The sequence below is a fragment of the Pseudomonas paracarnis genome (assembly GCF_904063055.1).
GTDB lineage: Bacteria > Pseudomonadota > Gammaproteobacteria > Pseudomonadales > Pseudomonadaceae > Aquipseudomonas > Aquipseudomonas paracarnis.
On record NZ_CAJFCN010000003.1, the window covers coordinates 171,058 to 226,722 of the forward strand.

The 55,665-nt window shown below is 59.8% G+C and carries 59 protein-coding genes and 1 tRNA gene (2 of these 60 cut by a window edge); 24 read left to right on the forward strand and 36 right to left on the reverse strand.

Annotated elements, in window-relative coordinates; genetic code table 11:
• From JMV15_RS07985 to JMV15_RS08000, 4 genes are all read left to right on the forward strand, one after another.
• Nucleotides 1-202, forward strand: the final stretch of a protein-coding gene (locus tag JMV15_RS07985; RefSeq protein ID WP_069868514.1) for an iron chelate uptake ABC transporter family permease subunit. It extends 749 nt beyond the left edge of the window; the window shows 202 of its 951 coding nt (coding positions 750-951); its start codon lies off the left edge, out of view; the stop codon is at nt 200-202.
• Nucleotides 199-981 (forward strand): iron ABC transporter ATP-binding protein, encoded by a 783-nt coding sequence (locus tag JMV15_RS07990; protein ID WP_019817091.1) that lies wholly within the window; start codon nt 199-201, stop codon nt 979-981. The genes JMV15_RS07985 and JMV15_RS07990 overlap by 4 nt, the downstream gene beginning before the upstream one ends.
• On the forward strand, nt 978-1,961 hold the full coding sequence (locus JMV15_RS07995; RefSeq protein ID WP_069868512.1) for a siderophore ABC transporter substrate-binding protein: 984 nt from the start codon (nt 978-980) through the stop codon (nt 1,959-1,961). The genes JMV15_RS07990 and JMV15_RS07995 overlap by 4 nt, the downstream gene beginning before the upstream one ends.
• Nucleotides 1,962-2,119: 158 nt before the next feature.
• Nucleotides 2,120-4,366, forward strand: coding sequence for a TonB-dependent receptor (locus JMV15_RS08000; protein WP_069868510.1), 2,247 nt, complete (start codon nt 2,120-2,122; stop codon nt 4,364-4,366).
• A 209-nt stretch (nt 4,367-4,575) separates the two neighbouring features.
• Here the strand turns inward: JMV15_RS08000 and JMV15_RS08005 are convergent.
• Nucleotides 4,576-4,662 (reverse strand) — tRNA-Leu (locus tag JMV15_RS08005).
• Between the two features lie 224 nt (nt 4,663-4,886).
• Here JMV15_RS08005 and JMV15_RS08010 point away from each other — a divergent pair.
• Nucleotides 4,887-5,363 carry a hypothetical protein gene (locus JMV15_RS08010; RefSeq protein WP_019817088.1) on the forward strand — a complete coding sequence of 159 codons (477 nt, stop codon included), beginning with the start codon at nt 4,887-4,889 and terminating at the stop codon, nt 5,361-5,363.
• A gap of 137 nt (nt 5,364-5,500) precedes the next feature.
• Here the strand turns inward: JMV15_RS08010 and JMV15_RS08015 are convergent, their stop codons facing one another.
• Complete coding sequence (locus tag JMV15_RS08015) at nt 5,501-6,028, reverse strand: DinB family protein (RefSeq protein WP_014718538.1); 528 nt, start codon at nt 6,026-6,028, stop codon at nt 5,501-5,503.
• A gap of 124 nt (nt 6,029-6,152) precedes the next feature.
• On the opposite strand from JMV15_RS08015, the gene JMV15_RS08020 reads away from it, so the two are divergent.
• Entirely contained in the window at nt 6,153-6,851 is a 699-nt protein-coding gene (locus JMV15_RS08020) for a tellurite resistance TerB family protein (protein WP_032903063.1), read from the forward strand.
• Here the strand turns inward: JMV15_RS08020 and JMV15_RS08025 are convergent.
• The 8 genes from JMV15_RS08025 to JMV15_RS08060 all read right to left on the reverse strand — a co-directional run bounded on the left by JMV15_RS08025 (nt 6,848) and on the right by JMV15_RS08060 (nt 15,302).
• Nucleotides 6,848-7,660, reverse strand: coding sequence for a hypothetical protein (locus tag JMV15_RS08025; RefSeq protein ID WP_201491335.1), 813 nt, complete (start codon nt 7,658-7,660; stop codon nt 6,848-6,850). The two genes, JMV15_RS08020 and JMV15_RS08025, sit on opposite strands and share 4 nt — an antisense overlap.
• A gap of 18 nt (nt 7,661-7,678) precedes the next feature.
• Complete coding sequence (locus JMV15_RS08030) at nt 7,679-8,026, reverse strand: DUF2493 domain-containing protein (protein ID WP_201491336.1); 348 nt, start codon at nt 8,024-8,026, stop codon at nt 7,679-7,681.
• Between the two features lie 64 nt (nt 8,027-8,090).
• Complete coding sequence (gene mgtA, locus JMV15_RS08035) at nt 8,091-10,805, reverse strand: magnesium-translocating P-type ATPase (protein WP_201491337.1); 2,715 nt, start codon at nt 10,803-10,805, stop codon at nt 8,091-8,093.
• Nucleotides 10,806-11,041: 236 nt separating this feature from the next.
• Complete coding sequence (locus JMV15_RS08040) at nt 11,042-11,335, reverse strand: hypothetical protein (RefSeq protein WP_014718533.1); 294 nt, start codon at nt 11,333-11,335, stop codon at nt 11,042-11,044.
• A 316-nt stretch (nt 11,336-11,651) separates the two neighbouring features.
• On the reverse strand, nt 11,652-12,263 hold the full coding sequence (locus JMV15_RS08045; RefSeq protein WP_014718532.1) for a LysE family transporter: 612 nt from the start codon (nt 12,261-12,263) through the stop codon (nt 11,652-11,654).
• 885 nt (nt 12,264-13,148) lie between these two features.
• Nucleotides 13,149-13,631 (reverse strand): arsenate reductase ArsC, encoded by a 483-nt coding sequence (locus tag JMV15_RS08050; protein WP_014718531.1) that lies wholly within the window; start codon nt 13,629-13,631, stop codon nt 13,149-13,151.
• 11 nt (nt 13,632-13,642) lie between these two features.
• Nucleotides 13,643-14,926 (reverse strand): arsenic transporter, encoded by a 1,284-nt coding sequence (locus JMV15_RS08055; protein WP_014718530.1) that lies wholly within the window; start codon nt 14,924-14,926, stop codon nt 13,643-13,645.
• Between the two features lie 19 nt (nt 14,927-14,945).
• Nucleotides 14,946-15,302, reverse strand: a complete 357-nt coding sequence (locus tag JMV15_RS08060; protein WP_014718529.1) for a metalloregulator ArsR/SmtB family transcription factor — start codon at nt 15,300-15,302, stop codon at nt 14,946-14,948.
• Nucleotides 15,303-15,479: 177 nt separating this feature from the next.
• Here JMV15_RS08060 and JMV15_RS08065 point away from each other — a divergent pair, with 177 nt between their 5' ends.
• The 4 genes from JMV15_RS08065 (at nt 15,480) to JMV15_RS08080 (ending at nt 17,296) form a co-directional block, all read left to right on the forward strand.
• Nucleotides 15,480-15,695, forward strand: a complete 216-nt coding sequence (locus JMV15_RS08065) for a hypothetical protein (protein ID WP_003191339.1) — start codon at nt 15,480-15,482, stop codon at nt 15,693-15,695.
• Between the two features lie 72 nt (nt 15,696-15,767).
• The gene (locus JMV15_RS08070) at nt 15,768-16,463 is read left to right on the forward strand and encodes an AzlC family ABC transporter permease (protein ID WP_014718528.1); all 696 of its coding nucleotides are present in this window, start codon (nt 15,768-15,770) and stop codon (nt 16,461-16,463) included.
• A complete protein-coding gene (locus tag JMV15_RS08075) occupies nt 16,460-16,771 on the forward strand; it encodes an AzlD domain-containing protein (RefSeq protein WP_014718527.1) in 312 nt (103 codons plus the stop codon). The genes JMV15_RS08070 and JMV15_RS08075 overlap by 4 nt, the downstream gene beginning before the upstream one ends.
• Before the next feature lie 171 nt (nt 16,772-16,942).
• A complete protein-coding gene (locus tag JMV15_RS08080; RefSeq protein ID WP_014718526.1) occupies nt 16,943-17,296 on the forward strand; it encodes a hypothetical protein in 354 nt (117 codons plus the stop codon).
• Between the two features lie 147 nt (nt 17,297-17,443).
• On the opposite strand, the gene JMV15_RS08085 is transcribed toward JMV15_RS08080, so the two are convergent.
• From JMV15_RS08085 to JMV15_RS08135, 11 genes are all read right to left on the reverse strand, one after another.
• A complete protein-coding gene (locus JMV15_RS08085) occupies nt 17,444-18,148 on the reverse strand; it encodes a YoaK family protein (RefSeq protein WP_014718525.1) in 705 nt (234 codons plus the stop codon).
• A 69-nt stretch (nt 18,149-18,217) separates the two neighbouring features.
• Nucleotides 18,218-19,852 (reverse strand): ABC-F family ATP-binding cassette domain-containing protein, encoded by a 1,635-nt coding sequence (locus tag JMV15_RS08090; RefSeq protein ID WP_201491338.1) that lies wholly within the window; start codon nt 19,850-19,852, stop codon nt 18,218-18,220.
• A gap of 133 nt (nt 19,853-19,985) precedes the next feature.
• Nucleotides 19,986-21,026: a DNA topoisomerase IB gene (locus JMV15_RS08095; RefSeq protein ID WP_072434596.1), complete on the reverse strand. Its 1,041-nt coding sequence runs from the start codon at nt 21,024-21,026 to the stop codon at nt 19,986-19,988.
• 74 nt (nt 21,027-21,100) lie between these two features.
• Nucleotides 21,101-22,180: a molybdenum ABC transporter ATP-binding protein gene (gene modC / locus JMV15_RS08100; protein WP_201491339.1), complete on the reverse strand. Its 1,080-nt coding sequence runs from the start codon at nt 22,178-22,180 to the stop codon at nt 21,101-21,103.
• A gap of 5 nt (nt 22,181-22,185) precedes the next feature.
• Nucleotides 22,186-22,866 carry a molybdate ABC transporter permease subunit gene (modB, locus tag JMV15_RS08105; protein WP_072434594.1) on the reverse strand — a complete coding sequence of 227 codons (681 nt, stop codon included), beginning with the start codon at nt 22,864-22,866 and terminating at the stop codon, nt 22,186-22,188.
• Complete coding sequence (gene modA / locus JMV15_RS08110; RefSeq protein WP_014718520.1) at nt 22,867-23,619, reverse strand: molybdate ABC transporter substrate-binding protein; 753 nt, start codon at nt 23,617-23,619, stop codon at nt 22,867-22,869.
• A gap of 112 nt (nt 23,620-23,731) precedes the next feature.
• Complete coding sequence (locus JMV15_RS08115) at nt 23,732-24,796, reverse strand: NAD(P)H-dependent flavin oxidoreductase (protein ID WP_201491340.1); 1,065 nt, start codon at nt 24,794-24,796, stop codon at nt 23,732-23,734.
• 71 nt (nt 24,797-24,867) lie between these two features.
• Nucleotides 24,868-25,941 (reverse strand): bifunctional DNA-binding transcriptional regulator/O6-methylguanine-DNA methyltransferase Ada, encoded by a 1,074-nt coding sequence (ada, locus tag JMV15_RS08120; protein WP_200599159.1) that lies wholly within the window; start codon nt 25,939-25,941, stop codon nt 24,868-24,870.
• Between the two features lie 75 nt (nt 25,942-26,016).
• Nucleotides 26,017-26,682, reverse strand: coding sequence for a DNA oxidative demethylase AlkB (gene alkB, locus JMV15_RS08125; protein ID WP_201491341.1), 666 nt, complete (start codon nt 26,680-26,682; stop codon nt 26,017-26,019).
• 3 nt (nt 26,683-26,685) lie between these two features.
• The gene (locus JMV15_RS08130) at nt 26,686-26,853 is read right to left on the reverse strand and encodes a hypothetical protein (protein WP_014718516.1); all 168 of its coding nucleotides are present in this window, start codon (nt 26,851-26,853) and stop codon (nt 26,686-26,688) included.
• 26 nt (nt 26,854-26,879) lie between these two features.
• Nucleotides 26,880-27,182, reverse strand: a complete 303-nt coding sequence (locus JMV15_RS08135) for a DUF1883 domain-containing protein (RefSeq protein ID WP_201491342.1) — start codon at nt 27,180-27,182, stop codon at nt 26,880-26,882.
• Nucleotides 27,183-27,394: 212 nt separating this feature from the next.
• On the opposite strand from JMV15_RS08135, the gene JMV15_RS08140 reads away from it, so the two are divergent.
• Entirely contained in the window at nt 27,395-27,745 is a 351-nt protein-coding gene (locus JMV15_RS08140; RefSeq protein WP_003191317.1) for a hypothetical protein, read from the forward strand.
• 144 nt (nt 27,746-27,889) lie between these two features.
• Entirely contained in the window at nt 27,890-28,120 is a 231-nt protein-coding gene (locus JMV15_RS08145; RefSeq protein WP_003191314.1) for a hypothetical protein, read from the forward strand.
• 5 nt (nt 28,121-28,125) lie between these two features.
• Here the strand turns inward: JMV15_RS08145 and JMV15_RS08150 are convergent, their stop codons facing one another.
• Together JMV15_RS08150 and JMV15_RS08155 are read right to left on the reverse strand one after the other, a co-directional pair.
• The gene (locus tag JMV15_RS08150) at nt 28,126-28,407 is read right to left on the reverse strand and encodes a hypothetical protein (RefSeq protein WP_003191312.1); all 282 of its coding nucleotides are present in this window, start codon (nt 28,405-28,407) and stop codon (nt 28,126-28,128) included.
• A gap of 139 nt (nt 28,408-28,546) precedes the next feature.
• Nucleotides 28,547-28,732 (reverse strand): hypothetical protein, encoded by a 186-nt coding sequence (locus JMV15_RS08155; RefSeq protein WP_003191311.1) that lies wholly within the window; start codon nt 28,730-28,732, stop codon nt 28,547-28,549.
• A gap of 311 nt (nt 28,733-29,043) precedes the next feature.
• On the opposite strand from JMV15_RS08155, the gene galU reads away from it, so the two are divergent.
• Nucleotides 29,044-29,883 (forward strand): UTP--glucose-1-phosphate uridylyltransferase GalU, encoded by an 840-nt coding sequence (gene galU / locus JMV15_RS08160; RefSeq protein WP_003173830.1) that lies wholly within the window; start codon nt 29,044-29,046, stop codon nt 29,881-29,883.
• 105 nt (nt 29,884-29,988) lie between these two features.
• The gene (gene gorA / locus JMV15_RS08165; RefSeq protein WP_032903037.1) at nt 29,989-31,347 is read left to right on the forward strand and encodes a glutathione-disulfide reductase; all 1,359 of its coding nucleotides are present in this window, start codon (nt 29,989-29,991) and stop codon (nt 31,345-31,347) included.
• Here the strand turns inward: gorA and JMV15_RS08170 are convergent, their stop codons facing one another.
• Nucleotides 31,348-32,355, reverse strand: a complete 1,008-nt coding sequence (locus tag JMV15_RS08170; RefSeq protein ID WP_201491343.1) for a DNA-binding protein — start codon at nt 32,353-32,355, stop codon at nt 31,348-31,350.
• 290 nt (nt 32,356-32,645) lie between these two features.
• Between JMV15_RS08170 and JMV15_RS08175 the strand changes: the two genes are divergently transcribed.
• From JMV15_RS08175 to ahpF, 3 genes are all read left to right on the forward strand, one after another.
• Complete coding sequence (locus tag JMV15_RS08175) at nt 32,646-33,455, forward strand: site-specific integrase (RefSeq protein WP_201491344.1); 810 nt, start codon at nt 32,646-32,648, stop codon at nt 33,453-33,455.
• Nucleotides 33,456-33,588: 133 nt separating this feature from the next.
• Nucleotides 33,589-34,152, forward strand: a complete 564-nt coding sequence (gene ahpC, locus JMV15_RS08180; protein ID WP_003191303.1) for an alkyl hydroperoxide reductase subunit C — start codon at nt 33,589-33,591, stop codon at nt 34,150-34,152.
• A gap of 130 nt (nt 34,153-34,282) precedes the next feature.
• Nucleotides 34,283-35,848, forward strand: coding sequence for an alkyl hydroperoxide reductase subunit F (gene ahpF, locus JMV15_RS08185; protein ID WP_020302758.1), 1,566 nt, complete (start codon nt 34,283-34,285; stop codon nt 35,846-35,848).
• A 132-nt stretch (nt 35,849-35,980) separates the two neighbouring features.
• On the opposite strand, the gene gloA is transcribed toward ahpF, so the two are convergent.
• Nucleotides 35,981-36,502 (reverse strand): lactoylglutathione lyase, encoded by a 522-nt coding sequence (gene gloA / locus JMV15_RS08190; RefSeq protein ID WP_003191301.1) that lies wholly within the window; start codon nt 36,500-36,502, stop codon nt 35,981-35,983.
• Nucleotides 36,503-36,681: 179 nt separating this feature from the next.
• Between gloA and JMV15_RS08195 the strand changes: the two genes are divergently transcribed.
• Complete coding sequence (locus JMV15_RS08195) at nt 36,682-37,218, forward strand: DUF4946 domain-containing protein (protein WP_014718509.1); 537 nt, start codon at nt 36,682-36,684, stop codon at nt 37,216-37,218.
• A gap of 111 nt (nt 37,219-37,329) precedes the next feature.
• Here the strand turns inward: JMV15_RS08195 and JMV15_RS08200 are convergent, their stop codons facing one another.
• From JMV15_RS08200 to JMV15_RS08210, 3 genes are all read right to left on the reverse strand, one after another.
• On the reverse strand, nt 37,330-37,695 hold the full coding sequence (locus JMV15_RS08200) for a histone-like nucleoid-structuring protein, MvaT/MvaU family (protein ID WP_014718508.1): 366 nt from the start codon (nt 37,693-37,695) through the stop codon (nt 37,330-37,332).
• 194 nt (nt 37,696-37,889) lie between these two features.
• A complete protein-coding gene (locus tag JMV15_RS08205; protein WP_014718507.1) occupies nt 37,890-39,434 on the reverse strand; it encodes an EAL domain-containing protein in 1,545 nt (514 codons plus the stop codon).
• A gap of 255 nt (nt 39,435-39,689) precedes the next feature.
• Entirely contained in the window at nt 39,690-40,568 is an 879-nt protein-coding gene (locus tag JMV15_RS08210) for a LysR family transcriptional regulator (protein WP_014718506.1), read from the reverse strand.
• 77 nt (nt 40,569-40,645) lie between these two features.
• Between JMV15_RS08210 and JMV15_RS08215 the strand changes: the two genes are divergently transcribed.
• The 3 genes from JMV15_RS08215 to JMV15_RS08225 all read left to right on the forward strand — a co-directional run bounded on the left by JMV15_RS08215 (nt 40,646) and on the right by JMV15_RS08225 (nt 44,288).
• Nucleotides 40,646-41,569: a DMT family transporter gene (locus JMV15_RS08215; RefSeq protein ID WP_014718505.1), complete on the forward strand. Its 924-nt coding sequence runs from the start codon at nt 40,646-40,648 to the stop codon at nt 41,567-41,569.
• A gap of 246 nt (nt 41,570-41,815) precedes the next feature.
• Complete coding sequence (gene hppD, locus JMV15_RS08220) at nt 41,816-42,892, forward strand: 4-hydroxyphenylpyruvate dioxygenase (protein ID WP_014718504.1); 1,077 nt, start codon at nt 41,816-41,818, stop codon at nt 42,890-42,892.
• A gap of 235 nt (nt 42,893-43,127) precedes the next feature.
• Complete coding sequence (locus JMV15_RS08225; protein WP_044483604.1) at nt 43,128-44,288, forward strand: dermonecrotic toxin domain-containing protein; 1,161 nt, start codon at nt 43,128-43,130, stop codon at nt 44,286-44,288.
• Nucleotides 44,289-44,346: 58 nt separating this feature from the next.
• On the opposite strand, the gene rarD is transcribed toward JMV15_RS08225, so the two are convergent.
• From rarD to JMV15_RS08240, 3 genes are all read right to left on the reverse strand, one after another.
• Complete coding sequence (gene rarD, locus JMV15_RS08230) at nt 44,347-45,228, reverse strand: EamA family transporter RarD (protein WP_201491345.1); 882 nt, start codon at nt 45,226-45,228, stop codon at nt 44,347-44,349.
• A 36-nt stretch (nt 45,229-45,264) separates the two neighbouring features.
• Complete coding sequence (locus tag JMV15_RS08235) at nt 45,265-46,275, reverse strand: aldo/keto reductase (protein ID WP_014718501.1); 1,011 nt, start codon at nt 46,273-46,275, stop codon at nt 45,265-45,267.
• Nucleotides 46,276-46,356: 81 nt separating this feature from the next.
• Nucleotides 46,357-47,259, reverse strand: coding sequence for a LysR family transcriptional regulator (locus JMV15_RS08240; RefSeq protein ID WP_014718500.1), 903 nt, complete (start codon nt 47,257-47,259; stop codon nt 46,357-46,359).
• Between the two features lie 101 nt (nt 47,260-47,360).
• Between JMV15_RS08240 and JMV15_RS08245 the strand changes: the two genes are divergently transcribed.
• Nucleotides 47,361-48,065 (forward strand): SDR family oxidoreductase, encoded by a 705-nt coding sequence (locus JMV15_RS08245; RefSeq protein WP_038450187.1) that lies wholly within the window; start codon nt 47,361-47,363, stop codon nt 48,063-48,065.
• A gap of 48 nt (nt 48,066-48,113) precedes the next feature.
• Here JMV15_RS08245 and JMV15_RS08250 read toward each other — a convergent pair whose 3' ends face one another.
• Complete coding sequence (locus tag JMV15_RS08250) at nt 48,114-49,424, reverse strand: MFS transporter (protein ID WP_020302764.1); 1,311 nt, start codon at nt 49,422-49,424, stop codon at nt 48,114-48,116.
• Nucleotides 49,425-49,582: 158 nt separating this feature from the next.
• Here JMV15_RS08250 and JMV15_RS08255 point away from each other — a divergent pair, with 158 nt between their 5' ends.
• On the forward strand, nt 49,583-50,683 hold the full coding sequence (locus tag JMV15_RS08255; RefSeq protein WP_038450185.1) for a sugar diacid recognition domain-containing protein: 1,101 nt from the start codon (nt 49,583-49,585) through the stop codon (nt 50,681-50,683).
• A gap of 133 nt (nt 50,684-50,816) precedes the next feature.
• Nucleotides 50,817-51,956, forward strand: coding sequence for a glycerate kinase (locus JMV15_RS08260; protein WP_019817067.1), 1,140 nt, complete (start codon nt 50,817-50,819; stop codon nt 51,954-51,956).
• Here the strand turns inward: JMV15_RS08260 and JMV15_RS08265 are convergent.
• The 4 genes from JMV15_RS08265 to JMV15_RS08280 form a co-directional block, all read right to left on the reverse strand.
• Nucleotides 51,946-53,058, reverse strand: coding sequence for a class II histone deacetylase (locus JMV15_RS08265; protein WP_019817066.1), 1,113 nt, complete (start codon nt 53,056-53,058; stop codon nt 51,946-51,948). The genes JMV15_RS08260 and JMV15_RS08265 overlap by 11 nt on opposite strands.
• The gene (locus tag JMV15_RS08270) at nt 53,055-54,209 is read right to left on the reverse strand and encodes an MFS transporter (protein ID WP_201491346.1); all 1,155 of its coding nucleotides are present in this window, start codon (nt 54,207-54,209) and stop codon (nt 53,055-53,057) included. The genes JMV15_RS08265 and JMV15_RS08270 overlap by 4 nt, the downstream gene beginning before the upstream one ends.
• A 22-nt stretch (nt 54,210-54,231) precedes the next feature.
• Entirely contained in the window at nt 54,232-55,104 is an 873-nt protein-coding gene (locus tag JMV15_RS08275) for a transporter (protein ID WP_019817065.1), read from the reverse strand.
• A 99-nt stretch (nt 55,105-55,203) separates the two neighbouring features.
• Nucleotides 55,204-55,665: the 3' end of a helix-turn-helix transcriptional regulator gene (locus tag JMV15_RS08280; RefSeq protein WP_073452454.1), read on the reverse strand. Its footprint extends 510 nt past the window's final position; only the last 462 of its 972 coding nucleotides appear in the window; its start codon lies off the right edge, out of view; its stop codon occupies nt 55,204-55,206.

Here is a 55,665-nt window from a genome sequence, read left to right on the forward strand (position 1 = left end):
CATCACCTATGCGCTTGCCCGCACCGCCCGGCACCGGATTACATTGCCCATGAGTTGCGCCATTGCCATTGGCATTTTCATCGTCGCCCAGTACATGGTCGAGCAGATGTTCAACTACAACACCTCCGTCAGCATTCTCATCAACCTGGTGTGCGGCGGGTATTTCCTCGCGCTGATGATTCGAACCCGAGGCGCTTCATGATTTCCCTTCGTCACGTCTATAAGACCTACGGCACCAAGCACGTCCTGAGTGACGTCAGCGTTCAGTTCCCGCCAGGGCAGGTGACTTCGCTGATTGGGCCCAACGGGGCAGGCAAGACTACCTTGCTGATGTTGATCGCACGTCTGCTGGCGCCGACCCGCGGCGAACTGCTGATTGGCGGGCGTAGCATTGCGGATGTGCCCATCCGCGAATATGCCAGGCGCGTCGCCACCTTACGCCAGACACCCGATTTCAACCTGCGGCTGACCGTTGAAGAATTGGTGGCTTTCGGGCGTTTCCCTTATAGCCGAGGGGCGCTCACCGTCCAGGATCGCCAGGTCATTGACGAAGCCATCGAGTTTCTGTCGTTGCAACCATTACGCCTTTCTTACATCGACGAGCTGAGCGGCGGGCAGCGGCAAATGGCGTTCCTGGCAATGACCATTGCCCAGCAAACCGATTACCTGCTGTTGGACGAGCCGCTCAATAACCTGGACATGAAGCATGCCGTACAAATCATGCGTGCGCTGCGCCGCTTATGTGACGAACAAGGTCGCACCGTGATCCTGGTGGTGCATGACATCAACTTCGCGGCCAACTACTCCGATCATATCGTGGCCATGAAAAACGGCGCGGTGCACTTGCGTGGCCCGGTAGCGGAGGTTGTCACCGAGGCGCACCTGCGCGATCTCTTTGATTTGGATTTCGAGATTCTGCAGAGCGAGCAGGGGTTCGTCTGCAACTACTTCAACCCATCATTATCAAGGGAGCAGATATGAGTATTGGTAAGGCAAAAACAATCCGTGGGGCACTGCTGGCGGTCGCGGTGGCGGCCGGCCTGCAGGGCTGTGACAAACCCTCGGCACAGGCGTCCGCGCCAGTCGCTGCGCATACGCACTACGAGCCGATCAAGATCGAGCATCCACTGGGTAGCACGATGATCACCCAGCTCCCCCAACGTGTGGTGGCGTTCGATATGAGTGAACTCGATACACTCGACCAGCTGGACGCGCCGGTGGTGGGTATCGCCAAGGACTATGTCGCGAGTTTCCTTATCCAGTACCGTGACAATCCGAACATCATGGACGTGGGGTCGACCATCCAACCCAACCTTGAGCGGTTGCATGCCCTCAAGCCCGACCTGATCCTGATCTCGCCGCTCCAGGCGCAAAGTTACCCAGAACTGAGCCAGATCGCACCGACGCTCTATGACGATGTGGACCTGACCAACCAACACGGCAATCTCTTCGCCACCGCCAAGGATCACCTCATGACCCTGGGGCGCATTCTAGGCAAAGAAGCGTTGGCTCGTCAGAAGGTTGCGCAAATGGACGCCAAGGTTGAACAGACTCGGCGCGTCACCGATGGGCGCCCGGAGAAAGCGCTGATCGTTTTGCATAACAACGGCGCATTCACCTCCTATGGCGTGAAGTCACGCTACGGTTTCATCTTCGACACCCTGGGCGTAAAACCCGCCAGCACCGACATCGAGGCTGGCTTACATGGCCAGCCCATCTCCAATGAATTCATCCAGCAGGCCGATCCCGACATTCTCTACGTGATCGACCGTACCGCAGTGATGGAACGGCGGCCGGCGCTGGACATGAAGAGCCTGGATAACCCGCTGCTGCGCAAAACCAAGGCCTGGACCAACGGACGTGTGATCTTTGTCGACGCCCAGACCTGGTACCTGTGTACCGTCAGTGCAACGTGTCTGGGTCGCATGGCCGACGAGGTGGTTCAAGGCTACAAGGGCTGACCCGCTGCGCTTGGGGTCGCAAGGGCGGGTGCCGTGCAGGCACTCGCCTTTATTTTCAAAAAAACACAAATGCTAATGATTGTTATTGAGGGTTTTACCTTCTGGTTCGGAAAGCCTAGTGAGCACATACACATTCTCCGAATCAAAAGGAATTCAGCATGTCGGAACGCTGTCGCCAACATCGCGCTACCCCTGATTCACCGCAGGCTGCGCAACGCTTTACTTTGAGTCATATGTTCACGGCTGTGCAGATGGCGCTGGTACTGGGGCTGACGGCGGCGCCCACCGCCGCGAGCGCTGCCCCGCAAGCAGGCACAAGCAGCGCCAGCCTGGAGTTGTCGGAAACGGTGGTGGAGGGCGTCATGGACCCCGCTACAGGTCTGCCGCCGGCTTATGCTGGCGGGCAGGTTGCCTCCGGCAGCCGCGTTGGGCTGTTGGGCAACAAGGATTTCATGGAGACGCCTTTCAATACCATCAGCTATACCGATGAATACATACAGAACCGTCAGGCGCAGGATATCGGCTCGGTGATCGGTGCGACCGACCCCTCGGTGTACGTGCCCACCAAACGCAGCAACTTTGAAACCTTTTTCATCCGCGGCTTCTACAGCAACGCCGATGACATCACCTTTAACGGCCTGGTCGGCATGGCGCCGAATATGCGCGGCTCTACCGAATTGGCGGAGCGCATCGAAGTGCTCAAGGGCCCTTCGGCGCTGCTCAACGGCATGCCGCCAAGCGGCAGTGTAGGTGGCAGCATCAATCTGGTACCCAAGCGCGCCGGCGACGAACCGTTGGCACGCTTGACCACCACTTATGAGTCCCGGGGCCTAGGGGGTGTGCACGCGGACCTGGGGCAACGTTTTGGTGATCAGAAGCAGTTTGGTGTGCGCTTCAACGGCGTTTACCGTGACGGCGATACCCCCGTGGATAATCAGCAACACAAAATGGCACTGTCTTCCCTCGGGCTGGAATGGCGTGGCGAGCGGGCTCGGATATCGCTCGATTTCTACAAACAGCGTGAACGCATTGATGGTCTCAACTACTTCGGGATCAACACAATTGCCCCCAACGTCACCCACTTGCCAAGCCCCAAGAAGGGCGATTATGCGTTGGCACCCAAGTGGGCCTACACCATCAACAACACCACTACCACGATGGTGCGGGGCGAATACGACCTGACGGATTCGCTTACTGCCTACGCGGCGTGGGGGCAGCGCGATGGTGGTTACAACGCGATGATCAACTCAAGCACCCTGGTGAACAATGTGGGTGGCATCAGCTCTTCGGCCATTCGTTCGATTCGCAGTGGCACCCAGCAATCGGGTGAGGTCGGGTTGAAGGGCAAATTCCAGACGGGCCCCGTGGATCATGCCTGGACCATCGCCGCGACCCGTTTTACCTCCGACAACAGTTTCAAGGACGCGAGAGCCGCCATCCCCGGCACCACAAATTACGACAACCTCGACTTTGGCAACGCGCCGACCTTCCCGGGCTATGGTGCAACCACCTCGCAAACCAGGGCCAACCTGGGCAGCTATGCGATTGCCGATACGCTGTCCTTCGCCGAAGGCCGTGTGCAATGGACCGTAGGCGCCCGTCGTCAGCGCGTGCAAAACACCACCGACGCTTTCGGCCCCAGGGCTTCGAAAACCAGCTATGACGAAAGCCGTGTCTCGCCCGCCACCGCACTTCTGGTCAAGGTGACGGATGAGGTGTCGCTCTATGCCAACTACATCGAGGGCCTCAGCCAAGGCGCGTCGGCCCCTGACTCGGCAGAGAACGCAGGTGCGGTCATGCAGCCGTACCAGACCAAGCAATACGAACTGGGGACCAAGGTAGACCTGGGCTCTTTCGCCCATACCGTCAGCCTGTTCCAGATTGAGAAGCCCAGTGCCTTTACCGATCCGCTCACCAATGTCTTCGGCGTCTACGGCGAGCAACAAAACCGTGGCGTGGAATGGTCGTTCTTTGGCGAGTTGCAACCAAGATTGCGCCTGATGGGCGGTGCGACCTATACCCAGGCAGAAATGACCAAGGTGGTCACCGGTGGTGTCAAAGACAAGCAAGTGACAGGCGTGCCCAAGGTGATTGCCAAGCTAGGCACGGAGTATGACCTCCTCGACGTCCCTGGGTTGACCCTGACCGGCAACATCAACCACACGGGCAAACAATACGCGACCAACGATCATCGGGTGTCGCTGGACTCGTACACCACCTACGATGTGGGGGCTCGCTATGCCTTCAAGGTCGAGACCAAGCCTGTGACCTTGCGCGCCACCGTGCAGAACGTCACCAATAAGGCGTACTGGCTTGGTTCGTGGAACGGCGGGGATGGCAGCGGCCTTTCTGGCGGCTTGGGCGCGCCGCGCACGGTATTGCTCTCGGGTACGGTAGATTTCTGAGGGTTTGCAAGTCCAAAAGCACTGGACCCTGGCGAGGAATGCCAAGCCAGCGTTCATACAGGCTGAGCGCTTCCTCGCTGGCAGAGTTCGGAAACACGAAAGTCTGCAAACATACGGAAACCGACGAAACGCCATAAACGAAAAAACCCGCCAAACGGCGGGTTTTCAAGGGTTCCACAAACAGTGCTGGCCGTCAGTGGAACAGGAGATGGTGCCCGAACCCGGAATCGAACCGGGACGCCCTTACGAGCGGGGGATTTTAAGTCCCATGCGTCTACCAGTTTCGCCATTCGGGCGGTAGCGCGGTGTAACAGGGTTGGGAATATATAGATCCAGCCGCTTCAGCGCAACCTCCAAGCCGGTTTTCCCGCATAAAGATGCGCAGGAAAAAGCGTGGCAGATCAGTGATCTACAGGGCCTTTGTGTCAAGTCCCGATGAACGCAAGCCACCCAGGAACAAGCCCCATAAATGACAGTCATAGCCATAGGCCATTTCGGCATTTTCGCAGGGAGTCGTTTGATGCTCAGTATCCGTAAGCAGGCTTGGATCATGGCCGCAGGTGTCGCGGGGTTGTTGGGCACTGGCGTATTCAGTCTGGCGCAGGCGGGGAGTGCGGTGCAGTGGGGGGAGTTCAGTGCGTCGTCTTCAGACAAGTTGACGGCCGGCTCGATGGATGTGGGCGGCGCCTATGTGTTGAAGCCCTCGGGTGTTTCCGTGGGTGATGTCGAGGCGCTGCAGGCTGGGCAAAAACAGAGTCAAAGCGAATTGCAAAGCTTGAAAAGCAAAGTGGAGGGCCAGGAGCGGGCGTTTGATGAGTTCAAGCGCAAGGACGGCTCGAGTGCCAGTAGCAGTGACAGCCAGCTGTCGAGTCTCAAGCGTACGGTGGATGAGCAGAAGAGCACGATAGAGCGGCAGAAAAGCGAAATCGACGGCCTCAAGCGAAGCCTGGATGATGTGAAGCGCAGTGTGGAAAACTTGAGCAGCAAGGTGAAGTGACAGCACTGATGCTGTGGGCAATATAGCGCAACTGTGGGAGCTGGCTTGCCTGCGATAGCGATGTGTCAGTCACAGGTATTGAACCCGTTACACCGCCATCGCAGGCAAGCCAGCTCTCACATTGATCGTGTCTGTATTTAGTCAATCAGTGCCAGCAAGTCGGTAATCCCCACATCCACACCCGCCTGGCTCAGCAGTGTCGTCACTTGGCCGCGGTGGTGGGTCTGGTGGTTGAAAAAGTGCACCAGCAGGCCGAAAAAGGGTTTCTCGGCGGCCACGCCGCGCATGTTGTGATAGCGCAGGTGTTGATCAAGGTGGGACTCGTGCAGGCTGTTGGCCCAATCGATGATCAGTTGATCCAGCCAGGCGCGATGGGCCGATAATTCAGCAAGGCTGGCGAAGGCCAATTGCTTGAGGTCACCGGGCGTAGCAATGCCGTTGAGTGGCGCCAAGGCCGCAAAGTGGGCCGGGTGTTCGGCAAAGCGTTTGAGCCAGACGGTGTCGCCCAGCATCAGGTGGTTCAAAGTGCCGAGGATCGAGCCGAAAAACGCCTGGCGGTCCAGGGTCAATTGTGCGTGCGTGAGGGTGCCGGCGGTGTCGTAGACCTTGCGGTTCATCCATTGGTTGTAAGTGGCCATCAACGCAATATGCTCGATGCGATTCACCGCTGTTCTCCCTTTTCGGCGTGATGGCGTCATCATAAAGCTTGCCCGCCCGACGGTCATGGTGTTCCATCAGGGGAGGACTATGTTTGATCAACGCCACTATTGCGCCCCGGAGGGCGACACCATGAATACCAGCGATCTACTGGAACAACTGTTGCGTGCAGGGCAGCAAGGCGGCGGAGCTGCGGGCGGCGGCCTGGGCGGGTTGCTTGGAGGGTTGTTGAAGGGCGCCGGCACCGGCAATGCGTCTGCGGCGGGCGGCGGTTTGGGTGGTTTATTAGGTGGCCTGGGTGGCTTGTTGGGCGGCGCGCCGGCGGGTGGGGCCACCCAAACGCGTAGCGGCGGTGGGATGAACTACGCGGCGCTGGCGTCCCTGGGCATGGCGGCGTTCCAAGCGTACCAAGCGTGGCAACGCCAACAGGCTTCGGCCCCGCAGCAAGCTATCCAGACCGTTGACCAGCTTGAAGGGCCTGAAGCCGAAGCCCATAGCCACGGCGTACTGCGTGCGTTGATCGCGGCGGCCAAGGCCGATGGCAAAATCGATGCGCAAGAGCAGCAAATGATTTCTGCCGAGATTGGCCGTCACACCGACGACCCTCAGTTGCAGCAGTGGCTCGACGCCGAAGTCGCCAAGCCCCTGGATGCCGCCGATTTTGCCGAGTATGCCAATGACCGGGCACTTGCTGCGGAGATTTACCTGGCGAGCGTGATGCTGGTCGATGATCAGCAGGACGCCGAGCGCAATTACCTTGACGACCTGGCTGGTCAGTTGCACATCGATCCGCAATTGCAGGTGCATCTGGAGCAGCAGGCCAACGCCTAGAACCTCAGCGTCGCCCCAGTGGTCAGCCACTGGGCGCGATCGCCAATCAGGCTGCGCCCGACCAGCAGGTCCACGTCGACAAATTCGCCAATGTGCAAGCGCGGCCCAGCCTGCCAGGCCTGTTCGCCGCCTTCCTGGCCATAGCGCTCGCCAATCAGCGTGAGCTTCTCTGCCAACTGATATTCGAACCCCGTGCCCCAAGTCAGGCGATGCTGTTGATCACCGTCGTTGTAGGCGTGGCCCCAACCGGCGTTCAGGTTCAGCCGCAAGGGCGCCAGGGGTTGCCATGTCAATGGGACGTTCAGGTCTGCGCCATCAAACCCGTGATGGCGATCCAGCGCGACATGCGCCCCGACCGCAATCGCCAGTTCCAAGCCCAACTCTTGTCGTGACAGCACCTGCACCTTGGCTTGCGGGTTGATCTGCGTCTCGCCTTTGCCTGCATCCACGGCCCGTGACAACGCGGCGCCCCATTGCACGGCAGGCATAGCGCTGAACGTGCAAGCGGGCGACAAGCTGCTGTTGTGGGTGCTGCCCGCGTGCCGATGGGCGCTGTACCAGGCGTCGACGTTGCATTCCCCCGGCGCGTTGATCGCACCGTCATCAACCACATAAGCGCCGCCTGCGGCTTGGGCTTTTGAAATCAACGCGACGACAAAGACCAGGCCCAGGGTCATGCCGATAAAGATCAAGTTGCGCTGCAATGCACGGCGCTTTGCTGGCGGCAGTAACAGCAGGGTGTGACGAGAGTGGCGCGCGCGATATTTGGTAAATCCGTCGCGGCGTGCCGGCGTGTATTTTTTGTGCATGATGCACCTCGCTTGAATTCAGCTTTCTACGGCCAGCACCGAAATGCCGCTGGCTTTGGCCTGGCAAACCAGCTCCGAGGTATCGTCACCACCCGGCAGGGCAATGATCAGGTCGGGGCGGCTGTCGGCCAGCATGAAGTGGTTGCGCTGGCGTTCCGCCTGTTTGCCATGGCGCTGCCAATTGGGTGGATAACGCACCACGTCGATACCGATTTCCCGCGCCCATTCCTCGATCTCACTGCCCAGGAACTGGTTGCCGCCGTGAATCAGTACCTGCACCGGGCGCAGGCGGTGGTAAGCGTCCAGCACATGGCGGGACTTTTTGGTGTCGGCGTAATTACGACCTGCACAGATCAACACGCGCATGAGCAAATCCTTGTATTGCACGTAGGCGACCAGGCAGCCGCCTGCGTTTGAACGGCGGGGAGGGTCAGTACCACTGTTTGAAGCGGCGGATGTAGATCGTCTTCATCAGTTGGGCGACGCAGCAGTAAGCCAGCAAGGTGCCCACCAGCCATGGGAAGTACGCCAGCGGCAGCGGTTGCAGGCCCACCAGGGTGCCCAGTGGCGAGAACGGTACGTAGATGCCCAGGGCGATCACGATGCAGGTCATCATCAACACCGGCCAGGCGGCCGTGCTCTGGAAGAACGGGATCTTGCGGGTGCGCAGCATATGCACCACCAGGGTTTGCGAAAGCAGCCCCTCGATAAACCAGCCGGACTGGAACAGGGTCTGCATTTCCACACTGTTGGCCGAGAACACGTACCACATCAGCGCAAAGGTGGTGATGTCGAAGATCGACGAGGTCGGTCCGATCCAGATCATGAAGCGGCCGATGTTTTTAGCATCCCACTTGCGCGGCTTGGCCAGGTATTCCTTGTCCATCTTGTCCCACGGCAGGGCCAGTTGGGAGATGTCATACATCAGGTTCTGCAGCAGCAGATGGATCGCCAGCATGGGCATGAACGGGATGAACGCACTGGCCACCAGCACTGAGAACACGTTGCCGAAGTTGGAGCTGGCGGTCATGTTCAGGTACTTCATGATATTGCCGAAGGTTTCGCGGCCCTTGAGCACGCCTTCTTCCAGCACCATCAGGCTCTTTTCCAGCAGGATGATGTCGGCCGATTCCTTGGCGATGTCGGTGCCGCTGTCCACCGAAATACCCACATCGGCATCCCGCAGCGCCGGTGCATCGTTGATGCCGTCGCCGAGGAAGCCGACGGTGTGCCCGTTAGCTTGCAGGGCCTTGAGCACGCGGGATTTTTGCAGCGGCGTGAGCTTGGCGAATACCGTGCGCTCTTCTACGCGGCGCAGCAGGGTGGCGTCGTCCATGGCTTCGATTTCCACGCCCAGCAGCGGCTGGCCGGGTTCCAGGCCAACCTGGCGGCAGATCTTGCTGGTGACCACGGCGTTGTCGCCGGTCAACACCTTGATCGCCACACCAATCTGTTGCAGCGCCGCAATCGCCGGGCCTGCGGTTTCTTTCGGTGGGTCGAGGAAGGTCAAGAAGCCCTGGATCACCAGGTTGCGCTCGTCGCTGGTGGTGTACTGCTGGCGGGCCAGCGCTTTAGGGATATTGCGGGTCGCTACCACCAGCACGCGGAAACCGTCTTCGTTGTAGTCATTGGCGAGTGCCAGCAGTGCCTCACGACGGCGGTCATCCAGGGGCACGGCTTCGCCGGCCTCCATGACATGGGTAGAAATGCTCAGCATCTCTTCCACCGCGCCCTTGCACACCAGCAACTGGTCACCGGCGGCATCCTTGACCACGATCGACAGGCGACGACGGACAAAGTCGAACGGCAATTCATCGACCTTGCTGTAGGCAAACGGCACCTGGAAATTGGGGTTTTGTTCCGAGAACTGCACCACTGCCTGGTCCATCAGGTTTTTCATGCCGCTCTGGTGAAAGCTGTTGAGCCAGGCCAGGGACAGCACGGCGTCATCGCGCTGGCCGAAGGCATTGACGTGATGTTCGAGGATGATCTTGTCCTGGGTGAGGGTGCCGGTCTTGTCGGTGCACAGCACGTCCATCGAACCGAAGTTCTGGATCGCATTGAGGCGCTTGACCACTACTTTGCGCTTGGCCATGGCCGTGGCGCCCTTGGCCAGGTTGGCGCTGACGATCATCGGCAGCATTTCCGGGGTAAGGCCGACGGCGACCGCCAGGGCAAACAGGAAGGCATCACCCCAATCGCCCTTGGAGAAGCCATTGAGGAAGAACACGATGGGCACCATTACCAGCATGAAGCGGATCAGCAGCCAGCTGACACTGTTCACGCCCCGGTCGAAGGCGGTTTGCACCCGCGAGCCGACAATCGCCTTGGCCAGGGAGCCAAAGTAGGTGCGCGGCCCCGTTGCCACCACCACTGCTTTAGCGCGACCGCTGACCACGTTGGTGCCCATGAAGCAGATGTTCGGCAAGTCCAGCAAGTTGCCCTGGTCGGCGGCCAGGGTAGAGGCGGATTTTTGCGTGACATCGCCCAGGGTGTCGTACTTCTCCACCGGCAAGGCTTCACCGGTCAGCACAGCCTGGCTGATAAATAGGTCGCGGGACTCGATCAGGCGGATATCGGCGGGGATCATGTCGCCAGCGGACAATTGCACGATATCGCCGGCCACCAGGTCACGCATCGGCACTTCGCGCAAGGTGGGCTGAGCACCAACCTGCTCGCGGCGCAGTACGGTGGCGGTGGTGCGTACCATGGCCTTGAGGGCCTCGGCGGATTTGGCCGAACGGTGTTCCTGCCAGAAACGCAGCAGGCTGCTGAGCAACACCATGGTCATGATGATGACGACCTTGGTCGGGTCGGCTTCTTCGCCTTCCTGCATCGGCAGCCAGCAGTCAGTCACAAAGCTGATGCCACCCAGGGTCAGCAGCACGTAGATGAACGGGTTGTTCAGAGCCTGCAGGAACTGGACGATAGCGTGTGGCGGCTTGTCGTGGGCGACTTCGTTATAGCCTTCTCGTTGCAGACGCGCCGAAGCGTCCAGTTCGGTCAGACCGTCCTGGGTGGCCCGTACATTGGCGAGGGTGGCCGCCAGGCCATTGTGGGCTTCACGGGCGGCACGCATCGACAGCTTGGTGTCGGCAGCGGTGCCATTTTTTTTGTGCAGAGGCGTGTTTTTTACGGCGCTCATTGTCTGTACTCCTGTCGCCAATTCTCGACAAAACATACCCGGTACTTACCTGAATACAGGCGAGCGAAAGCATGCCGAGCCGCAAACTTTGCGATCGGTTTAAATAAGGTGTTCACATAACTTCTGAAGGGCCCGCTAACAGCGCGTTAGTTAACGAGCGTGCAGCGGGCTACTACTGGATTTGTTCATAAAGAACTCCAGGGTCATCAATAAGAAAGTTGCTGTTTCCAGCTAGCTCAGGCGGCGCGAGTGCTCAGGTAAAGACCGAGCATCAGGCGCGCTTGCGCCAGGCGGGAAACCTTGGGTCTCTGCGGGTCTTGAGGGTCAGCATGATCCCAATGCTGCACCAGGTGGCCGCTTTCAGGGCAGATACGCCAGTGCGCCAGCGGCGGTGCCGGGCGCACTTGAGGGGAGGGTGTGACAAAGGTCGAGCGGGTTGGCGAAAAGCCCGCCGGCGCTCGGCACAGCTTGGCGCGCAGGGCGGCGACCAGTGTGCGTGTATCAGGCAAAACAAGGAGTTGGAAGGTCATAACACACCTCGGGACCGGACGGGCGACCGGTGAGGCAGTTACGATGGAGCATCAAGCTCTAGCGCAGCTTACCGGACCTGGAACGCGAGTCCTGTCATATTCTGGGTTTGGCGCCCGATGCCCGCAGAGGCGGTGCTCGGACAGCGACTAGATACTGTGTCCATTGGCTTCTTTTGTGAGGTTTAAAAAAGGCCCCAGTTGCGGGCACGGGCAATCTACTCAGGGCGTCACAGAATGTCAACGCATGATTAATTAAATTAGCCCGTGTTCAGAGTTTGTTCAGACAAGAGGCATGCAAGTTATTGGCTGGATAACTTTATATACCGTGCGCGGCGAGTATCGCCAGATAAATCAATACTAAACCGCACGCCGCATAACTCACACGTTGCCAGCTAGGTGATGCGTTCTTGCGTAGCAGGTTCACCAAGGCGGCGGTAAGAAAACACGAGAGTACCGACGCCAGCATGAAGCCGGCAAAAAACATCAGGGTCTGCCCGTGACTGGGGGTGGTGCCGACAATCCCCGACAGTGCGCTGCCCAAGGCGCCCCAGTAGACGATGTTTTTCGGATTAGCCAAGGAAATCGCCGCGCCCACCGCCAACGCATTTTTGCCTGAGCTGGCAGGGGCGTTGTCGGTTGCGGGTAACTGCCAGGCATCAATCAGGCTGCGGATGCCCAGCCAGGCCAGGTAGAGCGCACAGACGATTGTAAGTGGAACCCGCACTGCATCATGCTGAATCAGCAGTGCGATACCGGTGAGGCCAATCACGGCCCAGACGGCGTCGCCCACCAGTGAGCCGAACTGCACCAGCAACGCCGGCGTGAAGCCATGGAGCAAGCCGCGGCGCAGAGTCTCTGCCAGCACGGCGCCGGGAGAAAGGCAAAATACAAAACCGAATACCAGCGCATAGACAAAGATCGACAGCATGCTCAGTTCCTTTCGAGAAAGTGCCAGAGCATACGTCAGTCCGAGAGAGGGATACCACGTCCTCTGTAGGAACGTCCGCGATGGCGGTATGTCAGCCACTCAATCTTCAACTGAGCCACCGCCATCGCAGGCAAGCCAGCTCCCACACTGGTCATGCATTGCCCACAGAATCAACGCCCGGCGCAGATCCCCTGTGGGAGCGGGCTTGCCCGCGATGGCGGTGTGTCAGCCACTGAATCTTTTACTGAACCAGCGCTTTCGCAGGCAAGCCAGCTCCCACATTGGTTATGTACTGCCCACAGAATCAACGCCCGGCGCAGATCCCCTGTGGGAGCGGGCTTGCCCGCGATGGCGGTGTGTCAGCCACTGAATCTTTTACTGAACCAACGCTTTCGCAGGCAAGCCAGCTCCCACATTGGTTATGTACTGCCCACAGAATCAACGCCCGGCGCAGATCTCCTGTGGGAGCGGGCTTGCTCGCGAAGGCGGTGTGTCAGCCACTGAATTTTTTACTGAACCAGCGCTTTCGCAGGCAAGCCAGCTCCCACATTGGTTATGTACTGCCCACAGAATCAACGCCCGGCGCAGATCCCCTTGTGGGAGCGGGCTTGCCCGCGATGGCGGTGTGTCAGCCACTGAATCTTTTACTGAACCAACGCTTTCGCAGGCAAGCCAGCTCCCACATTGGTTATGTACTGCCCACAGAATCAACGCCCGGCGCAGATCTCCTGTGGGAGCGGGCTTGCTCGCGAAGGCGGTGTGTCAGCCACTGAATCTTTTACTGAACCAACGCTTTCGCAGGCAAGCCAGCTCCCACACTGGTCATGCATTGCCCACAGAGTCAGCGCCTGTCACAGGACCCTGTAGGAGTGAGCAAGCTCGCTCCTAAAAAGGCTGCGGTGTTGAGGCAATGCGGTCGACTGCAGCCTTCAATTCATCTGGCGATAAACTCGCAAAGGGGAGCGCAAAAAACGCTTCGCAGCGTGCGGCGATGATGTTGAGGGTGGCCTTGAATGCAGCCTCTACTTGCGCCTCATCACCCTGCATCTCGGAGGGGTCTTCCAAGCCCCAATGGGCCTTCACCGCCGGGCCAAAATACACCGGGCACGCTTCACCGGCTGCTTTATCGCACACGGTGATGACCACATCCGGCGGGCAGCCTTGAAAGGCGTCATTGCCCTTGCTGTACAAACCTTCGATGCTGATGCCCGCCGCCTGCAGCGTGCTCAGGCTACGGGGCAACACCTGGCCCTTGGGAAAACTGCCCGAGCTGACCGCCTCGAAACCCTCTGGCGCCAAGTGATTGAACATCGCTTCGGACAAGATGCTGCGGCAACTGTTGGCGGTACACATGAACAGGACTTTCATGGCGCGTTCCTTTAGAAACTCAAGCGCAAGGCGAGGGCGGCCAGGGTGATCAGCAGCACGGGCAAGGTCAGCACGATCCCGACCTTGAAGTAGTAACCCCAGGTGATAGTGATGCCTTTGCGCGCCAGGATATGCAGCCACAGCAAAGTGGCCAAACTGCCTATGGGGGTGATTTTCGGGCCCAGGTCGCTGCCAATCACGTTGGCGTAGATCATCGCGTCCTTGACCACGCCCACAGCATGGCTGGACTCGATGGACAATGCGCCAATCAGTACCGTCGGCAGGTTATTCATCGCCGATGAGAGCAGCGCCGTCAGCAACCCGGTGCCCATGGCCGCGCCCCACACACCATAGGTGGCGAAGGTGTCGAGCCAGGTGGCCAGGTAGTCGGTCAGGCCGGCGTTACGTAGGCCATACACCACCAGGTACATGCCCAGGGAAAAAATCACGATCTGCCAAGGCGCTTCCTTGAGGACTTTGCGCGTGGAAATCTTATGGCCCTTGGCGGCAATCACCAGCAGCAGCACGGCGCAGACGGCGGAAATCGCACTGATGGGAATACCCAGAGGCTCCAAGGCGAAACAGCCGATGAGCAGAATACCCAGTACCCACCAACCGGCGCGGAACGTCGCAGGGTCATGGATGGCACTGCTGGGGTCTTCCAGGTCAGCCGGGTCGTAGGTTTGGGGAATGTCCCGGCGAAAAAACCACAGCAGCACTGCCAGGGTCGCGGCCACGCTGACCAGGTTCACCGGCACCATCACGGCAGCATATTCGTTGAAGCCGATCTTGAAATAGTCCGCCGAAACGATATTCACCAGGTTCGACACCACCAATGGCAGGCTCGCCGTATCGGCGATAAACCCGGCGCCCATGACGAAGGCCAGGGTCGCCGCCGGGGAAAAGCGCAAGGCCAACAGCATCGACATCACGATAGGCGTCAGGATCAACGCCGCACCGTCGTTGGCAAACAGCGCCGATACCAGCGCACCCAGCAGCACCATATAAGCAAACAACCGCCGGCCGCGGCCACGGCCCCAGCGCGCCACATGCAGGGCCGTCCAGGCGAAGAAGCCGGCTTCGTCCAGCAACAGGCTGATGATGATCAGCGCGACAAAGGTACCGGTGGCGTTCCAGATGATGTGCCACACCACTGGGATGTCCGCCAGGCTGATCACCCCGCAGGCTAGCGCCAGGATCGCCCCCAGTGTGGCACTCCAGCCGACACCCAGGCCCTTGGGTTGCCAGATGACCAGCACGATGGTGACGAGGAAAATCGCAATTGCGACAAGCATGAATAAAAGCTCCGATGGCTCAGCAGCAGGTGCTGGCCCGTTGTGGTCTGTCGCCCATTGCATTCAGACGCAGTGCGTCATCCTGCAACCATGGCTGGTTGGCTTGCAGAGTGGTGTCCAGCACCTGAGTAACCCAGGCGGGCAGTGCCGGATTGATGCGGTAGTAGATCCATTGCCCTTGACGTCGGTCCACCAGCAGCCCGCAACTACGCAATTGCGCGAGATGACGGGAGATTTTTGGCTGGCTGTCGTCCAAGGCATGGATCAACTCACACACACAAAGTTCGCCTTCGCGCAGGATCAGTAAGGTCACCCGTGCACGGGTGGCATCGGCCAGGCACTTGAACAGGGCGGTCGGGATGAGGAGGTCTGACATGATCAAGGACTTTTCAAGTGAATATATTCGAATATACGTATTTCCATATATATAGGTCAAATCTTGTTTCAATTGATATGGATCAAAGGCCTTTGAAACCGCCACAACTGTTTGAAATTAAAATGAAACACAAATGTCCTAACGTGCCTGCCCATTGCTGATGAAGGAAGACCCCGCGTGACCCGAGCCACCCGCAACCTGCGCAAGACCCTGGATTCCGTCGCGGAAAATAACGAAACCGCGGCCTTTGACCTGATGCGCGCCGTGGAAAAACTCGGCGATGAAGTGCTTCGCCAGCGCCTGCTCAATACCATCCACCGGCTGAACCAGGATGCGTATGAATTGCGCGAAGCCCGGGATTCGGTGGAGCAGGTATCAGTCAAGCTCGCCTGAGCAAGATCGTTCAAGACAAGCCTTCGTTCGTGCTGGCATGCTTGTCGACTGTCTGTCGATGAGCCGTTTTCCATGCCCACTGCATTGCCTCATTACGCCTTCACCCGCGGCGCCATCGCCGTCATTCCCTTATCCCTGGCCTGTGCGCCCTGGGGGTTGCTGGCCGGCTCCATGGCCATCGACGCGCAATTTACCCCGCTGCAAGCCCAAGGCTTGTCTGCCATTGTGTTTGCCGGTGCCGCACAACTGGTGGCCATCGGCATGGTCAAGAGCGGTGCCAGCCTGATTTCCATCGTGCTGACCACCTTGCTACTGACCTCCCAGCACCTGCTCTATGGCATGCATATGCGTCCTACGTTGTCTTCGCTCAACACCCGTTGGCGCATGAGCCTGGGTTTTTTGTTGACCGATGAATTCTTTGCCCTGGTCAACCACTATGACCGCCAGACCTTCAATCGCTGGTACGCCCTGGGCGTCGGCCTGACGTTTTACCTGATCTGGAACCTCTTCACCCTTGCCGGCATTGTGCTGGGCAAGAGCATTCCCGGCCTTGATCAATTGGGGCTGGAGTTTTCGATTGCCGCCACCTTTATCGCCTTGATCACCCCCGTGGTGCGCGACGTGCCCACGGTGGTATGCGTTGCCGTGGCACTGCTGAGCTCGGTCTGGTTGAGTTATCTGCATTGGGAGTCGGCGGTGGTGGTCTCGGGTGTGTTGGGGATGAGCGCGGGGTTTGCTTGTAAACGGCTGGGAGTGGGGCAACGATGATTTACCTGATGATTGTGGCCATGGGCCTGGTGGTGTTCTTCAACCGTTACCTGTTTATCGAGCCACGCTTGCCGGTACGGCTCAATCGCGGCGCGCGTGAATTTTTGGGCTTCGCCGTGCCGGGCATGCTCACGGCGATCTGCGGGCCGATTATTTTTCTGGCTGACCATCGGCTTAACCTGAGCCCGAGCAACCCTTACCTGCTGGCCGGCATCTGCGCCGTGGCGTTGATGTATTGGACGCGCAGCGTATTGACCACCGTGCTATTGAGCATGGCGCTGTTCTATCTGTTCCGTTGGTGGTTTTGATACCCAGGCAAAAAAAGCCCGCGGGGTGGCGGGCAGAAGGGAGACTTCCAAAAAATGAGCCTGGCCACTATAGGCGGCGTGTTTGCCTTTCACAGTGAAACAAAGTTCATGGGCGCGTCAGTTGGCTTTCGCACAGTGGTAGAGTCACGGTTTTTCCAAGGAAGCAATGGCATGCACAAAGTGGTAATAGGCGCATTGATACTGGCGGCACTGGCCGGTTGTGCAGGTTCCAAGATGAAAGAGGCGCGCGCAGGCAGCCCCTACAAGACCCTGGCATCGGACAAGGCCACTCTGGTGGTTGCCCAATGCATCCAGTTCGGTTGGCAGGATGAAAGCGTGTTCGGCATCGATGCCGGCGGCTTCAAGGAAGCGACCGAGGCGGGTGGTTTTACGGTGTACACCACCGGTGGCGATTACTTTGTCGATGTACTCAGCACCGGCGCGGGTTCTACGGTCAACTACTACGCCGCACAGGACAATATGCCAGCCAAACGTCGCCTGGCAGCACTGGCCACTTGTCTGTAAGTCGGTTGCCTTAGTCATATTCAGAAACGCCTGGCGGGACAGCCGCCGGGCATTGGCTTATGATTCACTCGCTCGTTCGACGTGATGGCTCTTTACCGGTACACGGATGTCGAGGCTTAAACGTCGAACGAGCTCCTCCACCCCACCTCAACGGGGCATGAAACCCAAGTGCCAGCGTCGCGGAATCAACAGTGTCGCCACCCCCAAGGCCCCAGCCAACGCACCACTGACCCACAATGCGCGCAGGCCCATCTGCTGTTCCAGCAGTGCACCGATCACAGCGCCAATGAACATCCCGCCCCACGGAATCAATTGCACGCGCCAGCCATTGCGGCGCTCGCCCAATAACCAACGGCCCAGCCCGCGACCAAAGCGTGACAGCGCTCCGGTGACGTAGGTCAGCCCCACCGGTAACCCGTTCACCTCTTCGACGGCCGCATTGAGCATGCCCATGGCAATGATCGCTGCGAGCAACGCGGGCAAGGTATCGGTCGATGGCCACAACGCCGCAGCACAGAGCAAGGCGCCGATGCACAGCAATAAGGGCAACGCATGGCGCTTGCTGAAACGGCTGACCAGCACGCCCAAGGCATTACCGACCACGAAGGTGGCGACCAGCAGCACCAGCCGCCCGGTGAGCCCCAGGTCGCCCGCACTGATGGCCACCGCCAGGCGCGTGGTGTTACCGCTCATGAACGAGACGAAATCGCCGCTGGCCATAAAACCGATGGCATCGGTCATACCCGCCAGCACCGACAGACAAGCCACCAGCATCAAGCCCACCCGCCCGCGCCAGCGCTGTCGATGGGCGAGCGTGGCATTGGTGTAAGGCTTGCGAGACGAAGGCAGCATGGGGCCGGTTTCCTCGGTGAGATTATCCGGCCACTACCGTAGGACGCTTTGCCTGTCTGCGCAATGACCTCAGACACGCTCCAGTTGCCAGCCGGTGGCGTGCCACGTCAGATGGTGAGTCGGCTCAATCGCCTGCAAGAATGCCTCGTCGTGTGATACGGCCAGCAGCGCGCCGGCAAACCCCTTCAATGCCTGCTCAAACGCCAGCACCGACTCCAGGTCCAGGTGATTGGTGGGTTCATCCAACAGCAGCAGTTGCGCCGGTGTTTCACGCCACAAGGCTACCGCCATCGCGGCTTTCAAACGCTCGCCGCCGCTGAGGTGCCCTGCCGGCTGCGTGACCCGCAGCGCGTCCAGCTGCAACAACGCCAGACGTGTGCGCAGTTCGGCTTCGGCCAGGGGCGTGTCGAGCAGGTTGAGTTGCTCGACAAGGCTGCGACGGTCGTCCAGCAGCGCCAGGTGCTGATCGATATAGGCGCTGGGCACCGCGACGCTGCACTTGCCACTGACCGCCCGCCGATGGCCCGCAAGCAGTTTGAGCAAGGTCGATTTGCCGCAACCGTTCGGCCCGCGTACGGCAACGCGAGCCGGGCCTGTCAGGTTGAGCGTCAGGTAGCTGGCGGGTGCTTGGGGATCAAGCCAGGGTAATTGCGCCTGTTCCAGCACCAGCACCTGGCGGCCATTCGGGACGGTTGAGCCTGGTAATGCGAGCAGTGTGGGCGTCTCATCCGCCACGCGCTCGTAAGCTTGGCGCACTTGGGCGTCGAGTTGGTTTTTGTGATCGTGATGGGCACTGCGTACCGTGCTGACAATCTCCTTGGCTGCGCTTTTCCAGCGGGCCTTGGTAAAACGGTCGACGTTGGCGGTCTCGGCCTGTTTACGTGCGCGTGCGGCGTGGCGCTGCAGGTCGTCGTGATCTTTTTGCAGGCGCCGACGCTCGCGGCTGCGGGCCAGACGCGCCTGTTCCCACGCAGCGATCGCGGCCTGCTGATGAGTGTCGCGTTGCTGGCGATAGGCATCGTAGTTGCCGCCATACACTTGAATGCCCAGGGGCGACAGCTCGATGATGCGGCCCATGGCATTGAGCAACTGTCGATCATGGCTGACCACCACCAGGCCACCGCGCCAATCGCGCAACACACGCAACAGCCAGTCGCGCCCGTCAGCATCAAGATGGTTGCTGGGCTCATCCAGAATCAGCAACTGCGGCGCCGCCAACAACGCCCCAATCAGCGCGACCCTGGCGAGTTGGCCACCGCTGAGTTGATCGGCCGGGGTACTGCCACTGAGGGTCTGCAAACCCGCTGCATCCAGTGCCTGACGCAGGCGCTCTGCGAGGTCCCAGCGATCGTCGATCAGTTCCAGGTCACCGAGGCGTGCATCGCCCTGGCCCATTCGCTCAAGGGCAGCCAAGGCCGCGGCAGTTGCGGTGATATCGGCGATGGTTTGCCCTGGTTGAGCCGTGATGGCCTGGGGCACATAGGCAACATGGGCCGGTTTTTTCAACGTGCCGCAGGAGGGCAGCAGCACGCCGGCCATCAACTTGGCCAGGATACTTTTGCCCCGTCCATTGCGCCCGACGATACCGGTAGGCGTTTGATCAATGGACAGGTTCACGTCGGCCAGCAAGGTTTCGCCATTGGCGAACTGGAAAGACAGGTGTTGCAGGGAAACAAGCGCGGGCAGCCGTTTGACGTCAGTCATCAGCACCTCCAAAAAAATGTCGAACAGGCCAACAAGCGCGCCAGGCGGCTCGTTGCAGATACATTTTGGAAGGCTTAGTTGTTCACGTCGGCGGTCATCCCGTGAGTCAGAAGGGAGGCAGAGCCTAACCCACCTAAACTTTGTGCGGCAAGTCTTCGGCCAGTTTTTCCAGGAACATTGCCAGCGCGACTTCTTCGGCTTTCAGGCCTTTGCGCACTCGCGGCTTGGGCAGCTTCGACAATTCACCGAGGCTGAAATGCTCAAGCACCGCCGGGTGGATATAGCACTTGCGACACACCGCCGGCGTATTGCCCAACTGCCGGGCGACATCCTTGACCATCGCCACCACATGCCGCTTAGCGTCGGATTCGGGCTGCCACGCCAACTCGCGCAACACCGCCAGCGCCATTGCTGTGCCGGCCCAGGTGCGGTAGTCCTTGGCGGTAAAGTCTTCGCCGGTCAGGCGGTGCAGGTAGTCGTTGACGTCCTGGGAGCTGACGGTATGCCGCTCACCGTCTTCGTCCAGGTACTGGAACAGGTTTTGCCCGGGCAATTCCATGCAACGCTTGACCACCCGGGCCAGGCGCCGATCCTTGACGCTGACTTGGTGCTCCACGCCACTCTTGCCACGAAACTGGAACTGGATCTCGCTGCCCTTGATGTCCACATGGCGGTTGCGCAGGGTGGTCAGGCCGTAGGATTTGTTTTCGCGGGCATATTGGGTATTACCGACGCGGATCAGCGTGGCGTCCAGCAACATCACCACCGTTGCCAACACCTTTTCGCGGGTAAACCCTGGCTCGGCAATTTGTGCTTCGAGCTGTTTGCGCAACCTGGGCAAAGCGGCGCCAAAAGCCTGCAAGCGCGAGTACTTGTCGCTGTCGCGCACCTCGCGCCAGCGTGGGTGGTAACGGTACTGCTTACGGCCACGGGCGTCGCGGCCGGTGGCTTGCAGGTGGCCGCGAGGGTCGGCGCAGATCCACACATCGGTGTAGGCGGGTGGCACCGCCAAGGCGTTCAGGCGTTTGATTTCGTCCGCGTCGGTAATGCGCTCGCCTTTGGCGTTCAGATACTGGAATTTGCCTCGCACTTTTTTACGGCGGATGCCGGGCTGGGTGTCATCCACATAATGCAGGTCGCGAGGCAGGTCGGCGGGTAACGAAGAGTCAGGCATGGGGCGGGTTCCTTGGCAACAAATCAGGCCGGTATGTCTGATTGACCGCAGCGCCCTGCGGTCGTGCCAAATGCTTAAGCCAGTACGGCCACCGCCTTGATTTGCGCCCACAACGTCTGGCCCGGATGCAGTTGCAATTGGTCGCGGGAGAAGCGCGTGATGCGCGCCAGTAACGGCGTGCCGCCGGCGTCCAGGCGCACCAGCACATGGGCGCTGTTGTCCGCGCCGATAGTCTGGGTGACGGTCACCGGCAAGCGGTTGAGGATGCTGCTGTGTTCTTGGGCCTGCAGGCTCAGGCTTACATCCCGCGCCTGGACCTTGACCCGCAGCGGGTTGCCCACCGCCAGCGGGACATGGGCCACGCGCATCTGCAACGGGCAATCGGGCAACTGCAGAGTGAGCAACTGATAGTGCGCGTCGTAGGCAACGACGCTGCCGGCGATCACCACGCCGGCATCGTCGCCCAGCGCCAAGGGCAGGTCGAGGCGCGCCAGGGTCTCGCCGATCGGGCCACTGGCCAGGGCCTTGCCGTCGCTGAGCAGGACGATATGGTCGGCCAGTCGCGCCACTTCGTCCTGGGCATGGCTGACGTAGAGCACCGGGATATCCAGCTCGTCGTGCAGGCGTTCCAGGTAAGGCAATATCTCGCTTTTACGCTGGCTGTCCAGGGCCGCCAGCGGTTCATCCATCAACAACAACTTGGGGCTGGTGAGCAAGGCGCGGGCGATGCCGATGCGCTGGCGCTCGCCGCCGGACAAGTGTTGCGGATGACGCTCAAGCAAGTGCCCGATACCCAACAGTTCGGTGGCCTGGGCCATGTCCACGCGCCGTTGCGGGCGTGGGATACGTTTGAGGCCGAACTCCAGATTGGCGAGCACCGACAGGTGAGGAAACAGGCTCGCCTCTTGGAACACATAGCCCAGGGCGCGTTTATGCGGCGGCACAAACAGCCCTTGGCGGCTGTCTTGCCACACCTCGTCGTTGATGTGCACAAAACCGTGTTCGGCGCGTTCCAGACCGGCGATGCAGCGCAGGCAGGTGGTCTTGCCTGAACCGGAATGTCCGTACAGCGCGCTCACGCCACGGCCGGGCAATTGCAGGTCCACATCCAGTGCGAAGGCGGAGTATTTCAGGTGCAGGCGTATATCCATCATCGCGATCAACTCCAGCCCATCTTGGTTTTACGGCTGGAATAGAGCGCCAGCAACACGAGGAAGGCGAATACCACCATGGCCCCGGCCAGCCAATGGGCCTGAGCATATTCCATGGCTTCGACGTGGTCGTAGATTTGCACCGAGACGACACGGGTCTTGTCCGGGATATTGCCGCCGATCATCAGCACCACGCCGAACTCACCAACGGTATGGGCGAAGCCCAGAATCGAGGCGGTGATAAACCCAGGGCGTGCCAGCGGCAGGATCACCGTGAAAAACGTATCCCACGGGTTGGCGCGCAAGGTCGCGGCCACTTCCAGCGGGCGCGTGCCGATGGCAGAAAACGCATTCTGCAACGGCTGCACCACGAAGGGCATGGAGTAGATCACCGAGCCAATCACCAGCCCGGCGAAACTGAAGGTGAGGGTGCCCAGGCCCAGCCACTGCGTGAATTGGCCGACGTACCCATTGGGCCCCATGGCCAACAGCAAGTAAAAGCCGATGACCGTTGGCGGCAACACCAACGGCAGTGCGACCACTGCGCCGATGGGGCCGCGCCACTTGGAACGGGTGCGCGACAGCCACAGGGCGATCGGTGTGCCGATGATCAACAGGATCAGGGTGGTCAACGAGGCCAGTTTGAGGGTCAACCAGATCGCAGAAACATCAGCACTTGTCAGGGGCATTTACAGCTCGTAACCGTAGGATTTGATAACGGCAGCCGCTTTCGGGCCTTTGAGGTAGTCCACCAGGGCCTTGGCGGCGGCGCTGTCCTTGCCCTTGTTGAGGATCACGGCGTCCTGTTTGATCGGGTCATGCAGGGAGGCCGGAACAATCCACGCCGAACCGCCGGTGACTTTGCCGTCTTTGTAGATTTGCGACAAGGCCACAAAACCCAGCTCGGCGTTGCCGGTAGACACAAACTGATAAGCCTGGGTGATGTTCTGGCCCTCGACGAGCTTGTCCTTGACCTTGTCAGTCAAGCCTTCCCTGGCCAGTACCTGGGTGGCGGCCAGGCCGTAGGGCGCTGTTTTGGGGTTGGCGATGGACAAGTGCTTGAATTGGTTTTTCTTCAGCACATCACCCTTGGCATCCACATAGCCTTCTTTGGCCGACCACAGCGCCAGGGTGCCGACCGCGTAGGTGAAGCGTGAACCCTTGACGGTAGCGCCTTCGCTTTCGAGTTTTTGCGCGGTGGTGTCATCGGCGCTGAGGAACACTTCAAACGGCGCGCCATTCTTGATCTGGGTGTAGAACTGCCCGGTGGCACCGTAGGCCGCGACCAGTTTATGGCCGGTGTCTTTCTCGAAGTCGGCGGCAATCGCCTGGATCGGGGCAGTGAAGTTGGCGGCCACGGCCACCTGCACTTCGTCGGCATGGGCCGTACCCAAGGCAAAGGCGGCAAGCAGGGGGGCCAGGCGCGAAACGCGGGTCATCATGAAGCAACTCCTTGAAGGTGTACGGCAGGTTGTAGGTAAAAAGGCTTACCGCTATGTATGGGAATATATAGCGGTAGGCTATTGCCGGTACAGCACCAAGTTGCTGCTCATGTCAGTCGCGGGTGAATCTGGCTATCGCGTGCTCGGCCAATTCGCGGGTCAGGTCATAGGTGGACAGGTTTTTGCCCAGCCTCAAGGCCTGGCCCGCCCACAGGTTGCTGAAACCGGCTTCATCCTTGGCCTTGAGTGGCATTAATGCGCCTCCGGCTTTGGGGAACGCCGGCGCCGCTGGGTTGATTGCGCCGAGTTCACGCATCACCCGGTTGACGATGCCCCGCGCCGGGCGGCCGGTGAACAGGTTGGTCAGCGCGGTTTCGCTGGCCTGGGCATGGCGCAGCGCGTGGTGATGGGAAGCGCTTACAGTGGCTTCGGGCGTGAACAGGTAGGCTGTACCGATCTGCACGGCCGAAGCGCCGAGGGCAAAGGCCGCAACGATGCCGCGTGCATCGGCGATTCCGCCCGCAGCAATCACCGGCACGCTGACCGCGTCGACGATCTGTGGCAGCAGCGCCATCAAGCCGATCTGGCTATTGAGGTCATCGCTGAGAAACAGGCCACGGTGCCCACCCGCTTCGATGCCCATGGCGATGATCGCGTCGCAGCCGTGCTGTTCCAGCCACACGGCTTCCTCGACGGTGGTGGCCGATGACAGCACCTTGGCACCGGTGGCTTTTACCCGGTCCAGCAAAGACTTCTCTGGCAGGCCAAAATGAAAGCTCACCACTTCTGGCCGAAACGCTTCCACCACCTGGCAGGCTGCGTCATTGAACGGCGCACGGTTGGACACCGGGGTTGGCGCATCAAAGTCGGCGCCCAGTTCATGGTAGTAAGGTTGCAGCAAGGCCTTCCAAGCCTGATCCCGCGCGTCATCGACATCGGGCGGTTGATGGCAGAAGAAGTTGACGTTCAGCGGCGCATGATTGGCCTGGCGAATGAGGGCCAAGGCCTCGCGCAGCTGCTCCAGGCTCAGCGCCGCCGCAGGCATGGAGCCCAGGGCACCGGCTTGCTGAGCGGCGATGACCATGGCGGTGGTCGTCGCGCCAGCCATCGGCGCCTGGATGATCGGCACCTCAATGCCCAACAGGTCAAGAATACGAGTGTCTGGCCAGGTGCTCATGGGTTGCTTCTCCAGCGTTGGTAGGGCTTTTCGCTGTTTTAGCAGGGCCATCAGCACCCGGCCAGTCTGTTTTATTCACTGGACGGGAGCGGCCTTTTGTGGGACTGGGTTTCGCGCTCAAGTAACTGGCGCTTGCGCTCTACGCCCCAGCGGTAGCCCGACAGCTCGCCATTGCTGCGCACCACGCGATGACAGGGAATCGCCACCGCCAGGTGGTTGGCACCACACGCCTGGGCCACGGCGCGAAAGGAGGAGGGTGCGCCGATACGCTCGGCAATCTGCGCATAGCTGGCGGTGCTGCCCGCAGGGATTTCGCGCAACGCCTGCCACACCCGCTCCTGAAAGGCCGTGCCGCGCAGGTCCAAGGGCAAATCCAGGCCCACGGCAGGGGCCTCGACAAAGCCAACGACCTGGGCCACCAGTTGTTCGAACCCCTGATCCGCGCCGATCAACTCAGCCTTGGGAAACTGGTCTTGCAGGTCGCGCACCAGTTTGTCCGGATCATCACCCAATAAAATCGCACACACGCCACGTTGGCTTTGCGCCACCAGAATCGCCCCCAGCGAGCACTGGCCAACGGCAAAGCGGATGGTGTTATTGGCGCCGCCGCCTTTGTAATCTCGCGGTTTCATGCCGAGCACCTGGTCGGCGGCTTCATAAAAGCGGCTATTGGAATTAAAGCCCGCGTCGTACAGGGTGTCTGTCACCGAATGCTGGCCCTTGAGGCCGTCGCGCACTCTGCGCGAACGCAGGGCGCTGGCGTAACCCTTGGGGGTCAACCCGGTGTTGGCTTTGAATACGCGGTGAAAGTGAAACGGACTCAGCCCGGCGGATCGGGCGAGCGCGTCCAGGCTAGGCGGGGTTTCGGCTTGTTCGATTTGCCGGCAGGCTTCGGCCACCAATTGCCCATGGTGAGCGGCCAACTGGGTCTGGTCGCCGGCAGCGCGTTTACTGGGACGATAGCCGGCGGCTTCGGCCTGCGCCGGCGTGTCGAAAAACTCGACATTCTCCGGGCGCGGCAAACGCGAAGCGCTGCTGGGGCGGCAATACACGCCGGTGGTTTTCACGCCGTAGACAAACAAGGCGTCAGCCTTGGCATCACGGGCAATAATGGCAGCCCAGCGCGGATCGTGTTCGTTGTTCATGGCCTGCACTCTTGACGGTTCAGTAGCAGATTAAGCCTGCCGCTCGTCATCGACACTCCGAAGCTTGCGGTCAAATTAGCCCGCGGTGCGAAAGGTCAGGTTGATGCGCTGCGGGCCCATGATCGAATGCAGGCCGTCTTTGATCGGCATCACGCCATGAAAGCGCAGGCGATCAACGCCGCCCCACACGACCACATCACCATGAAACAGCGAGACCTTTTGGGTTTTGTCGCTGCGCGCATGCCCACCGAACAGGAAAATCGCCGGCAGCCCCAGGGACACCGAGACCACGGGCGCGCTGTAGTTGCGCTCGTTCTTGTCCTGGTGCAGGGACATCTTCGCCCCCGGTACGTAACGGTTGATCAGGCAGGCATCGGGTTGAAAACCGCCAAAGCCGGCCTCGGTAGCCGCAGCCACCGCCAGTTGGCGCAATGTGTCGGGCATGACGGGCCAGGGTTGCTGGCTGCGCGGGTCGAATGGGCTATAGCGATAGCCACGGGCGTCGGTGGTCCAGCCCAGCTCGCCGCAACTGCTCAGCGCCGCCGACATGGTAAAGCCGCCGGGGGTGACCATCTGCCGAAACGGTGATTGAGCCAGGACACGCCGCAGTTCAGGCAATAACCGCTCGATCCAGGGCAAGGCATAGCCCCTCAGTACATACGACTCTTCGCCAATTTGCTCGCGCCCGGCAGGCTGTTGCAGGGCCTCATCGGCAAACAAATCGGCGGTAGGGCCTGGCATGGCTTACAGCGCCTTGCTCACGTTGATGTCGGTGATTTCGTCGCTGGCATCATGAATTTTTGCCAAGGCTTGCTTGGCTTCTTCGACGCTGTTGTTTTGCAACTGGGCAAATTCAAAGCGGCGTTCGCCGTTGAGCTTGTACTTGATGACGTATTTGGTTGTGGTGGTCACAGCTTTTTTCCTGTCAGGTGTTCGGGTCAGCTCAGCTTGCTGCTGGTACGACGAACGATACGAATCTTGTGGGACAACACAGGCTTGCGGGTCACGCTGATGGCGCGACGGGTCACCACATCCAGGGTGATGTTCCAGAAGCCGGTGCTGGGCGCGGTGATCTTGGCCGGGAATTTATCAAATGCGCCGCCGTGGTAGGTATGGCGGCCGCCATTTTTGAAGCTGCGAAAGTTCGCATCGCTCATCAGGCGAATATTGCAGGTCTGCGAGCATTCGATGACGACAATGTCTCCCTCGTTGAGGTGCTCACGCTGGTGGATGAATTTCATGGGGTGTCTCCAGAAGGGCTTTTTCTGAAAAATCAGAACGATACGTAGGTTAAGATGGAGTTTATCAGCCCCAGCGCGTTTATTATCGGGCCGTCGTCGACGACTTCGACAATTTAAAACAGTTATTTACCGAGTTATCACAGATAAATCCTACGTTGGTGGGAGAAAATTACCATCCCCGCTGTCGTAGGGTCTTTATCGGAGGTTTTTGTATGAAGTGGAGTGTGTTGGTGCTGGCCTTGGCAATAGGTGGGTGTGCTTCGGTTGCAGATATCAAGCAGACCCCGCCAACATTGGTGGTCATCTCAGGGAAGAAGCCGCAGGAATATGCGGCGTGCGTGGTGCGCAAATTGGAGGCGACCCGTCGGCCGCCGCAGATCGAGCCCCATAAAGACGGCATTCAGGTGATCGTGCCGCAGAAGTTCTCGGCAGACCCGTCGGCGATCTTTGAAATTGAAGACCGCTCCAGCGGTAGCAGCATCAAGCTTTATGAAAGCATGTCCAATGTGCCCATCCGTCCGGGCGACGTGAAGAAGGCAGGGGAAGAGTGCATTTCCGGTTGAGCCACAGGCCCACCCCTCAAACCCGATAAAAAAAGCCATCACCCTGCAGGGACGGCCTGCATCCGTTAAACTGTCGGGCATTCACTACAAAGATGCCGCTCAAACCCTGGGTTTGAGCGGCATTTGTTTTTCTGGAAGCCCGTTATGAAACGAGAACACGTCAAAGCCCGCCATGCCGAAGGGCAGATCTCGGCCACCCATGTCATCCAGAACCCCGCCGATCTGGGCGAGTGGATCGTGTTTTTCAAGAAGAGCGGCGGGCGCAGCTACTTCCTGGTGGACGAACAGGATGAGGTCGAATCATTTGCTCGCCTGGATGACTTGATCGAAACCCTGCGTGGCCTGGGGATCAAGTTCGCTGAAGTGCACCTGTAGCAGCGTTACTTGCAGACCACCACCACGCTACGGCCTTTGAAGTTGCCCACGTCCTGGCCCAGGGTCTTGTCGCTTTCCTTGAGTGCCGGCGTGCCATTGGTGCCAACGATGCGGTAACCGGTGCCGGCGCAGGATGCGTCCGCCTTTTCGTAGCAACTGGCCCATGAATTGGCCTCACCCGAGCAGTCGATGGTCAAACCTTGTTCACCATTTTTCAGCAAGGTGTCGGAAGCGGTGGTGCAGCCGGCGAGTGCCAGTACTGCGGTCAGTGCCAGGATTTTTTTCATAAAGGTTCGTCATCGAGGGTATTGGAAGGGCGCGCTGACACTGTCGTGGCGTTGTTGAAGGTTATAGCGAACTGCCATCTAGGTACAGACAAACAAAAAAGCCCCGCTTAACGGGGCTTTAAAAGCGGTGCAACGAGGCTTACTTGGTTTTCGGCCGCTTGCTCGATGCATGGCCTGCCTCATCTACAAACACTTCGGCGACGGCGATCGCCATGCTTTCGGTCTCGAATACGCCGGCAACGCTGTCACCGTGAAAATTGATCAAGTGCCAGCCGTCCGCTCGCTTCGTGATCAGGTAGCCGTTTACACCTTTGGGTTCTGACATCTGTTGGCAATCTCGTGGTCTTGGTTCAAGGCGCCCATGATAGCGCCAAATGCCGGGGCGGGGCGCAAGTTGTTGCGGGTCAGTGCCAGGGGCGCCAAAGCGTGCTAAAACCAATGCAGCCCTTCTAAACAAGGGGCCAAGTCGGATTCTGGCCGACCGTTGGTGATGCGCTATGCAGCATCAGCGGAACTTACGCCGACATTTTTTCTCTATGATGACATTGCAACGCCAGCAGGACCCCATTGTAAGGTGACTGCGGCCTGATTAGACTGCGCCGAATTCCGTACGCACAGCCCTTTGTAAGGACTCATATGATCAAGAAATGCTTGTTCCCAGCAGCCGGTTACGGCACTCGCTTCTTGCCAGCGACCAAAGCCATGCCCAAAGAAATGCTGCCAGTGGTGAACAAGCCACTGATTCAGTACGGTGTGGAAGAGGCACTGGATGCCGGTTTGAACGAGATCTCCATCGTCACGGGTCGTGGTAAGCGCGCGCTGGAAGACCACTTCGACATCAGCTATGAGCTGGAAAACCAGATCAAGGGCACCGACAAGGAAAAATACCTGGTCGGTATCCGTAAACTGCTCGACGAGTGCTCGTTCTCCTACACCCGTCAGACTCAGATGAAAGGCCTCGGCCACGCCATCCTCACCGGCCGCCCGCTGATCGGTGATGAACCCTTCGCCGTGGTCCTGGCGGACGACCTGTGCGTCAACCTGGAAGGCGACGGTGTGCTGACCCAGATGGTCAAGCTCTACCAGAAATACCGTTGCACCATCGTTGCGGTAATGGAAGTCAACCCGACCGAAACCAATAAGTACGGTGTTATCGCCGGCGACGATATTGGCGATGGCCTGATCCGCGTACGCGACATGGTCGAGAAACCAGCACCGGAAGACGCGCCATCGAACCTGGCGATTATCGGTCGTTACATACTCACGCCGGACATCTTCAAGCTGATCGAAGAAACCGAGCCAGGCAAGGGCGGCGAGATCCAGATCACCGACGCTCTGCTCAAGCAAGCCAAAGACGGCTGCGTGATTGCCTACAAGTTCAAGGGCCAGCGTTTCGACTGCGGCGGCGCTGAGGGCTACATCGAAGCGACCAACTTCTGCTACGAGCATTTCTACAAGACGGGCAAGGCTTACTGATTCACGCTTGCCGGTACGTTTTAAGCGAAAGCCACCTTCGGGTGGCTTTTTCGTTTTTTAGCCCCATGTAAGTCGGTATGCTGGTGTCCTGCCGAGGAGAGTGAAATGGCCTACGATTTTGACCTGTATGTAATTGGCGCCGGTTCCGGCGGTGTTCGCGCGGCGCGCTTTGCCGCAGGCTTTGGCGCCAAGGTGGCGGTGGCCGAGAGCCGCTACCTGGGTGGCACCTGTGTGAACGTCGGCTGCGTGCCAAAGAAGCTGTTGGTGTACGGCGCGCATTTTGCCGAAGACTTTGAACAGGCCAGCGGCTTTGGCTGGTCCCTGGGTGAGGCGAACTTTGATTGGGCGACCCTGATCGCCAACAAGGATCGTGAGATCAACCGCCTCAACGGTATCTATCGCAACCTGTTGGTCAACAGCGGCGTGACCCTGCATGAAGGGCATGCACGCCTGGTCGATGCCCATCAGGTGGAGATCAACGGTGAGCGCTTCACTGCCAAGCACATCCTGATTGCCACCGGCGGCTGGCCGCAGATCCCTGAGATTCCAGGGCGCGAGCACGCCATTGGTTCCAATGAGGCATTCTTTCTTAAAGAGCTGCCCAAGCGCGTGCTGGTAGTGGGTGGTGGTTATATCGCCGTTGAGTTCGCCGGCATCTTCCACGGCTTGGGCGCCCAAACGTCATTGCTGTATCGCGGCGATCTGTTCTTGCGCGGCTTTGACGGTTCGGTGCGCAAACACCTGCAAGAAGAGCTGACCAAGCGCGGCCTGGACTTGCAGTTCAATGCCGACATCGAGCGCATCGACAAGCAGGCCGACGGCAGCCTCAAGGCCACTTTGAAGGATGGCCGCGTGCTGGAAGCCGATTGCGTGTTCTACGCCACTGGCCGCCGTCCAATGCTGGATAACCTGGGCCTGGAAAATACCGGGGTCAAACTGGACGAGCGCGGTTTCGTCGCGGTGGATGATCTCTACCAGACCGTCGAGCCGTCGATCCTGGCGATTGGCGATGTGATTGGTCGTGTGCAGCTGACGCCGGTGGCCCTGGCTGAAGGCATGGCCGTGGCGCGGCGGTTGTTCAAGCCCGAGCAATACCGCCCGGTGGATTACGCCAATATCGCGACGGCGGTGTTCAGCCTGCCGAATATCGGCACAGTCGGCCTGACTGAAGAGGATGCACGCAAAAATGGCCACAACGTGCAGATCTTTGAAAGCCGGTTCCGGCCGATGAAGCTGACCCTGACCGATTGCCAGGAAAAGACCCTGATGAAGCTGGTGGTCGACGCCGACACCGACAAAGTGTTGGGTTGCCACATGGTCGGCCCGGATGCGGGTGAGATCGTGCAAGGGCTGGCGATCGCGCTCAAGGCGGGCGCGACCAAGCAGCATTTCGATGAAACCATCGGCGTGCATCCTACGGCGGCGGAAGAATTCGTCACCATGCGCACGCCTGTGGCGCCCTGATCAGCTTGGCTCTGCTGCCTCTGGCACCGTTGCAACGACGGTCGCCAGGCGCAGGGCTTCGATGCTTGCCTGGGCCTTGATCAGGTCCAGCTCAAGCGCCTTGTTGTGCTGCTGATATTCAAGCAGTGACGTTTGGCGCGATTGGCTGTCCAGCACGGCAACCCGTAGGCGCTCCTGGAGCAGGGTGCGCTCGCTGTCGATCTGGCTGAGCTGTTCCTTGAGTTTCAACTGTAGCGCCTGGTCCTGGCGAGCGTGCTCCTGCAGCGTATTCAATTCCTTGGCTGTCACTCGCTGCTCACTCAGCAGGCGCTCGTTGTCGCGATGCAGTTGGGTGATTTCGTCCTGGCGCACCAGAACGCTTTGCTGGGCCTGACGCAATTCGGCCTGTACCTGTTGCAACTGGCCCTCATGGCGACGCTGTTCCTGTTCACGCTGCTCCTTGATGGCAGTGCGGTAATGCTCAAGCGCATCGCGGGCGTGCAGGTGTTTTTCTTCCAGTGAGCGAATCTGCTCGTCTTTGTCGTTGAGCCTTAGCTCGTAGTCGCTGCACGCCTGGCTCAGCCCGGCGTTACGGGTTTGCTCGGTCTGCAGGCTGGTGCTGGCGGTTTGCAGCGCCGCGCTTTCTTCAGCGAGGGCAGCGGCCTGGATATCAAATTGCTGTTTGAGTTGGGTGTGCGCTTCTTCCAGGGTTTCTACCTGGGCGAGCAGGGCGGCTTTTTGTTGCTCGAATTGCGCCAGGGCCAGGTCGATCGGCTCTTGGGCCTTCTCTTTCAGGCGTTGGGACAGGCGTGCGACCAGTTCACCAAGCTCATCGTCGATCGGCGCTTGGGTGATGGTCTGGCGCGTCTCACTTTCGTCCAGCTCTTTCAAATAGCGATGAATGGTGGTTTTCGAGCCGGTATTACCCATTTCGATACGCACCGCATCGATGCTGGGGTTTTCGCCACGGGCGAGGATCGCCAGGCGTGCCGTTTGCACTACTGCTTTGTTTATGCCGCCGCGAGCCATGGGGTCTCCGTCGATTTAGTACTGTGGTACAGAGTATGTATGTACATACTGTAACACGATTAAAAACTCGTTGAAATTCATGATTTAAGAGATGGGATATTGGCGTATTATCCCGTGTCATAAGCATTTTCATCAGCCATTCCCCCGTCAGCGGTACGAAAAGACGCCTATGAGCGACCTGGACCGATATCTCAACGCTGCCACCCGCGACAACACGCGCCGCAGCTCGCGCGGCCATCGAGCATTTCGAAGTCAGTTGGGGAGGGTTCCTGCCGGCCACCAGCGACAGCGTGGCGCGCTACCTCGTGGCGCATGCCGGGGTGTTGGCAGTCAACACCTTGAAACTGCGGCTCTCGGCCTTGGCGCAATGGCATACCAGCCAAGGGTTTGCCGACCCGACGAAGGCGCCGGTGGTACGCAAGGTGCTCAAGGGCATCCGCGCCGTGCACCCGGCGCGGGAGCGGCAGGCCGAGCCTCTGCAGCTCACGCAGTTGGAGCAAGTAATCGCCGCCCTGGACATTGAAGCTAAACAGGCCAGCGAGCATCACGACCAGCCGCGCTTGCTACGGGCCAAGCGCGACGCTGCGCTGATTCTGCTGGGCTTCTGGCGGGGCTTTCGCAGTGATGAGCTGTGCCGATTAAGCATTGAGCACGTGCAGGCCGTGCCAGGCGCAGGCATTAGCCTGTACTTGCCACGCAGCAAAAGTGACCGGGACAACCTCGGCAAAACCTACCAGACCCCAGCGTTGCTCCGGCTGTGCCCGGTGCAGGCTTATAGCGAGTGGCTCAGCGCCTCGGCTTTGGTGCGCGGCCCGGTGTTTCGCGGCATCGACCGCTGGGGCAACCTGGGTGAGGAGGGCTTGCATCCCAACAGTGTGATCCCGTTATTGCGCCAGGCCCTTGAGCGCGCAGGCATCCCCGCCGATCAATACACCAGCCACTCCCTGCGTCGGGGCTTTGCCACTTGGGCGCATCGCAGTGGTTGGGATTTGAAGTCCCTGATGAGTTACGTCGGCTGGAACGACATGAAATCTGCGATGCGCTATGTTGAAGCGACGCCGTTTCTGGGCATGACCCTGGCAACCCAACCGCTGATTTGAGATTTTTTCTATTAATAGCGTCACCTGATAGAGAAACCCAATCGTCAGCATCAGGTTTGCCAATGAGCCATCGACCGAGAGAGCCGGTAGGATTCACCTCATCAACTTCTTAACCCCTGACGGAGAGTCAACGATGCCTATCATCAACAGCCAAGTAAAACCGTTTAAAGCCACCGCTTTCAAAAACGGCAGCTTCGTCGATGTGACCGACGCTGACCTGAAAGGCAAGTGGTCGGTTGTCTTCTTCTACCCAGCCGACTTCACCTTCGTTTGCCCAACCGAACTGGAAGACCTGGCTGACAACTATGCCGAATTCCAGAAGCTGGGCGTCGAAATCTACAGCGTTTCTACCGACACCCACTTTGCCCACGCTGCCTGGCACAACACGTCGCCAGCCATCGGCAAAATCCAGTACACCATGATTGGCGACCCAACCCTGACCATCTCCCGCAACTTCGACGTGCTGATCGAAGAGGCTGGCCTGGCAGACCGCGGCACCTTCGTGATCAACCCGGAAGGTCAGATCAAGATCGTTGAGCTGAACGACGGCGGTGTAGGTCGTGACGCTTCCGAGCTGCTGCGCAAGATCAAGGCCGCTCAGTACGTCGCTGCCCACCCAGGTGAAGTCTGCCCAGCCAAATGGAAAGAAGGCGAGGCCACTCTGGCGCCGTCTCTGGACCTGGTCGGCAAGATCTAAGTCTGTGAACGCGTATCAAGGGCGGGTATCCGCACTTAAGTAAGCTGCATCCGCCCTCAAAACGCCCGGGCGAGATTCGCTCGGGCGTTTTTTTGTCTGCAATAAACCGAATGAACAGGAAATCGCCCGTATGTTGGACGCCAATCTTAAAGCTCAGTTGAAGTCATACCTGGAACGGGTCACCCAGCCGATCGAGATCATCGCCTCCCTCGACGACGGTGCGAAATCCCAGGAAATGCTTGCTCTTTTGCAGGACGTAACCAGCCTCTCAACGCTGATTACCCTGAACACCGATGGCAATGATGCGCGCAAGCCATCGTTCTCCATCAACCGCCCGGGTGCTGAGATCAGCTTGCGTTTCGCCGGCATCCCTATGGGCCATGAATTCACTTCGTTGGTGCTGGCCCTGTTGCAAGTGGGTGGCCACCCGTCGAAAGCCAGTGTCGAAGTAATTGAACAGATCCGCGCTCTCAAAGGCGAGTTCAGCTTCGAGACGTACTTCTCGCTGTCGTGCCAGAACTGCCCGGACGTGGTCCAGGCGCTGAATCTGATGGCCGTGCTGAACCCGAACATTCGCCACGTTGCGATTGATGGCGCGCTGTTCCAGGCTGAAGTCGATGAGCGCCAGATCATGGCGGTCCCGAGTGTCTACTTGAACGGAGTCAACTTTGGCCAGGGCCGCATGGGCCTCGAAGAAATCCTCGCCAAGCTCGACACCAGCGGTATCGAGAAAGCCGCGGAAAAAATCAGCGCCAAGGACGCCTTCGACGTCCTGGTGGTTGGCGGTGGCCCCGCCGGGTCCTCGGCTGCCATTTACGCGGCACGTAAAGGTATTCGTACCGGTGTGGCGGCTGAACGCTTTGGTGGCCAGGTACTGGACACCATGTCCATCGAGAATTTTATCTCGGTACAGGAAACCGAAGGGCCGAAACTGGCTAGTGCGCTGGAAGCCCATGTGCGTCAGTACGATGTGGACATCATGAACCTGCAACGCGCTAGCAGCCTGGTACCGGCGAAAAATGCCGGGGAGCTGCACGAAATTCGCTTCGAAAGCGGTGCGACCCTCAAGTCCAAGACCGTGATCCTGGCCACAGGCGCCCGCTGGAGAGAGATGGGTGTGCCCGGTGAGCAGGAATACAAAGCCCGCGGCGTGTGCTTCTGCCCGCACTGCGATGGCCCGCTGTTCAAAGGCAAGCGTGTGGCGGTGATCGGCGGCGGTAACTCCGGCGTGGAAGCGGCCATTGACCTGGCCGGTATCGTCAGCCATGTCACCTTGCTTGAGTTCGACAGCAAGCTGCGCGCCGACGCCGTGTTGCAACGCAAGCTCTACAGCCTGCCGAACGTGGATGTGATTACCAGTGCATTGACCAGTGAGGTCAAAGGCGATGGCCAGAAAGTCACCGGCCTTGCCTACAAGGACCGCGACAGCGGTGAGTTCAAGACCATCGACCTGGAAGGCATCTTCGTGCAGATTGGCTTGCTGCCCAACACCGACTGGCTCAAAGGCACGGTAGAGCTGTCGCCGCGCGGCGAGATCATTGTCGATGCCCGTGGCGAGACTTCACTGCCTGGCGTGTTCGCCGCCGGTGACGTAACCACCGTGCCGTACAAGCAGATCGTGATTGCAGTAGGCGAGGGCGCCAAGGCTTCGTTGAGCGCGTTCGATCACTTGATCCGCACCTCTGCTCCGGCGTAATCCTGGGCTGAAAATGAAAAACCCCATGAGCGATCATGGGGTTTTTCTCGTTCCCACGCCCGGCGCGGGATTCTCGTTCCCACGCTCCGCGGGGGAATGCATCCGGTGACGCTCCGCGTCACGCAGTGCTTATTACATCGGCGCCGGCTGGATGATCTCAACCCAATAGGCATCCGGGTCCTTGATGAACGCGAGGCTCTTCATGCGGCCATCCGTCAGGCGTTTCTGGAAATCACAGCCCAAGGCTTCGAAACGTTCGCACGCCGCCACAATGTCCGGCACCGAGATGCAGATATGGCCAAAGCCGCGTGGGTCGGTGTTGCCGTTGTGGTAGGCAAAGTCGGCATCGTTTTCGGTGCCGTGGTTGTGGGTCAGTTCGAGGATGCCCGGAATCGATTTCATCCATTGGGTACGCTCGGCGGCGTCGGCCGGGATCTGGGCCTTGTCCACCAGGGCCAGGAAGTACAGGCTGAATTCGGCTTCCGGGAAGTCACGTTTCTCGACCAGGGAGAAACCCAGGATGCGCGTGTAGAAGTCCAGCGACTTGGTGATGTCCTTGACCCGCAACATGGTGTGGTTGAACACGAAGTTTGCCGTAGCGTTGTCGGGCTGGGCAGTGACGCCCGGGAAGGTGTTCAATTCGTGCAGGCTCATGGGCCCTCCAGAAAAAATGTGAGATGAGCGGTCCATTGGCTTGCGGCCTGCCTCCATGCAGGCGGGCCATGATACGCAAGGCGCACCGGCTGCGCCAAATGAAAAAGCGCGCTAAACCCTTGCGGTCAGCGCGCGCCGGGCCGCACACTTTGCGGCTGGAACCTTGGGTGTTTTTTGCAATGATCGAGTTTCGTAGGCCGCTGTTGAGTGCTGTGTGCGTGTTGTTGGGCAGCCCGTTTGTGCTGGCAGCTGACCCGCAGGTCCATTGGCCCAGCGGTTGGCAGGTCGAAGAAGTCGTGCCTGACGACGAACTCCCTGCCAAACCCCAAGCAGTGTCCCGGCAGCGAGCGATCAAGAATGATGAAAATGGCGCCACGTTGATGGTGATGGAGTTGACCGGGACGCCGATAGAAACCGGCCATAAAGTTAATCTTCCCGGCGTGTTGCTGGAGATGCGCAAGTCGATCCAGAAAGACTTTGCCCGTGGCGGTTATCAAAGCGTGTGCAGCAAAATGCACCCCACGACATTGAGTCGGCTTGACGCGCTGGAAACTACCTGTGTGATTACCGAGAACGGTCGACACGTATTGTCGCAAACATTAGTCGGTGCGCTGGATGTCGATAAGGCCTATGTATTTTCATACGCGGGCCAAGCGCAAGCGTACGAGGCGAGCAAGGAGGAAATCAGTTCGGTGCGTAACAGTCTGAAACTTTGACCCGCTCAAGCTGAGCGAATGTGAACAATGTGAACGCTAAGTTAAATTCGATTCCGAACCGCTAGAGCAAAAAAAGCCCCGCGTATGCGGGGCTTTTTTTTAGTACATGTTTCAGCCGCGAAGCCAGGAATCTACAGTGGCAGCGCCGTACTGTTCTTTCCAGGCTTTAAGGCCGCGGTGGTTGCCACCTTTGGTCTCGATCAGCTCGCCGGTATGCGGGTTGTGGTAAACCTTGACCACCCGTGCGCGGCGCTGTTTTGGCGCGGCGGCGGCCGGTGCGCCGCCTTTGCGTGGCGCTGGATCGAGGATAGCGATCACGTCGCGCAGGCTTTTGTCGTATTTGCCCATCAGCGTCTTGAGCTTTTCTTCGAATTCGATTTCTTTCTTCAAGCCAGCGTCATTCTTCAAAGATTCCAGCTGTGCAAGCTGCTCTTGAAGGGCTTTTTCTGCTGCGCGAAATTCGGCGAGTCTGGACAAAATCTGTACTCCAATAATGTAGTTGCGGATATCAACTGCAGACAAAGCTATAAGCCAAGAACGTTAAGCCACGTCAACGAAAAAGACCCTTCTGCGAGTTCTGCACAGGCAGAAAAAATTGTAGTAGTTAATTCATTCCGAGTAAATCATGTCTTTTAAAGAAAGACCAATCTTTCATCGTAGACCGCGCAAGGCTATTCAACGATCCCCAAGGATTTAATGAATTCATCGCAGGGTAATGGTCGGCCAAACAGGTAACCCTGTAGGAAATCCACGCCTTGGGCCACGAGGTATTCACACTGTTTGGCTGTTTCTACACCTTCGGCAACAATGCCTAGATCCAGCTTGACCGACAACTCTATGATGCTGTCGAGAATATGCCGCGACAGCGCATCTGCACCGATCATGGCGACAAAGCTTTGATCGATCTTCAAGTAGTCGACATTGAAATTGCGCAAATAGCCCAAGCTGGAGTGGCCGGTGCCGAAGTCATCAATGGCGATCATGACGCCCAGTTGATGCAGGGCCTCGAACAGCCGGCGGGTGGTCTCGGTGGGTTCGATCAGCTCCCGCTCAGTCAGCTCCAGCACCAGGGTGACCTGGCCGGGTGGGAACGCGGCCAGAAATTCCTGGCAGTCCTGCACCAGCGCCATGTCCTGGCAATGGCGTGCAGTGATGTTCACGCCGATATGAAAGCCGGGGCTGAAACGTGCGGCATGGGGCGCCAGTTGCGCGGCGGTCTGGCGCAGCAGGGCGCGGGTCATCGGCACGATCAGGCCAGAGTCTTCGGCCAGGGGAATAAACAGGTCCGGGCGCACCAGGCCTTCTTTGGGATGCCTCCAGCGCATCAGCACCTCACAGCCGGCCCATTGGCGTGTGTCACCCCGTACTACCGGTTGGAAATACGGGATGAACTCATTGGCGCCCAAGGCGCGTTGTAACTCGTGGGTTGGCGCGGACGAGCGTTTTTGCAGCCAGTGAGCGAGCAGCCCCGCCAATATGCCGAAAAACACCACCAGGCTGAACAGCGCCGGATACCGCGCCTGCATGTAGCGCCAGACTTCACCCTCGGGCATCCCGGCTTCGACACTGTAGCGATAGCGCTCGGAAGCCAGGCGTTGTGGGGCCACGGCAAATACCGGCAACGCGCCTTGATGCACCTTGCCGTCGGCCCCCAGCCAGTTCGGGCCGACTTGCAATACCAAGTACGCGTAACGGCTGATCAAGCGCAAGGCGTTGGTGAGGTGGTAACCGTCAACCGAGGCAAACGCGCCTTGATCGCCTTCCACCAGGCGGTACACCAGCAGGGCGGTATCGGGTGTAACGGGGTTACCTTTCATCAACCACAGGCGCCCATCCACATAGTCGTCCGGGTTGACGGGCGATTGGTAGCGACCGCCAAACAACGAGCTGCAATAGATGTTTTTCTGCCAGGACAGCGTCGTGGCCCGCACAAACGGCCGGCGCGTGACTTGTTCACGTAGCGCCAACTTGGCGCTGCTGTCACAAGGTTTACCGGCCAGCGGCAGCAAAGCCTGGGCAGCGATGGCGGTATTGTCGAGCATCAGGTCGAACTGGCGGACCGCTTCTTGAGCGGTTTGCGCCGTGCTTTGCTCAAGGGTGCGCTCGGCTTGCCAGTACAGAATCACAACCCCCAGCAAGATGGGCAACACGCCGCTGGTTGCACTGATGAAATAGCGTGCGGCTCGGCTTCGTGGGCCTTTGACAGTCAGGGGCATAGGGGCAGTCAGTCGCGAGAAAAAGAGTGAGATAAGCCGATGATAGATGGCATTACGCAGGCCTGCTCACTTGTTTCAAGCGGGTTGACCTCGCCGTTCGGTCAGTGGTGGCGGGGATCAGGCACCGCCCCCGCCCGAACCCGCAAAGTCCGTTGAAGTACAGAGTGTGGAGGGTGTCGCCGACGCTGCGTTTCACTACATTGGGTGACTATGTAGGGTGCGACGCATGAGAGGACGCTGCGCATAGCCAGGTCACTAAGTGAGCGAGGGGTACAACCCTTGCGCCAGCTCGATGAATGCCAGGGTAGCCGGGGAGGACTGTCGTCGATCCAGCACCGCCAGTCCGATCCGGCGTGGGACCTGCGGCGCCAATGGCAACGCCACATAACGCCAGTCGCTATGTTCCGGCAAGGAGGCCTGCGCAACCACACTCAAACCATCGCCCCGACTGACCGCCTCCAACGTACTGAGCAACTGCGCACAGCGGTACCGGACTTTGGGCTGCAATCGGGCTTGACTGAACAAGCGCATCACCAGCTCCGACGAGCCGGCTTCAGTCAGAATAAAGGGTTCATCGCAGAGCGCTTGCAGGGGCACGGCCTCAAGGGCGGCCAACCGGTGCCCGGCCGGTAGCAGCGCTACCAGTTGATCTTCCAGCAGCGCGACCGTATCGAAGCGTTCCTGCTCCAGCACCACAAAACCGATATCCACCCGGCGCTCATCCAGCCACTGAATGACCTGGCGATCAGGCCCTTCATCCACATGCACTTCAATACCCGGATAAACCTGGCGAAAGCGCCTGAGGATAGGCGGCAACAACCGAACCGACGCCGTCGGCCCGAACGAGCCGATACGCAGCGTGCCACGCTTCATGCCGCGTGCATCCGCCGCTTCCTGCTGCAAGGTGTTGGCCAGCCCCAGCATGGCCCGGGCGCGTCCCAGCAATTGTGCGCCGATTTCGCTCAGTTCCACCGCCGTCTGATGGCGCCGAAACAACTCCACCCCCAGTTCCTGCTCCAAGGCCTTGATCGCGTGGGACACCGCCGACTGGCTGATACCCAGGCGATGCGCCGCACTGGTAAAACCTTGCAGTTCGGCCACCAGAGAAAAGATTTCCAGTTGGGTCAGGGTCATGAGTAAAGGCTCATTTTACGATGAGGAGTGATTAGCCAAAGAATACGCCCATTCGTCCCTCACCTGAGCACCGCCTTATGCGTCACGTCGCCGATGGCCTCACTTATCTGAAGCTTGCCGCTGTCACCATGATCTGGGGCGGCACCTTTGTCGCAGGGCGCTACCTGGCTGATCAGGTCCACCCGCTGCTGGCCGCCACTCTGCGCTTCACCTTGGCCAGCGCAGCATTGCTGCTGTTCATGGCCGCTTCGCGCACGGCCCTGGTGCGCCCCAGCACGCGCCAATGGGGCCAATTGGCGGTGTTGGGGTTCTTTGGGATTTTCTTTTACAACCTGTGCTTCTTTTATGGGCTGCAGTACACCAATGCGTCACGCGCCTCGTTGATTGTCGCGTTGAACCCGGCGGTGATCGGCCTGGCGTCCTGGTGGTTGTTCAAGGAGCGCCTGGGCCGCATCAAATGTATCGGTATCGCGTTGTGCCTGGCAGGCGCGGCGACCGTCATCATCAGTCGCAATCCCCAGGCATTGCAGGGCGCGACCATGGCCTGGGCCGGTGACCTGCTGATCCTCGGTTGCGTGGCGGGGTGGGGCGTTTACACGCTGTTCTCCCGTGGGCTCAATCAGAGCCTGGGGCCGTTGCAGACCGTGACCTGGTCGGTGCTGCTGGGCACGCTGATGCTAAGCGTTACGGCGCTGGTTTCACCCAGCGTGACCATGGCAGAGCTGCACGCTATTGATCTGCCGCAACTGCTCAGCCTGATGTATCTGGGCGTGATGGGGTCGGCGCTGGCGTATATCGGCTATTACGATGGCATTCGTCGCATAGGCGCCACACGGTCCGGGGTGTTCATCGCGCTCAACCCATTGACGGCGGTCATTTGCGGCGCGGTGCTGCTGGACGAACCGCTGACGATGGCGATGTGGGTGGGGGGTGCGGTCATCCTGCTGGGTATCTACCTGTGTAACAAACCCCTTGCGCAGGGCAGGGTAATGGGGATTTGATAAGACTACGGACAAACCCGGTTACGCTGTGTAGAATCAGTTTACGCATACAAGAATATGGACTTGCGCTCACGCAAGCCTCGGCCGTCAGAGACTGATGACACCATGAAGCTACTTGGCTCCCCCCTCATCTTTGGTGACTTTCTCGCCCGCAGCGTGCGAGGCCTTTCTTGTGCGCCACCCTCCAGCCTCATCCTTGCTCGCAACTAAACAATTGCTACCTACAAGAATGATGAGGCACCGAACATGACCGACCAACATGCAAACCCAATGGGCCTGATGGGCTTTGAATTCATCGAATTCGCCTCGCCGACCCCGGGCACACTGGAGCCGATCTTCGAGATCATGGGCTTCACCAAAGTGGCCACCCACCGTTCCAAGAACGTGCACCTGTATCGCCAGGGCGAGATCAACCTGATCCTCAACAACGAACCCGACAGCCTCGCTTCCTACTTCGCGGCCGAGCACGGCCCGTCGGTGTGCGGCATGGCGTTCCGGGTCAAGGACTCGCAGCAGGCTTACAAGCGCGCCCTGGAACTGGGTGCCCAGCCGATCCACATCGACACCGGCCCGATGGAATTGAACCTGCCGGCGATCAAAGGCATTGGCGGTTCGCCGTTGTACCTGATCGACCGTTTCGGCGAAGGCAACTCGATCTACGACATCGACTTCGTCTACCTTGAAGGCGTTGACCGCCATCCGGTAGGCGCTGGCCTGAAGGTCATCGACCACCTGACCCACAACGTCTATCGCGGGCGCATGATCTATTGGGCCAATTTCTACGAGAAGCTGTTCAACTTCCGTGAAGCGCGTTATTTCGATATCAAGGGCGAGTACACCGGCCTGACCTCCAAGGCCATGAGCGCGCCGGACGGCCAGATCCGGATCCCGTTGAACGAAGAGTCGTCCAAGGGCGCCGGGCAGATCGAAGAGTTCCTGATGCAGTTCAATGGCGAGGGGATCCAGCACGTAGCGTTCCTCACCGACGACCTGATCAAGACCTGGGACGCGCTGAAGAAGATCGGCATGCGCTTTATGACCGCGCCGCCAGACACTTACTACGAAATGCTCGAAGGTCGCCTGCCGAACCATGGCGAGCCAGTGGATCAATTGCAATCGCGCGGCATCCTGCTGGACGGCTCGTCGGTTGCCGGTGACAAGCGCCTGCTGCTGCAGATCTTCTCGGAAACCCTGATGGGCCCGGTGTTCTTCGAATTCATCCAGCGTAAAGGCGACGATGGGTTTGGAGAGGGCAACTTCAAGGCGCTGTTCGAGTCGATCGAGCGCGACCAGGTGCGTCGTGGTGTGCTGACCGCCGATTGATCGACAGGCTAAAGCAAAACAGCCCGGTTTTTACCGGGCTGTTTTGTGCCTGATGCAGCGTGTTGCAAATGGCCTGTGGTTTATTGGGAACAGACGTTTCTTGAAATATCACTCAGAGGGTAGGGCGCAGACAATTTCTGCGTGTCCAATATCAAGAGGCCCTCTTATGAATGTGAATTCTCCTCCCCTTCAACGCCCGATTGGCCCATCTACATCAACCGAGCAGATAGGGCCTGTGCGCAATGTTCGCTCAGCCGGTAATGCAGACCCAGTCGATCAGGCGCGTAAAAAGTTTCTCGATGACAGTGAAACCGAGTATTTGGGCAACACACTCACCGCCAAAGCGCATCAACTGACGGAGGCCGCGCTGTCACCCAACAAACCGGGAAGTCCAGGGGTGCAGGTCTCGACATTTGCCGTTGATGGTGTTCAGTCCAACGACCTGATAATGATCAAGCGGGTGCCACTTACAGAAGAGGGGCCTAATTTCGTCCTGTACATGCCGGAAGACGACGTGACCTCGTTTCATGAGTTCGATAATGCGCAGCAGATGACGGACTGGCTCAAAGACGTGGCCAATGATCCGATTGAGCGCAAGCGATTTACGAAGCATTTTGCCAATGATCAAGCGCCCAAGCAGGAGGAGCGGGTCAACCAGAAATTTGGCATGTTCGCTGATGGCGATAGCAATGCAGTGGTAGGAAATTTTGGTTATGAGAAGGGGGATATCTTCGAGCGTTTAAACAAGGGCACTTCGATCCCTCCGGTTCAGGTCGACGGGCTGGTGCGAACACAGCTCTATAAACTGGAACCTGATGGCAAGGCGTTTTATGTCGGATATCGGCCAGATGGAGAAGCCATCGTCTATAGTTACGACGCTTATGGAAACTTGTACGGCGAGGGACAAAAAAAGGACGCCAAGACGCGCAGATTTTATTTCGTTCAAAATGGGTTGAACGAAAACAAACCGCTTGAACCCATGACGTTCAATGCGTTCCGCAAAAAAATAGCCAGTGTTTCCTTGGACAATGTGGATGCCAATAATCTAAACGGTCTTTACGACGAATTCCTGAAGCAACTCAGAAGTCCTGGGCATGGCCTCGCCACCGCGTTGAAAGCGCTGGGTGTTCCTGAAGACATAGCCCACTCCATCGAAACTATCGCGAAAGACCCCGTCAAAGGAACGTTGCTTGAATTGAACCGCGACAACCGTATCGGCAAGCTGTTTGGTGTCGATCAGCAAGAGATGGACGCCAAGCTGGAAAGCGCAGGCAACCAAGCTCAACACAACATCCCCTATTACGGTAAGTGGCGAGAGAGGTTGGAAGATACCGCCAACGTCATTGAACAAGTTGCCGGCACACCTGATGTGCCGACAACCGAAGTCAGGACCTGACTCAATTGACAGAGGGGTACGGACGCCCCCACAGCCGACATCCACTCTCAGCCTCCCATCAAGCCCGGCGCTGACGCACCAAATGCTTGAATCCCTCATACACCAGCACCATCACCGCCAGCCAGATCGGAATATAGGTCAGCCACTGGCCGCCCTCGATCCCTTCGCCCAACAGCAACGCCACCGCGAGCAGCAATACCGGCTCCACATAGCTCAGCAGCCCGAACAGGCTGAACGCCAACAAGCGACTGGCAATGATGTAACTCACCAGCGCCGAGGCACTGATAAGGCCCAGCATGGGAATCAATGCATAGAGCTTTGGATGCCCATCCAGTACGGCAAAGCCTTGTTCGCCGCTTTGTACAAACCACCAGGCCACCGGCAGCATCAACGCCATATCCAGCCACAGCCCTCCCAGATGATCAGTGGTCAGGTATTTACGCACCACGAAGTACACCGGGTAGCCGATGATCACTACCAGTGTTGCCCAGGAAAAACCACCGGCCTGATACAGCTCATTCAGCACACCCAGCGCGGCAAACACCACAGCAATCTGTTGCAGCCGCGACAGGCGCTCGCCGTAGACCAGGCGCCCGGTGAGCACCATGGTCAACGGCAGCAGAAAATACCCCACGGACACGTCCAGGCTGCGCCCATTGAGCGGCGCCCACATGAACAACCACAACTGCACGCCGAGCAAGGCCGACGACACCAGTACGCCGCCGACCAGCCGTGGCTTGGCCGCCAGCATGCGCAGCAGTTCCCAGACCCTGCGCCACTCGCCGCTGACGAGCATGAACACCGTCATGCAGGGCACGGTGAGCAGCATGCGCCAGCCGAAAATCTCCAGGCCACTCAGGGGCGTAAGCAGTGATGTGAAGTAATACATCACGGCGAACAACACCGAGGCCAAGACCGATAACACAGCACCTTTAGACACGCTACCCTCGCGAAAGCCAATTATTGCGCGGGTAGTCTACAGGCGTGCCAATCGACCGGATACAAAATGCCCGACATCGTTGAACCCCGGCGAGGACGAATGCCCTGGCGTAACCAACGAATCAATGAACGCCTCGTCCTCAGCGCTGATCTTCACCGCCAGCGCTCCGGTGTAGGCGTCCCACTGCGCCTCGGTTCGCGGCCCGACAATCGCCGAGCTCACCGCCGCATTGTTCAGCACCCAGGCGATTGCGAACTCGACGATCCCCACGCCACGCCCTTGAGTGTATTGCTGGATCTGCTGGGCAATGCGCAGTGATTCAACCCGCCACTCGGTTTCCAGGATGCGCTTGTCCTGGCGCGCGGCACGGCTGCCGGGCTCGGGCGTGACGTCCGGGGCGTACTTGCCGCTAAGGACCCCTCGGGCCAGCGGGCTGTAAGGCACCACACCCAGGCCGTAGGCCGCTGCAGCGGTGATCTGTTCGACCTCGGCCTGACGGTTGACGATGTTGTACAGCGGCTGGCTGATAATGGGTTTATCCACGCCCAGGCGTTCAGCCACGCGAATCACTTCAGCGATGCGCCAGCCTCGGTAGTTGGACAGGCCCCAGTAGCGGACTTTGCCCTGGCGGATCAGGTCACCGATGGCGGACACGGTCACTTCCAACGGCGTGTGGTGGTCTTCGCGGTGCAGGTAGTAGATGTCCAGGTAGTCGGTATCCAGGCGTGCCAGGCTGGCGTCCAGCGCGTTGAACAGACGCTTGCGGCTCAAACCGCTGCGGTTGGGCACGCCGTCGGTAGGGCCGAAGCCGACCTTGGAGGCCACCACCCAATCCTGGCGGTTGCGTGCAATCGCCTCGCCGACGATTTCCTCGGAGCGTCCGCCTGTATACACGTCAGCTGTATCGATGAAGTTGATGCCCTGGTCCCAGGCCTTGTCGATGATGCGCAGCGAGTCTTCGGTACTGGTCTGCTCGCCAAACATCATGGTGCCGAGGGTCAGAGCGCTGACCTTTAACCCGGACTGACCCAATGTACGGTAAATCATGCAAAGCTCCTCATGGCAGGTAAACGTGAGTCATGCAATACCAGACCCGAGCGCTCTGGAACAAGCCCTGAGCGGATTTGTTCATGCGCGTAGCAAAGTCTCGCAACGGGCCTGTAAAAAACGATGCAGCACTTTCACGCGTTCTGACACTTGCAGGCGGTGAGGGCACATCAGGTTGAATGGCGTGGGTTCGCCTTGCCAGTCGAGTAGCAGGGGCACCAGCCGCCCAGCCTGGATATCACGGGCCACGTCCAGGTTGGCTTTATAGGCAATGCCATGCCCCGCCAACGCCCAGCGGCGGACAATCTCGCCATCGTCGCTGAGATAGTCACCGCTCACTTCAACCTCCTGGAGCAAGGTCCCCTGGCGGAAATACCAGGTGCTATTGGCCTGGCCCCGGCGCATGTAGCGCAGCGTGCTGTGGTGGGCCAAGTCTTCGGGCGTATGCGGGGTGCCGTGGCGCGCCAAGTAGTCGGGGCTGGCGCAGGCAATGCGATGGTGATCGGGTACCACCGGCAGGGCCACCAGGCTGGAGTCTCTCGGCACGCCAAAGCGCAAGGCGATGTCGACAGTGTCGCGAAACAAATCGGCATTGCTGTCGTTGAGCAACAGTTGCAGACGGATAGTGGGGTGCTCCAGCTTGAACTCATCCAACCAGCCCAACAGCACATTGCGACCGAAGTCCGAGGGAGCGGCCAATTGCAATAAACCACTGAGGCTTTGGCCTTGTTGCTTGATGGCATGTTCGCCTTCGGACAGGGCTTCCAGCGCTACCCGCACGCTGTCCAGATAACGCCGGCCTTCTTCGGTCAGGCGCATGCTGCGGGTGGAGCGGGCAAGCAGGCGGATGCCGAGACGGGTTTCAAGGCGCTTGAGGGCGATACTCGCGGCCGCTGGCGTGAGGCCCAGGCCACGGGCGGCGGCCGTCAGGCTACCGGTGTCGGCGCTGCGCACGAAGACTTCAAGGTCGAGAATCGAGCTCATTGATAAAAATCCTTTAAAGATCTTGTCGTTTTACCCGGATTTTTCATCGATTACCAAGCTGGGAAGATGAACGTTCACTTTCTGACCCAGGTAGTTTTCTCATGACCTCTTCTCTGAGCGGTAAAACCATCATCGTCATCGGTGGCAGCAGCGGTATCGGCGCGGCAATTGCCCAGGCCGCCTTGGCGCGAGGCGCGCATGTGATCGTGGCCGGGCGCCGCTTGGCGCCAGGTTCCGACAGCGGGCTGCGCAACGAGCCGGTGGACGTCACCGACAGCGCCTCGTTAAAGCAGTTGTTCGAAACCGTGGGGCGCTTTGACCATCTGGTCTACACCTCGGGGCCTTCGGTGCGGGCCAAGCCTTTGATCGAAACAGACCTGGATGAAGCCCGGGACAACTTCGATGTAAAGCTCTGGGGCGCACTACGCGCCATTCAACACGCGCTGCCGTTTTTGCACGAGCAGGGCAGCATCACCCTGACCTCGGGCCAGTTGGGGCGCAAGTTAGCGGCAGGGCAGTTCATCAAGACGGGCATTAACGCTGCGACCGAGGCCTTGGGCAAGCAACTGGCCAAGGAACTGGCGCCGCGTCGAGTCAATGTGATCAGCCCAGGGGTGATAGACACACCGGCCTATGCAGGGCTTGGCCAAGAGCAACGTTTGGCAATGTTTGCCAAGGCGGGCCAAGGGTTGCCGGTTGGGCGGGTGGGGCAGGCTGAAGAAGTGGCGGCGGGGTATGTACTGGCCATGGAAAATGGCTTTATGACCGGTGCGGTGGTTGATATCGACGGTGGCGGCCTGTTGTAAATACATGGCCCAAGTGGGAGGGAGCAGATCCCTCCCACGTTGAAGGCGTCAGGCCTTGAGCGTGCGCGTCATCCGCAATGCCAGAACACTGCCGCTCACAATCACCGCCGCCAGCAGGTACAACGCCACATCCGTAGAGCCGGTAGCATCCTTCACAAAACCCACGATATACGGGCTGAGAAACCCCGCCATCTGCCCCATGGAGTTGATCAACGCCAAGCCACCCGCCGCCGCACCCGCGCTGAGCATCGCGGTGGGCACCGGCCAGAACATCGGCAGGCCGGTGAGGGCGCCCATGGTGGCGATGGTCAGGCCGAGAATGGCGATAGCGGGGGTGGTGGCGAAGTTAACGGCGATCACCAGGCCAATGGCGCCCATCAACATCGGTACCACCAAATGCCAGCGGCGCTCCTTGCGCAAATCGGCAGAGCGGCCCACCAGCAGCATGAACACTGCCGCCAACAGATACGGAATCGCGCTGAGCCAGCCAATCACCAGGTTGTCGCTGAAACCCATGTTCTTGATGATCGACGGCAGCCAGAAGTTGATCGCATACACGCCACTCTGGATGCAGAAGTAGATCAGGCCGAATGCCCAGATCGCCGGGTTCCTGAACACTTCGGCCAGGGAGTCGCTGGTGGTTTTCGGCTTGTTTGCCAGGTCTGTGGCCTGGTCAGCTTCCAGTACCGCACGCTCATGGGGCTTGAGCCACTTGGCGTTGGCGAAACTGTCACTGAGCAGGAAATAGGCGAGGGCGCCGAGGATCACGGTCGGGATGCCTTGCAGCAGGAACATCCACTGCCAGCCCGCCAAGCCACCTTGGCCTGCGGCAAAGTGATTGAGAATCCAGCCGGAAAACGGGCTGCCGAGCAAACCGGACACCGGGATCGCCGACATGAACAGTGCCATGATTCGCCCACGGCGGAAGGTCGGGAACCACTGCGAAAGGTACAACACCACACCGGGGAAGAAGCCGGCTTCAGCGGCACCGGTGAGCAGGCGCAGGGTGTAGAAATGCGTGGGTGTGGTCACAAACAGCAGGCATGTGGAGAGCGTACCCCACACGATCATCATCAATGCGATCCAGCGCCGCGGGCCAAACCGGGTCAGCGCCAGGTTACTCGGCACGCCGCACAGCACGTAGCCGATAAAGAAAATCCCGGCCCCCAGGCCGTACACGGTTTCACTGAATTTCAACGCATCGAGCATCTGCAGCTTGGCAAAGCCAACGTTTACCCGGTCGAGGTAATTGAACAGATAGCAGATAAAGATGAAGGGGATCAGGCGCAGGGTGATGCGCTTGTAGATGGCGTTCTTATCGTCATCGCTGGCCAGTGCGGCAGTGGCGCTCTGTGACATGGGATTCTCTCTTTATTATGATTTTTCGCGGTGCGAGGGTAACGTTGACCGCCCTGACAGTCTCGGTGACGTGACGGGCAGCTGTCTTTGTGCTGGCGCACAGTCAAGCAGCCTTTGCGCTGTGCCGGTGAACAACCTTTTTTTAGGAAATTAGCCCCATGTTCGAGCTGGATCATGCCCTGGCGCAGGAGATTGTCGATCGCACCATGGCAATCCTGCCCTATAACGTCAATGTCATGGACAGCCAGGGCTTGATCCTGGGCAGCGGCGAGCCGGAGCGTATCAACACACGCCATGAAGGTGCGCAATTGGTGTTGGCCAATGGGCGTGTGGTGGAAATCGACGGGCAGACCGCCAAGCATCTCAAGGGTGTGCAACCCGGCATCAACCTGCCGCTGTTGCATGATCAGCGCCTGATTGGCGTGCTGGGTATCACCGGAGAACCAGATGGGTTACGCACCTACGCCGAACTGGTGCGTATGACCGCTGAAATGCTGGTCAGCCAACGCCACCAGCAAGCCGAGCAACAATGGCGGCGCCAGCGTTGCGATGATCTGCTGGCCCTGCTGTTGGCCGACAGCAGCGACTCCCCGCGCCTGGTGGACGAAGCCCAGCAATTGGGGCTCAAGCCACAACTGGCGCGCACGCCGTACCTGTTTGAACTGGGCCCGGGCCAAACGGCGGAGGCCCTGAGCGCCTGGCTCGCCAGCCGCTACCCGGACAGTTGGTGCGTCAGCTCTGCGCAGTTCTCCTTGCTGTGGTGTCGACCTGCTGCGGTGCAGGTCGATAACCCCCGCTTGCTGGAAAAGCTCGAGGGCCTGGGTTGGAACATCCAGCGCATTGCCATCGGCGGGCAAGCGGGGGGCTTGGCGGGGCTGCGCCGCTGTTACCGCCGGGTAGGAGATCTGCTGGCTTATGGCCGCGATATCCTGCCGCAATCACGCCTGTTGACCCTCAACCGTTATCGCCTGCCGGTCATGCTTTGGCGTCATCGCAACGACGACGCCCTGGACGAATTGCTCAACCCGTTGCGCAAGGTGTTGGCCAAGGACAGCAACGGGCAACTGCTCGCCACGTTGCGCAGTTGGTGCGAGCACGACGGGCAAAGCCAGGCGTGTGCCGACGCCTTGGGCATTCACCGCAACAGCCTGCGCTACCGCATGGAACGCATAGCCGAACTCAGCGGCGTAGACCCGCTGACGCTAGATGGGATGCTTGCCTTGTACCTGGGCGTACAACTGCTGCCCCACCCCCTGTAGGCGCGAGCAAGCTCGCTCCTACAACGGGCATTGTAGAAATGAACAACAAACCCGCCCCACACTTGTGCATCGGCCCCGCGTCATTGCCCCTGCCAACTGGCAGCATGGGCGTTATAAAAACCGGAGAACGTCCATGAAAATCGTGATCGCCCCTGACTCGTTCAAAGACAGCCTGAGTGCCGCAGGCGTCGCCCAGGCGATTGCCGAGGGGTGGGCCGAGGTCTGGCCGGATGCGCACGTGCTTCAATGCCCGATGGCCGATGGCGGTGAAGGCACGGTGGATGCGGTGCTCGCCGCGTGTAAGGGGCAATTACGTCGGCAAACAGTCCGAGGCCCGCTGGGCGACAGCGTCGAAGCACGTTGGGGCTGGTTGGCCGACAGCCATACCGCGATGATCGAGATGGCCGAGGCCAGCGGCCTGCAACTCGTCGCGCCGGGGCAGCGCGACGCCTGTTCCAGTACCACCTATGGCACCGGCGAGTTGATCCGCGCCGCGCTGGATGCCGGGGCGCAGCGCATCATCCTGGCGATTGGCGGCAGTGCCACCAACGATGGCGGGGCGGGAGCGATGCAGGCCCTTGGCGTGCAGCTATTGGATAGCGAACGTCAGCCACTGCCGGCGGGTGGGTTGGCATTGGCACGCCTGGCCCATATCAGCCTTGAACAACTCGACCCGCGCCTGGCGCAGGTGCGTTTTGAAATCGCCGCCGACGTCAACAATCCCCTGTGCGGCCCCCACGGTGCCTCGTCGATTTTCGGCCCGCAAAAAGGCGCGAGTCCCGAGCAAGTGGCACACCTGGACGCGGCCCTTGGGCACTTCGCTGACCATTGCGCTCAGGTGCTGCCCAAGGATGTGCGCGACGAACCTGGCAGCGGCGCCGCCGGTGGCCTGGGCTTTGCTGCCAAGGCGTTTCTCGCTGCCCAGTTTCGTCCAGGGGTTGAGGTAGTCGCTGAACTGGTTGGCCTCGATGAAGCGGTGCGTGGCGCCGACCTGGTAATCACCGGTGAAGGTCGCTTCGACGCCCAGACGCTGCGGGGAAAAACTCCGTTTGGCGTGGCGCGCATTGCCCGGCGACACGGCGTGCCGGTGGTCGTGATCGCGGGCACCTTGGGCGACGGCTACGAGCAGATGTACGCCCACGGTGTGGATGCAGCGTTCGCCTTGCCGTCGGGGCCGATGTCTCTGGAGCAAGCCTGTCACGAGGCGCCGCGCCTGTTGCGTGAGCGGGCCTCGGACGTTGCACGGGTATGGCGCCTGGCAGCTACTCGCTGACCCCGCGCGCCAGCCGCTCCACCCACTGCTCTTGAAACCCCTGTAGCTGCGCACCGGGTTGCTGCAACTGCACAAATTCAAGCATCGGGTCTTGCACCGCCGTGCGCACTCCGCTCAGTTCCTCCAGGGTCGCCAAGCCGCAGAACGGCACATAGGCTTCGCTGTAGCCGCCTTCATGTACCAGCACCAGGCGGCCCTGGCACAGACGCTCGGCGGCCAGGCGCAGGGCGCGGGTCAGCAGCCGGAACGATTCACTGTGCAACAGCATGCGCGCCAACGGGTCGACGGCGTTGGCGTCATAACCACAGGCGACGATGATCAACTCCGGCTCGAAGCGCTCCAGCGCGGGCACTACGATGCGTTCCATGGCGTGTAGATAGGTGGCGTGGCCACTGCCTGGCGGCAAGGGGATATTGATGTTGGCCCCCACGCCCGCCCCGCGGCCGCGATCCTGCTCGCCGCTGTAACCGGGCGGGTAGCAGCCGTCCTGGTGCAAGGATACCGTCAACACATCGGCCCGTTCTTCGAAGATCGACTGCGTGCCGTTACCGTGGTGCACATCCCAGTCGATCACCGCGACTTTGCCCAGACCGTTGCGGGCCTTGGCGGCCTCGATGGCAATGGCAATGTTGGCCAGAAAACAAAAGCCCATAGCACTGTCTGCCAGGCAGTGATGACCCGGTGGCCGCGACAGCGAATAGGCGTTGTGCGCCTGGCCCTTGAGCACCATGTCCACGGCGGCCAGGGTCAGTCCGGCGGACAGTTGCGCAATTTCGAAGCTGCCCGGCCCAATCGGTGCCTGGGGGCCAAGCTCACCGCCACCCGCATCGCTCAAGGCCTTGAAACGCTGCAGGTAAGCGCGGCTGTGGACCCGCAGCAGATCCTCTTCACTGGCGGGCGGCGCGCTATGCAGTTGTAGTTGGCGGCTCAGTCCGGAGACATCCAACAGGCTTTTCAGGCGGCGCTTGGTCTCCGGTGACTCGGCATGCCCGCTGCCGGCCGGCGGCTGCACCCAGCCGCCCACGGGCAGGGTCAGCGCATGGGCGCCGGCGCTGTGCCACAGGCTCATTTCGTCGAAGAAAAATGCGGTGGTTGGGTTCATACCGGTTCCAGTTCAGTGGGGGAGTGGGGACGGCTGGCGACGATCATCACCAGAGACAGCAAGGTCATAGCGGCTGCACCAAGCAGCAACAGGCTGAAACCGCCGCTGGCCTCGATCAGGCGGCCAGCGAGCGCCGGGCCGATGGCCAGGCCGCCGCCGATGACCAAGTTGGAGGCGTTCATCAGCTTGCCGCTGTGATCAAGGTCGGCCAGGCAGGCCAGGATCAGCGGCAGAATGAAGGTCCAGGTGAATTTGAACAGCAGCGCCGCCAAAGCAAATCGCAGCAATGCGGGCTGGCCGAACAACAGAAGCACCGCTGCCGCCATCAACAGGTAGCCCAGCAACAACAGCACTCCACGCGGCAAGCGGGTCCCGATCAGTGAAGCGCTCGCGGCCCCGGCAATGCCCATCACGGTGGCGATGGCGAGGATGTCGCCGCTGTGCTGCGCCGAAATCCCGGCACTGGCGCCCAAGGCACCGATAAAGGTCCAGACCCCTCCCAAGCTGATATAAAAGGCCAGGACCGCGCCAACCCCCAGGGCGGCTTTCCAGCGTGAACCGGGCAAGACCGGGGTGCGGCTGGCGGGCAACGCACGGCTACCGGCGGGAAAAGCCCGCGCCAATGGCAGCAGCAGAACCATCAACCCTGCCAGGATCAGGTAGCAGGCATTCAAACCAAACCGTTCGAACAAACCAGGCAGCACCACCAGGCCGACGGCACCGACGATCAACTGCCCCATCACCCACAAACCATAGACTCGGCTGGGATTGGCGGTGGTGGCGGCACTGGCCAGGCAGAGGATCATCAACGAACCGCCGGCCAGGGCGCTGGCCCCGCGCAACACCAGCAGCACGGCGTAGGTGTCGGCGAGCATCGACAGCAGGTTGGCCGCAATGAACAGCAGCGTGGCGACCCGGGCGGCAGTGCGCCAGTCAACCCGCTTGAGCCACCACCAGGCGGGCAAGGTCGCCAGGCTCATGGCGCCCAGTTCCACGGAAAACAAGTCGCCAATCCGCGCCGGGCTCAGTTGCCATTGGCTGGCCAACTGCGCGGCCACGGCGGGAGCAGTCATCAGGAGGGTCGGAGTGATGGCGGCAAACAGTACGATCGCCGCCAGCCGTGCCGTTATCGCAGGGTTGGAAATGGGCATTTTCAAGCTCCAGGGAAAGGGGTCAGAACACATGCACGAGGCGCAACAGCGCTTCGGTGCCGGCATAACCATTGGAAGCCGCAACGTGTTGCGAAAGGCTGACCATCAGTTGGTTCTGCCGGTCGAGCCAGTGCCCGAGTTCGAAGCCGACTTGGGTGTAGCGCTTGTGGGTATCGTCGAGGCGACGGTTGTTGAGGCGCAGGGCGCCACCGTCGGCCTGGATCAGGCGCAATGCGCCGTAAGTGGCGGCACTGAAGTCATACGAGGCAAAAGCCTGCAGGCGATACAGCGGGGCTTGCTTGAGTTCGCTGCCGAAGTAATCGTCATTGCGGCCATAGAGCTGGGCTTCCAGGTTGGCTTCCAGCACCCATTTCTCACCGATACCGTGGGTGTAGTTGTAGACAAAGGTGGCGCCCCAGCGATTGGCACCGGGGGACACGTCCGGGTTTTGGCTGTGGTACTCACCTATCGGCACAGTGATCAGGCTCAACAAGCCGCTGTAAGTGCGCGTCACCGGGTCGTTGACGAAAAACAGCGTGCCGCCCACCTGTGGATCGCCCAGGCCGCGCTCGCGGCTGCGCTGGTTGGCGCCGGGAAGGCGTGCGCTGATGTCGGCAAAGGGCAGGATGAATTGCGGCGTGCACAACGTGCCGCAGGCGTCGGTGAAATACACCTGACGGTAGGCCACGGCGTTGACCCTGAGGTCGGCCTTGCCGGTGCTGTCGGCGGGGCCATGGAAATCGCTGGCGCGGGTGGCGGGCAGGTACAGCACACCCAGGCGGGTGCCCGGTGGGGCGGCGAAAAAATCGCGGGCGTTGAGGTCGGCAGCCTGGCTGTCGAGGCTGAACAGGCTGGCGCACAGCACTGTCAGGTTACGTAGGCGCGTTGAAGTCATGGCGAAGCGTCTCGTGTTAGAGGAGGCCGGAAAATGGGCAACAGCAGCCCGTGACCGTAAAAAACGACCGTGGCAAAACCGTGGGAGAAGCGGGCAGGGTCAGTCGGGCGGGGCGTGCACCAGGTGCGCTATGCGCGCCTTGTCCTTGACGCCGAGCTTGGCGTAGATGGCGCGAATATGGTGGCGCACGGTATTGGGCGAAAGGCCAAGGTCGCGGGCCACTTCCTTGTAGGTCTTGCCCTCGCCGAAGCCTTGGGCCACGTCGTTTTCCCGTGGGCTGAGCTGGGGCAGGGCACGGTTGAGGCGCGCGGCCAACAGCAATTGGTCGCCCACTGGGGACGCCTGGATGTGGATGCGCTTGCCGTCATACCCGCGCTCATCAAGCGGCACCGGCAGGGTGGGGCCACACCATTGCGGCCATTCGCTGAGCAGCAGGTCGACAAAACCGCGCTCGGCGCATTGCAACACACCCCGGGGGTCGCACACCGCCAGGGCCAGATTGCGCGGGCTGGCCAGGGTTTCACGCATGGCCACCAAGGTGCGGATCTGGTTTGCCGAGAC

Coding starts and splice junctions, on each gene's coding strand:
- JMV15_RS08025 (WP_201491335.1), bottom strand. CDS start 7,660: ATGCACAAAAAATACACGCCGGCACGCCGCGACGGATTTACCAAATAT.
- JMV15_RS08255 (WP_038450185.1), top strand. CDS start 49,583: ATGTTCGAGCTGGATCATGCCCTGGCGCAGGAGATTGTCGATCGCACC.
- gloA (WP_003191301.1), bottom strand. CDS start 36,502: ATGAGCCTGCACGAATTGAACACCTTCCCGGGCGTCACTGCCCAGCCC.
- JMV15_RS08250 (WP_020302764.1), bottom strand. CDS start 49,424: ATGTCACAGAGCGCCACTGCCGCACTGGCCAGCGATGACGATAAGAAC.
- JMV15_RS08210 (WP_014718506.1), bottom strand. CDS start 40,568: ATGACCCTGACCCAACTGGAAATCTTTTCTCTGGTGGCCGAACTGCAA.
- JMV15_RS08140 (WP_003191317.1), top strand. CDS start 27,395: ATGAAGTGGAGTGTGTTGGTGCTGGCCTTGGCAATAGGTGGGTGTGCT.
- JMV15_RS08090 (WP_201491338.1), bottom strand. CDS start 19,852: ATGACTGACGTCAAACGGCTGCCCGCGCTTGTTTCCCTGCAACACCTG.
- JMV15_RS08080 (WP_014718526.1), top strand. CDS start 16,943: ATGCACAAAGTGGTAATAGGCGCATTGATACTGGCGGCACTGGCCGGT.
- ahpF (WP_020302758.1), top strand. CDS start 34,283: ATGTTGGACGCCAATCTTAAAGCTCAGTTGAAGTCATACCTGGAACGG.
- modC (WP_201491339.1), bottom strand. CDS start 22,180: ATGATGGATATACGCCTGCACCTGAAATACTCCGCCTTCGCACTGGAT.
- JMV15_RS08195 (WP_014718509.1), top strand. CDS start 36,682: ATGATCGAGTTTCGTAGGCCGCTGTTGAGTGCTGTGTGCGTGTTGTTG.
- JMV15_RS08270 (WP_201491346.1), bottom strand. CDS start 54,209: ATGCCCATTTCCAACCCTGCGATAACGGCACGGCTGGCGGCGATCGTA.
- alkB (WP_201491341.1), bottom strand. CDS start 26,682: ATGCCAGGCCCTACCGCCGATTTGTTTGCCGATGAGGCCCTGCAACAG.
- JMV15_RS08070 (WP_014718528.1), top strand. CDS start 15,768: ATGCCCACTGCATTGCCTCATTACGCCTTCACCCGCGGCGCCATCGCC.
- JMV15_RS08155 (WP_003191311.1), bottom strand. CDS start 28,732: ATGTCAGAACCCAAAGGTGTAAACGGCTACCTGATCACGAAGCGAGCG.
- JMV15_RS08215 (WP_014718505.1), top strand. CDS start 40,646: ATGCGTCACGTCGCCGATGGCCTCACTTATCTGAAGCTTGCCGCTGTC.
- ahpC (WP_003191303.1), top strand. CDS start 33,589: ATGCCTATCATCAACAGCCAAGTAAAACCGTTTAAAGCCACCGCTTTC.
- JMV15_RS08240 (WP_014718500.1), bottom strand. CDS start 47,259: ATGAGCTCGATTCTCGACCTTGAAGTCTTCGTGCGCAGCGCCGACACC.
- modA (WP_014718520.1), bottom strand. CDS start 23,619: ATGATGACCCGCGTTTCGCGCCTGGCCCCCCTGCTTGCCGCCTTTGCC.
- hppD (WP_014718504.1), top strand. CDS start 41,816: ATGACCGACCAACATGCAAACCCAATGGGCCTGATGGGCTTTGAATTC.
- modB (WP_072434594.1), bottom strand. CDS start 22,866: ATGCCCCTGACAAGTGCTGATGTTTCTGCGATCTGGTTGACCCTCAAA.
- JMV15_RS08150 (WP_003191312.1), bottom strand. CDS start 28,407: ATGAAAAAAATCCTGGCACTGACCGCAGTACTGGCACTCGCCGGCTGC.
- JMV15_RS08030 (WP_201491336.1), bottom strand. CDS start 8,026: ATGCGCGTGTTGATCTGTGCAGGTCGTAATTACGCCGACACCAAAAAG.
- mgtA (WP_201491337.1), bottom strand. CDS start 10,805: ATGAGCGCCGTAAAAAACACGCCTCTGCACAAAAAAAATGGCACCGCT.
- gorA (WP_032903037.1), top strand. CDS start 29,989: ATGGCCTACGATTTTGACCTGTATGTAATTGGCGCCGGTTCCGGCGGT.
- JMV15_RS08135 (WP_201491342.1), bottom strand. CDS start 27,182: ATGAAATTCATCCACCAGCGTGAGCACCTCAACGAGGGAGACATTGTC.
- JMV15_RS07990 (WP_019817091.1), top strand. CDS start 199: ATGATTTCCCTTCGTCACGTCTATAAGACCTACGGCACCAAGCACGTC.
- JMV15_RS08205 (WP_014718507.1), bottom strand. CDS start 39,434: ATGCCCCTGACTGTCAAAGGCCCACGAAGCCGAGCCGCACGCTATTTC.
- JMV15_RS08055 (WP_014718530.1), bottom strand. CDS start 14,926: ATGCTTGTCGCAATTGCGATTTTCCTCGTCACCATCGTGCTGGTCATC.
- JMV15_RS08095 (WP_072434596.1), bottom strand. CDS start 21,026: ATGCCTGACTCTTCGTTACCCGCCGACCTGCCTCGCGACCTGCATTAT.
- ada (WP_200599159.1), bottom strand. CDS start 25,941: ATGAACAACGAACACGATCCGCGCTGGGCTGCCATTATTGCCCGTGAT.
- JMV15_RS08050 (WP_014718531.1), bottom strand. CDS start 13,631: ATGAAAGTCCTGTTCATGTGTACCGCCAACAGTTGCCGCAGCATCTTG.
- galU (WP_003173830.1), top strand. CDS start 29,044: ATGATCAAGAAATGCTTGTTCCCAGCAGCCGGTTACGGCACTCGCTTC.
- JMV15_RS08075 (WP_014718527.1), top strand. CDS start 16,460: ATGATTTACCTGATGATTGTGGCCATGGGCCTGGTGGTGTTCTTCAAC.
- JMV15_RS07995 (WP_069868512.1), top strand. CDS start 978: ATGAGTATTGGTAAGGCAAAAACAATCCGTGGGGCACTGCTGGCGGTC.
- JMV15_RS08060 (WP_014718529.1), bottom strand. CDS start 15,302: ATGTCAGACCTCCTCATCCCGACCGCCCTGTTCAAGTGCCTGGCCGAT.
- JMV15_RS08260 (WP_019817067.1), top strand. CDS start 50,817: ATGAAAATCGTGATCGCCCCTGACTCGTTCAAAGACAGCCTGAGTGCC.
- JMV15_RS08010 (WP_019817088.1), top strand. CDS start 4,887: ATGCTCAGTATCCGTAAGCAGGCTTGGATCATGGCCGCAGGTGTCGCG.
- JMV15_RS08085 (WP_014718525.1), bottom strand. CDS start 18,148: ATGCTGCCTTCGTCTCGCAAGCCTTACACCAATGCCACGCTCGCCCAT.
- JMV15_RS08040 (WP_014718533.1), bottom strand. CDS start 11,335: ATGACCTTCCAACTCCTTGTTTTGCCTGATACACGCACACTGGTCGCC.
- JMV15_RS08265 (WP_019817066.1), bottom strand. CDS start 53,058: ATGAACCCAACCACCGCATTTTTCTTCGACGAAATGAGCCTGTGGCAC.
- JMV15_RS08020 (WP_032903063.1), top strand. CDS start 6,153: ATGAATACCAGCGATCTACTGGAACAACTGTTGCGTGCAGGGCAGCAA.
- JMV15_RS08115 (WP_201491340.1), bottom strand. CDS start 24,796: ATGAGCACCTGGCCAGACACTCGTATTCTTGACCTGTTGGGCATTGAG.
- JMV15_RS08170 (WP_201491343.1), bottom strand. CDS start 32,355: ATGGCTCGCGGCGGCATAAACAAAGCAGTAGTGCAAACGGCACGCCTG.
- JMV15_RS08000 (WP_069868510.1), top strand. CDS start 2,120: ATGTCGGAACGCTGTCGCCAACATCGCGCTACCCCTGATTCACCGCAG.
- JMV15_RS08235 (WP_014718501.1), bottom strand. CDS start 46,275: ATGATTTACCGTACATTGGGTCAGTCCGGGTTAAAGGTCAGCGCTCTG.
- JMV15_RS08245 (WP_038450187.1), top strand. CDS start 47,361: ATGACCTCTTCTCTGAGCGGTAAAACCATCATCGTCATCGGTGGCAGC.
- JMV15_RS08275 (WP_019817065.1), bottom strand. CDS start 55,104: ATGACTTCAACGCGCCTACGTAACCTGACAGTGCTGTGCGCCAGCCTG.
- JMV15_RS08045 (WP_014718532.1), bottom strand. CDS start 12,263: ATGCTGTCGATCTTTGTCTATGCGCTGGTATTCGGTTTTGTATTTTGC.
- JMV15_RS08145 (WP_003191314.1), top strand. CDS start 27,890: ATGAAACGAGAACACGTCAAAGCCCGCCATGCCGAAGGGCAGATCTCG.